The sequence below is a fragment of the Peteryoungia algae genome, assembly GCF_030369675.1.
Classification (GTDB): domain Bacteria; phylum Pseudomonadota; class Alphaproteobacteria; order Rhizobiales; family Rhizobiaceae; genus Allorhizobium; species Allorhizobium algae.
On sequence record NZ_CP128477.1, the window covers coordinates 1524670 to 1579948 of the forward strand.

General features: G+C 62.3%; 58 protein-coding genes (1 of these 58 cut by a window edge). 29 read left to right on the forward strand and 29 right to left on the reverse strand.

Annotated elements, in window-relative coordinates; genetic code table 11:
- Positions 1 to 80: 80 nt before the first annotated feature.
- A complete protein-coding gene (locus QTL56_RS07500) occupies positions 81 to 536 on the forward strand; it encodes a BA14K family protein (protein ID WP_245136425.1) in 456 nt (151 codons plus the stop codon).
- A 61-nt stretch (positions 537 to 597) separates the two neighbouring features.
- Here the strand turns inward: QTL56_RS07500 and QTL56_RS07505 are convergent, their stop codons facing one another.
- Both QTL56_RS07505 and QTL56_RS07510 read right to left on the reverse strand, forming a co-directional pair.
- Positions 598 to 1242 carry an MBL fold metallo-hydrolase gene (locus QTL56_RS07505; RefSeq protein WP_245136424.1) on the reverse strand — a complete coding sequence of 215 codons (645 nt, stop codon included), beginning with the start codon at positions 1240 to 1242 and terminating at the stop codon, positions 598 to 600.
- An 89-nt stretch (positions 1243 to 1331) separates the two neighbouring features.
- Entirely contained in the window at positions 1332 to 1493 is a 162-nt protein-coding gene (locus QTL56_RS07510) for a hypothetical protein (protein WP_245136423.1), read from the reverse strand.
- Between the two features lie 312 nt (positions 1494 to 1805).
- On the opposite strand from QTL56_RS07510, the gene QTL56_RS07515 reads away from it, so the two are divergent.
- The 3 genes from QTL56_RS07515 to QTL56_RS07525 are packed head-to-tail and all read left to right on the forward strand — an operon-like array spanning position 1806 to position 4451.
- Positions 1806 to 2321 carry a MarR family winged helix-turn-helix transcriptional regulator gene (locus QTL56_RS07515; RefSeq protein WP_245136422.1) on the forward strand — a complete coding sequence of 172 codons (516 nt, stop codon included), beginning with the start codon at positions 1806 to 1808 and terminating at the stop codon, positions 2319 to 2321.
- On the forward strand, positions 2308 to 3024 hold the full coding sequence (locus tag QTL56_RS07520) for a response regulator (protein ID WP_229574054.1): 717 nt from the start codon (positions 2308 to 2310) through the stop codon (positions 3022 to 3024). The genes QTL56_RS07515 and QTL56_RS07520 overlap by 14 nt, the downstream gene beginning before the upstream one ends.
- 44 nt (positions 3025 to 3068) lie before the next feature.
- Positions 3069 to 4451, forward strand: coding sequence for an ATP-binding protein (locus tag QTL56_RS07525; RefSeq protein ID WP_245136420.1), 1383 nt, complete (start codon positions 3069 to 3071; stop codon positions 4449 to 4451).
- Between the two features lie 40 nt (positions 4452 to 4491).
- On the opposite strand, the gene QTL56_RS07530 is transcribed toward QTL56_RS07525, so the two are convergent.
- The 4 genes from QTL56_RS07530 to QTL56_RS07545 form a co-directional block, all read right to left on the reverse strand.
- The gene (locus QTL56_RS07530) at positions 4492 to 4836 is read right to left on the reverse strand and encodes a tRNA-binding protein (protein ID WP_245136419.1); all 345 of its coding nucleotides are present in this window, start codon (positions 4834 to 4836) and stop codon (positions 4492 to 4494) included.
- Positions 4833 to 5651: a pyrroline-5-carboxylate reductase gene (proC, locus tag QTL56_RS07535; RefSeq protein ID WP_245136418.1), complete on the reverse strand. Its 819-nt coding sequence runs from the start codon at positions 5649 to 5651 to the stop codon at positions 4833 to 4835. The genes QTL56_RS07530 and proC overlap by 4 nt, the downstream gene beginning before the upstream one ends.
- A gap of 2 nt (positions 5652 to 5653) precedes the next feature.
- Complete coding sequence (locus QTL56_RS07540) at positions 5654 to 6154, reverse strand: type III secretion system chaperone family protein (protein ID WP_229574062.1); 501 nt, start codon at positions 6152 to 6154, stop codon at positions 5654 to 5656.
- 441 nt (positions 6155 to 6595) lie between these two features.
- Positions 6596 to 6856, reverse strand: coding sequence for an accessory factor UbiK family protein (locus QTL56_RS07545; protein WP_229574063.1), 261 nt, complete (start codon positions 6854 to 6856; stop codon positions 6596 to 6598).
- 190 nt (positions 6857 to 7046) lie between these two features.
- Here QTL56_RS07545 and lgt point away from each other — a divergent pair, with 190 nt between their 5' ends.
- The 7 genes from lgt (at position 7047) to QTL56_RS07580 (ending at position 14076) form a co-directional block, all read left to right on the forward strand.
- Positions 7047 to 7895 (forward strand): prolipoprotein diacylglyceryl transferase, encoded by an 849-nt coding sequence (gene lgt, locus QTL56_RS07550; RefSeq protein ID WP_245136417.1) that lies wholly within the window; start codon positions 7047 to 7049, stop codon positions 7893 to 7895.
- 9 nt (positions 7896 to 7904) lie between these two features.
- Entirely contained in the window at positions 7905 to 9005 is a 1101-nt protein-coding gene (locus tag QTL56_RS07555; RefSeq protein ID WP_229574065.1) for a class I SAM-dependent methyltransferase, read from the forward strand.
- A gap of 132 nt (positions 9006 to 9137) precedes the next feature.
- Positions 9138 to 9932: a peptidoglycan editing factor PgeF gene (gene pgeF / locus QTL56_RS07560; RefSeq protein WP_229574066.1), complete on the forward strand. Its 795-nt coding sequence runs from the start codon at positions 9138 to 9140 to the stop codon at positions 9930 to 9932.
- Between the two features lies 1 nt (position 9933).
- Positions 9934 to 11085, forward strand: a complete 1152-nt coding sequence (locus tag QTL56_RS07565; protein ID WP_245136416.1) for a M24 family metallopeptidase — start codon at positions 9934 to 9936, stop codon at positions 11083 to 11085.
- Between the two features lie 177 nt (positions 11086 to 11262).
- Positions 11263 to 11988: a hypothetical protein gene (locus QTL56_RS07570; RefSeq protein ID WP_245136641.1), complete on the forward strand. Its 726-nt coding sequence runs from the start codon at positions 11263 to 11265 to the stop codon at positions 11986 to 11988.
- A gap of 152 nt (positions 11989 to 12140) precedes the next feature.
- Entirely contained in the window at positions 12141 to 13073 is a 933-nt protein-coding gene (locus QTL56_RS07575; RefSeq protein ID WP_229574068.1) for a ribose-phosphate pyrophosphokinase, read from the forward strand.
- Between the two features lie 148 nt (positions 13074 to 13221).
- A complete protein-coding gene (locus QTL56_RS07580; RefSeq protein WP_245136415.1) occupies positions 13222 to 14076 on the forward strand; it encodes a hypothetical protein in 855 nt (284 codons plus the stop codon).
- A gap of 20 nt (positions 14077 to 14096) precedes the next feature.
- Here QTL56_RS07580 and QTL56_RS07585 read toward each other — a convergent pair whose 3' ends face one another.
- The 4 genes from QTL56_RS07585 to QTL56_RS07600 all read right to left on the reverse strand — a co-directional run bounded on the left by QTL56_RS07585 (position 14097) and on the right by QTL56_RS07600 (position 19507).
- On the reverse strand, positions 14097 to 14471 hold the full coding sequence (locus tag QTL56_RS07585) for a DUF779 domain-containing protein (RefSeq protein ID WP_245136414.1): 375 nt from the start codon (positions 14469 to 14471) through the stop codon (positions 14097 to 14099).
- A 165-nt stretch (positions 14472 to 14636) separates the two neighbouring features.
- Positions 14637 to 16151, reverse strand: coding sequence for an aldehyde dehydrogenase (gene adh / locus QTL56_RS07590; protein ID WP_245136413.1), 1515 nt, complete (start codon positions 16149 to 16151; stop codon positions 14637 to 14639).
- 136 nt (positions 16152 to 16287) lie between these two features.
- The gene (locus tag QTL56_RS07595) at positions 16288 to 17256 is read right to left on the reverse strand and encodes a helix-turn-helix domain-containing protein (RefSeq protein WP_245136412.1); all 969 of its coding nucleotides are present in this window, start codon (positions 17254 to 17256) and stop codon (positions 16288 to 16290) included.
- 145 nt (positions 17257 to 17401) lie between these two features.
- On the reverse strand, positions 17402 to 19507 hold the full coding sequence (locus tag QTL56_RS07600; protein ID WP_245136411.1) for a putative bifunctional diguanylate cyclase/phosphodiesterase: 2106 nt from the start codon (positions 19505 to 19507) through the stop codon (positions 17402 to 17404).
- A 294-nt stretch (positions 19508 to 19801) separates the two neighbouring features.
- Here QTL56_RS07600 and QTL56_RS07605 point away from each other — a divergent pair, with 294 nt between their 5' ends.
- The 5 genes from QTL56_RS07605 (at position 19802) to prmB (ending at position 25565) form a co-directional block, all read left to right on the forward strand.
- Positions 19802 to 20410 carry a 50S ribosomal protein L25/general stress protein Ctc gene (locus QTL56_RS07605; RefSeq protein WP_229574078.1) on the forward strand — a complete coding sequence of 203 codons (609 nt, stop codon included), beginning with the start codon at positions 19802 to 19804 and terminating at the stop codon, positions 20408 to 20410.
- A 209-nt stretch (positions 20411 to 20619) separates the two neighbouring features.
- Positions 20620 to 22998, forward strand: a complete 2379-nt coding sequence (locus QTL56_RS07610) for an EAL domain-containing protein (protein WP_245136410.1) — start codon at positions 20620 to 20622, stop codon at positions 22996 to 22998.
- Between the two features lie 23 nt (positions 22999 to 23021).
- Positions 23022 to 23762: a substrate-binding periplasmic protein gene (locus tag QTL56_RS07615; protein WP_245136409.1), complete on the forward strand. Its 741-nt coding sequence runs from the start codon at positions 23022 to 23024 to the stop codon at positions 23760 to 23762.
- A 79-nt stretch (positions 23763 to 23841) separates the two neighbouring features.
- Positions 23842 to 24567: an aminoacyl-tRNA hydrolase gene (gene pth, locus QTL56_RS07620; RefSeq protein WP_245136408.1), complete on the forward strand. Its 726-nt coding sequence runs from the start codon at positions 23842 to 23844 to the stop codon at positions 24565 to 24567.
- A gap of 68 nt (positions 24568 to 24635) precedes the next feature.
- Positions 24636 to 25565, forward strand: a complete 930-nt coding sequence (gene prmB / locus QTL56_RS07625) for a 50S ribosomal protein L3 N(5)-glutamine methyltransferase (RefSeq protein WP_245136407.1) — start codon at positions 24636 to 24638, stop codon at positions 25563 to 25565.
- Positions 25566 to 25598: 33 nt separating this feature from the next.
- Here prmB and QTL56_RS07630 read toward each other — a convergent pair whose 3' ends face one another.
- Positions 25599 to 26189, reverse strand: coding sequence for a TetR/AcrR family transcriptional regulator (locus QTL56_RS07630; protein WP_245136406.1), 591 nt, complete (start codon positions 26187 to 26189; stop codon positions 25599 to 25601).
- Between the two features lie 166 nt (positions 26190 to 26355).
- On the opposite strand from QTL56_RS07630, the gene QTL56_RS07635 reads away from it, so the two are divergent.
- Positions 26356 to 26754 carry a RidA family protein gene (locus tag QTL56_RS07635; protein WP_245136405.1) on the forward strand — a complete coding sequence of 133 codons (399 nt, stop codon included), beginning with the start codon at positions 26356 to 26358 and terminating at the stop codon, positions 26752 to 26754.
- A gap of 48 nt (positions 26755 to 26802) precedes the next feature.
- Here QTL56_RS07635 and clpS read toward each other — a convergent pair whose 3' ends face one another.
- Positions 26803 to 27111: an ATP-dependent Clp protease adapter ClpS gene (gene clpS / locus QTL56_RS07640; RefSeq protein WP_245136404.1), complete on the reverse strand. Its 309-nt coding sequence runs from the start codon at positions 27109 to 27111 to the stop codon at positions 26803 to 26805.
- Between the two features lie 111 nt (positions 27112 to 27222).
- Here clpS and ychF point away from each other — a divergent pair, with 111 nt between their 5' ends.
- Positions 27223 to 28326, forward strand: a complete 1104-nt coding sequence (gene ychF / locus QTL56_RS07645; RefSeq protein WP_245136403.1) for a redox-regulated ATPase YchF — start codon at positions 27223 to 27225, stop codon at positions 28324 to 28326.
- Positions 28327 to 28401: 75 nt separating this feature from the next.
- On the opposite strand, the gene QTL56_RS07650 is transcribed toward ychF, so the two are convergent.
- Both QTL56_RS07650 and QTL56_RS07655 read right to left on the reverse strand, forming a co-directional pair.
- Positions 28402 to 28608, reverse strand: coding sequence for a YgaP family membrane protein (locus tag QTL56_RS07650; RefSeq protein WP_245136402.1), 207 nt, complete (start codon positions 28606 to 28608; stop codon positions 28402 to 28404).
- Between the two features lie 113 nt (positions 28609 to 28721).
- Positions 28722 to 29381 carry a Crp/Fnr family transcriptional regulator gene (locus QTL56_RS07655; protein WP_245136401.1) on the reverse strand — a complete coding sequence of 220 codons (660 nt, stop codon included), beginning with the start codon at positions 29379 to 29381 and terminating at the stop codon, positions 28722 to 28724.
- Between the two features lie 65 nt (positions 29382 to 29446).
- Between QTL56_RS07655 and QTL56_RS07660 the strand changes: the two genes are divergently transcribed.
- From QTL56_RS07660 to QTL56_RS07670, 3 genes are read left to right on the forward strand one after another with little or no spacing between them, the layout of a single operon-like run.
- Positions 29447 to 29917 (forward strand): MaoC family dehydratase, encoded by a 471-nt coding sequence (locus tag QTL56_RS07660; RefSeq protein ID WP_245136400.1) that lies wholly within the window; start codon positions 29447 to 29449, stop codon positions 29915 to 29917.
- Positions 29914 to 30402, forward strand: coding sequence for a MaoC/PaaZ C-terminal domain-containing protein (locus tag QTL56_RS07665; RefSeq protein ID WP_245136399.1), 489 nt, complete (start codon positions 29914 to 29916; stop codon positions 30400 to 30402). Before QTL56_RS07660 ends, QTL56_RS07665 begins: the two co-directional genes overlap by 4 nt.
- Positions 30399 to 30875, forward strand: a complete 477-nt coding sequence (locus QTL56_RS07670; protein WP_245136398.1) for a glutathione peroxidase — start codon at positions 30399 to 30401, stop codon at positions 30873 to 30875. Before QTL56_RS07665 ends, QTL56_RS07670 begins: the two co-directional genes overlap by 4 nt.
- Positions 30876 to 30891: 16 nt before the next feature.
- On the opposite strand, the gene QTL56_RS07675 is transcribed toward QTL56_RS07670, so the two are convergent.
- The 9 genes from QTL56_RS07675 to QTL56_RS07715 form a co-directional block, all read right to left on the reverse strand.
- Entirely contained in the window at positions 30892 to 31434 is a 543-nt protein-coding gene (locus QTL56_RS07675; RefSeq protein WP_245136397.1) for an adenine phosphoribosyltransferase, read from the reverse strand.
- 118 nt (positions 31435 to 31552) lie between these two features.
- Positions 31553 to 32428 (reverse strand): cytochrome c1, encoded by an 876-nt coding sequence (locus QTL56_RS07680; protein WP_229574108.1) that lies wholly within the window; start codon positions 32426 to 32428, stop codon positions 31553 to 31555.
- 21 nt (positions 32429 to 32449) lie between these two features.
- Positions 32450 to 33718, reverse strand: coding sequence for a cytochrome b (locus QTL56_RS07685; RefSeq protein ID WP_229574109.1), 1269 nt, complete (start codon positions 33716 to 33718; stop codon positions 32450 to 32452).
- A 14-nt stretch (positions 33719 to 33732) separates the two neighbouring features.
- Entirely contained in the window at positions 33733 to 34311 is a 579-nt protein-coding gene (gene petA, locus QTL56_RS07690) for a ubiquinol-cytochrome c reductase iron-sulfur subunit (protein WP_229574110.1), read from the reverse strand.
- Positions 34312 to 34582: 271 nt separating this feature from the next.
- Positions 34583 to 36454 (reverse strand): ABC transporter ATP-binding protein, encoded by a 1872-nt coding sequence (locus QTL56_RS07695; RefSeq protein WP_245136396.1) that lies wholly within the window; start codon positions 36452 to 36454, stop codon positions 34583 to 34585.
- Between the two features lie 124 nt (positions 36455 to 36578).
- Entirely contained in the window at positions 36579 to 37001 is a 423-nt protein-coding gene (locus QTL56_RS07700; protein ID WP_245136395.1) for a DMT family transporter, read from the reverse strand.
- Position 37002: 1 nt separating this feature from the next.
- Positions 37003 to 37467 carry a DMT family transporter gene (locus QTL56_RS07705; protein ID WP_229574114.1) on the reverse strand — a complete coding sequence of 155 codons (465 nt, stop codon included), beginning with the start codon at positions 37465 to 37467 and terminating at the stop codon, positions 37003 to 37005.
- Between the two features lie 202 nt (positions 37468 to 37669).
- Positions 37670 to 39592: a HAMP domain-containing methyl-accepting chemotaxis protein gene (locus QTL56_RS07710; RefSeq protein WP_245136394.1), complete on the reverse strand. Its 1923-nt coding sequence runs from the start codon at positions 39590 to 39592 to the stop codon at positions 37670 to 37672.
- Positions 39593 to 39788: 196 nt separating this feature from the next.
- Positions 39789 to 41705, reverse strand: coding sequence for an ABC transporter ATP-binding protein (locus QTL56_RS07715; protein ID WP_245136393.1), 1917 nt, complete (start codon positions 41703 to 41705; stop codon positions 39789 to 39791).
- Between the two features lie 368 nt (positions 41706 to 42073).
- Between QTL56_RS07715 and QTL56_RS07720 the strand changes: the two genes are divergently transcribed.
- Both QTL56_RS07720 and QTL56_RS07725 read left to right on the forward strand, forming a co-directional pair.
- Positions 42074 to 42532 carry a tRNA (cytidine(34)-2'-O)-methyltransferase gene (locus QTL56_RS07720; protein WP_245136392.1) on the forward strand — a complete coding sequence of 153 codons (459 nt, stop codon included), beginning with the start codon at positions 42074 to 42076 and terminating at the stop codon, positions 42530 to 42532.
- Positions 42533 to 42685: 153 nt separating this feature from the next.
- Positions 42686 to 43999, forward strand: coding sequence for a cell envelope biogenesis protein OmpA (locus QTL56_RS07725; protein WP_245136391.1), 1314 nt, complete (start codon positions 42686 to 42688; stop codon positions 43997 to 43999).
- 72 nt (positions 44000 to 44071) lie between these two features.
- Here QTL56_RS07725 and QTL56_RS07730 read toward each other — a convergent pair whose 3' ends face one another.
- The gene (locus tag QTL56_RS07730; protein WP_245136390.1) at positions 44072 to 45022 is read right to left on the reverse strand and encodes a flagellin N-terminal helical domain-containing protein; all 951 of its coding nucleotides are present in this window, start codon (positions 45020 to 45022) and stop codon (positions 44072 to 44074) included.
- A gap of 156 nt (positions 45023 to 45178) precedes the next feature.
- Positions 45179 to 45439, reverse strand: a complete 261-nt coding sequence (locus QTL56_RS07735) for a hypothetical protein (protein ID WP_229574124.1) — start codon at positions 45437 to 45439, stop codon at positions 45179 to 45181.
- 150 nt (positions 45440 to 45589) lie between these two features.
- On the opposite strand from QTL56_RS07735, the gene hemF reads away from it, so the two are divergent.
- From hemF to QTL56_RS07750, 3 genes are all read left to right on the forward strand, one after another.
- Positions 45590 to 46504: an oxygen-dependent coproporphyrinogen oxidase gene (gene hemF, locus QTL56_RS07740; RefSeq protein ID WP_229574126.1), complete on the forward strand. Its 915-nt coding sequence runs from the start codon at positions 45590 to 45592 to the stop codon at positions 46502 to 46504.
- Between the two features lie 169 nt (positions 46505 to 46673).
- The gene (locus QTL56_RS07745; RefSeq protein WP_245136389.1) at positions 46674 to 46949 is read left to right on the forward strand and encodes a hypothetical protein; all 276 of its coding nucleotides are present in this window, start codon (positions 46674 to 46676) and stop codon (positions 46947 to 46949) included.
- A gap of 127 nt (positions 46950 to 47076) precedes the next feature.
- Positions 47077 to 47265 (forward strand): DUF1059 domain-containing protein, encoded by a 189-nt coding sequence (locus tag QTL56_RS07750; protein WP_229574130.1) that lies wholly within the window; start codon positions 47077 to 47079, stop codon positions 47263 to 47265.
- Positions 47266 to 47336: 71 nt separating this feature from the next.
- Here the strand turns inward: QTL56_RS07750 and QTL56_RS07755 are convergent, their stop codons facing one another.
- The 4 genes from QTL56_RS07755 to QTL56_RS07770 all read right to left on the reverse strand — a co-directional run bounded on the left by QTL56_RS07755 (position 47337) and on the right by QTL56_RS07770 (position 50504).
- Positions 47337 to 47825, reverse strand: coding sequence for a fasciclin domain-containing protein (locus QTL56_RS07755; RefSeq protein ID WP_245136388.1), 489 nt, complete (start codon positions 47823 to 47825; stop codon positions 47337 to 47339).
- Positions 47826 to 47998: 173 nt separating this feature from the next.
- Entirely contained in the window at positions 47999 to 49255 is a 1257-nt protein-coding gene (locus QTL56_RS07760; protein ID WP_245136387.1) for a CCA tRNA nucleotidyltransferase, read from the reverse strand.
- Positions 49252 to 49884 (reverse strand): CoA pyrophosphatase, encoded by a 633-nt coding sequence (locus QTL56_RS07765; protein WP_229574135.1) that lies wholly within the window; start codon positions 49882 to 49884, stop codon positions 49252 to 49254. Before QTL56_RS07765 ends, QTL56_RS07760 begins: the two co-directional genes overlap by 4 nt.
- Positions 49881 to 50504 (reverse strand): DUF1285 domain-containing protein, encoded by a 624-nt coding sequence (locus tag QTL56_RS07770; RefSeq protein WP_245136386.1) that lies wholly within the window; start codon positions 50502 to 50504, stop codon positions 49881 to 49883. Before QTL56_RS07770 ends, QTL56_RS07765 begins: the two co-directional genes overlap by 4 nt.
- A 166-nt stretch (positions 50505 to 50670) precedes the next feature.
- Between QTL56_RS07770 and QTL56_RS07775 the strand changes: the two genes are divergently transcribed.
- The 3 genes in view from QTL56_RS07775 to QTL56_RS07785 are tightly spaced (at most 16 nt apart) and all read left to right on the forward strand, a layout consistent with a single transcriptional unit that may run on beyond the window.
- On the forward strand, positions 50671 to 51678 hold the full coding sequence (locus QTL56_RS07775; protein WP_370660353.1) for an AAA family ATPase: 1008 nt from the start codon (positions 50671 to 50673) through the stop codon (positions 51676 to 51678).
- Between the two features lie 16 nt (positions 51679 to 51694).
- On the forward strand, positions 51695 to 52612 hold the full coding sequence (locus QTL56_RS07780; RefSeq protein ID WP_245136384.1) for a DUF58 domain-containing protein: 918 nt from the start codon (positions 51695 to 51697) through the stop codon (positions 52610 to 52612).
- Positions 52612 to 55279, forward strand: the 5' portion of a protein-coding gene (locus tag QTL56_RS07785) for a DUF4159 domain-containing protein (RefSeq protein ID WP_245136383.1). The gene runs 155 nt beyond the window's last position; the window shows 2668 of its 2823 coding nt (coding positions 1-2668); the start codon lies at positions 52612 to 52614; the stop codon falls past the right edge of the window. Before QTL56_RS07780 ends, QTL56_RS07785 begins: the two co-directional genes overlap by 1 nt.

Here is a 55279-nt window from a genome sequence, read left to right on the forward strand (position 1 = left end):
CTCATAGATTGCAACTATCGCCGGCGGCCCGAACAGCCAGAACCGGCCCATGGTTTAGCCAAGGCTGAGGAACAGACGTCATGATGAAAATTGCGCAAAACGCTCTACTTGCTGCTGCCGTCACCCTGACACCCATCGCCGCTGCAACGCAGGCCGAAGCCGGTGACCGCAACTATCGCCATCACCGGTCCGACGATGCTCTCGCTCTCGGCGTGATTGGCCTGGCGACCGGCGTCATCGTCGGCTCAGCCCTTGCAAATCCTGCGCCGCAGCGCCGCGTCTATGTCGACCGGCCGGTCTCCGTCTACAACGAGCCGGACTACTATGTCGACGATTACCCGCCGCCGCCGCCGCGCCACACCTATCGTCCGCGCCCGGTCTATCAGCAGCCGCGCCCCGTCGTTCAGTCCTATGGCATCGAGCCCTGGACCGGCGCTTGGTATGACTACTGCGCCCAGCGCTACCGCAGCTTCAACGCGCGCACTGGCACCTTCGTCGGCTATGACGGCCGCACGCATTTCTGCACGGCCGGCTGAGCCGCGACCGTAACCGCACCGCAGAATCGAAAAAGCGCCGGTCACCCGGCGCTTTTGTCGTTCAGAGACCCTGAATGAAGGGATTGGAGCGCCGCTCGTCGCCGATCCGGCTGCCCGGCCCGTGCCCGCAGATGAAGCCGACGTCATCGCCGAGCGGCAGGACCTTGTCGCGGATCGAGTTCATCAGCGTCTGATGATTACCGCCTGGCAGATCCGTCCGCCCGACGGACCCGCTGAACAAGACATCACCGAGATGGGCGAACTTCTGTCCACGATTGAAATAGATGACATGACCCGGGGCATGGCCCGGGCAGTGATAGACCTCGAACACGTGATCGCCGAAGGACACCGTTTGCCCATCCTCCAGCCACTGATCCGGAACGACGCTGCGCAGCCCGTCAATGCCATAGGACGCCGCCTGGGTCTCGATACGCTGCAACAGCGGCAGGTCGTCCTTGTGCGGCCCGATAATGCTGAGCCCCGTCTTTTCCTTGAGTTCGGCAGCACCGCCGGCATGATCGAGATGACCATGTGTCAGCCAGATCGCCTTGAGCGTGATGCCATTCTCCGCGATCACCTGCAGGATGACATCGACATCGCCACCCGGATCGACGATCACGCCTTCACGGGTCTCGTCGTCGAAGAGGATGGTGCAGTTTTGCTGGAACGGTGTGACGGGGATGATGCCCGCTTGAATCTTTCCCATGGGCTGACGGTCCTTCTCTCAGTTCGGTAAGGCGCCTTAGCATGGCCCTGCGCCGAGAGAAACTGCGAGCCGGCCAGCCGGTTTGGCGGTCAGCGCGACAGGCCGTAAACCTGCGACACCGGAGAGGCGGGAAGAATGGACGCCTGCGCCACCAGGAAGCTCGCCACCATGATCTTCGCGGTGAAGACGAGCATGGCGACAGGCCGTAGGCTGGAAGTCTGGGTCGTGTGCTCGCGGTCCGTCATGGTCATTGTCCTCTCTCCTTTCGCAAACCTCGCCGATACGGCTTGTCCCGGGCTTGCGCTTGATCACTGCGGGTTTAACGAGGCTGACGGCGATAGGTTTCGCAGCCGCGCCTGTAAGCTGTGCGATCTGCGTAAATTTGTTGGAAATTTGCTACACTTGCGCATAGTTTTGCCTGCAATCCCCGCCAGTGAGACGGGGGATGAACGGCCGGCCGCGCAAAGACGGCTTGGCGCGGGGAAGCATCGGCCCTGAGCGATGAGTGATGAGCCGGCGGTCGCGAGCGATTTCGCGCACGCCGGAGGAAAGGAAGGACGAGCGTGGCCCGACAGTCTGCGACGAAGACTGCCAAGAAGACTCTGCCGGATCTGCCGGTGGTCGACGACAAGTCGATCGACTTCGAAACCATCGAAAGCCTGTTTTTCGCCTATCGCGATTTCGTTTCCGACCCGGATGCCATCCTTGCCAAGCTCGGCTATGGCCGCGCCCATCACCGGGTGGTCCATTTCGTCAGTCGCCGCCCCGGCATGACGGTCGCCGACCTCCTGTCCATCCTGCAGATAACCAAACAGAGCCTGGCCCGCGTGCTGAAGGAACTGATCGACAGCGGCTACATCCGCCAGATGGCCGGCCCCGCCGATCGCCGCCAGCGACGCCTTTATCCCACGCTCGCCGGCCGGGAACTTGCGCTCGCCCTCTCCGAGCCCCAGTCCCGCCGGGTAGCCAACGCCATGGAGGGCATGACATCAGACGAGCGCGCGGTGGTGCGCCGCTTCCTCGAGGGCATGCAGAGACAGACGGTGATACAGACCCTCGAGACGGATGGAGCAGACTGACGTGTCGAAGAAGATTGAGCTCACCGACGATGCCCCTCATCTCCTGGTGGTCGATGACGACACCCGTATCCGCGATCTCTTGCACCGTTTCCTGACGGAGAAGGGTTTTCGTGTCTCGATTGCAGCCGACGCCGCCGAAGCGCGGCGCAAGCTGGAGGGCCTGAGTTTCGATCTCCTCGTGCTCGACGTCATGATGCCAGGCGAATCCGGCCTGTCGCTCACCCAGAGCCTGTCGGATGAAAAGCGAGTGCCGATCATTCTTCTCACCGCCCGATCCGAGGCCGACAGCCGCATTGCCGGTCTCGAAGCCGGTGCTGACGATTATCTCGCCAAGCCATTCGATCCGCGCGAACTGGTGCTCAGGATCAACAACATCCTGAAGCGCAACATGAATCCGGATGCGCCCAAGATCGAACAGGTCATGTTCGGCCCCTACACCTTTTCGGTTCTGCGCAAGGAATTGCGCAAGGGAGCCGAAATCATCCGCCTTACCGACCGCGAGCAGGATATCATGTATCTCTTCGCCACCCGCGCCGGCGACACGATCCCGCGGCACGAACTGGTCGGCAATGATGCCGAGGTCGGCGAGCGCACGATTGACGTTCAGATCAACCGTCTCAGGCGAAAGATCGAGGATGACCCCGCCAACCCCGTCTGGCTGCAGACGGTCCGCGGCATCGGCTACCGCCTGAGCATGGATTGAAGCCTTCGACGACGGTGCGCGCTGCGCCGGGGAAGTAGTGGAACATGACGCTGTTCGATCAGATCCGTCGCGATCAGGACCGCAGCCCGGCGACCGGACTGCCGGGCATGCTGCGCTGGCTGCGGCACCGGCTGCCGACCGGTCTCTACGCCCGCTCGCTGCTCATCATCATCCTGCCGATGCTGATCCTGCAGACCGTCGTCGCCTTCGTCTTCATGGAGCGCCATTGGCAGCTGGTGACCGAACGTCTCTCCGAAGCCGTCACCCGTGACATCTCGGCTGTCATCGAGCTGATCGAGCTCTACCCGGAGAAAGAGGATTTCGACAAGATCGTCAACGTGGCGGCCAATCGGCTGAACCTGATCGTCTCTCTAGAGCCGGGCACGGAGCTCCCCTCGCCCCGCCCGCGCCCATTCTTCTCCATCCTCGACCAGATTCTGTCCGACGAAATCGCCGAGCAGATCCGTCGCCCCTTCTGGATCGACACGGTCGGCACCTCACGTCTTGTCGAGATCCGCATCGCCCTCGGCGACCAGACATTGCGCATCTTCGCCTCGCGCAATTCGGCCTATGCGTCCAACACCCATATCTTCCTCGTCTGGATGGTCTCGACAGCGCTGGTCCTGATCGTCATTTCCATCCTCTTCCTGCGCGGCCAGATCAGGCCAATCATGGCATTGGCCAACGCGGCGGAAAGCTTTGGCAAGGGCCAGCGCCTGTCGGAAGGCTTCTCGCCGCGCGGCGCCGACGAGGTGCGCCGCGCCGGCCTCGCCTTCATCCTCATGCGCGAGCGCATCGAGCGCCAGATGGAGCAACGCACGGCCATGCTGGCCGGCGTCAGCCACGACCTGCGCACCATCCTCACCCGCTTTCGCCTGCAACTGGCGCTCACCGGCGACGGACCGGAAATCGACAGCCTCAATCAGGACATCGACGACATGCAGAGCATGCTCGAAGGCTATCTGGATTTCGCCAAGGGAGAGGTGGAAGAGGATGTCGGCAGGCTCGACCTTGGCGAACTCTTCGAGCGGATCGAAGCCGATTTCGCGCTGCATGACCGAAAGCTGACCTGGAAGCTGGAAGGCGATCCTCTGGTCTTTGTCCGCCCCAACGCCTTCACGCGCCTGGTCACGAACCTTGCCTCCAATGCCCGCCGCTATGCGCACCGCCTCGACATCGACGCGCGCCATACGGCGAAATGGCTGGTGATCGTTTTCGACGACGATGGGCCGGGCATTCCCAAGGAAGCGCGCGACGACGTCTTCAAGCCCTTCTATCGCCTCGACGAGGCACGCAACCTCGACGCATCGGGCACGGGCCTGGGTCTGGCCATCGCCCGCGACATCGCGCGCAGCCATGGCGGCAATGTCACGCTCGAAGACAGCCCGCTGGGCGGCCTGCGCGCCATCATCCGTGTTCCGGTTTGAAACCTGATCCTGCAAAGAAAAGGGGCCGAAGCCCCCGCAATCACATCAGCTTCCGGCCGTTGGGCACCGGCTGCTCGACGGCCGCCAGCACGATCGCCCCGTTGGCGTCTTCGAAGCCGAGCGTCAGAACCTCGGACCGAAAAGGCCCGATCTGGCGCGGCGGAAAATTGACCACACCAAGCACCTGACGCCCGATCAGCGCCTCCGGCGTGTAATGCACGGTGATCTGCGCAGACGACTTCTTGATGCCGATCTCGGGGCCGAAATCGATCTTCAGCTTGAAGGCCGGCTTGCGTGCCTCCGGAAAGGCTTCGACCTCCACGATCGTGCCGACACGAATGTCGACTTTTTCGAAGTCGGCAAAGCTGATCTCGGAGCCGGTCATTCGGCCAGCTCCTCGGCCCGCTTGCGCGCCGCCTCGATCGCCAGATCAAACAGCGGCTGCATGCCGTCCTCGGCCATCAGCACGGAGAGCGCCGCCGCCGTCGTGCCCCCTGGTGAGGTAACGTTCTTGCGCAATTGGGCAGCCGGGTCGGGGGACTGGTGCAACAATTCACCAGCCCCCGCGACCGTTTCCCGTGCGAGACGCATGGCGAGGTCCGCCGGCAGGCCCGCTTTCCGGCCTGCCTCTGCCATGCATTCGACGAGATAGAATACATAAGCCGGACCGCTGCCCGAGACTGCGGTCACGGCATTGATGTCTGCTTCGCTTGTCACCCATTCGACAGGGCCGGAGACCTGGAGCAGGCGATGGACGATATCACGCTGACTGTCGGAAACGGCAGCATTGGCGAAGGCGCCGGTGACGCCCCGCCCGACCATGGCAGGCGTGTTCGGCATGGCACGCACCATGGCCGACTTGCCGAGATGTCCTTCCATCGAGGCAATCGTCTTGCCGGCGGCGACGGAGACCACCGTCGTCTGCGGGCCGACGAGAGACTTGAGGCCGGGCAGCACAGCATCCATGACCTGCGGCTTCAGGGCGAGGAAGAGAATGTCGGCGGCAAGGCCCTCCGGGGGCGTTACCGCATGGCGCGCACCGGCCTCGTTGATCGCCGCGATCATCTTTTCGGAAGGACCCGGATCAAGCACCGTCACCGTCGACCCGGGCACACCGCTCTTCAGCCAGCCGGCCAGCATGGCGCCGCCCATGTTGCCTGCCCCGACGAGAACGATCTGTCCGAATGCGGCACCCGTCATACTCAGGCTTCTCCGACGGTCTCGAACAGAACGGCGTCCATGGCGCTCTTGGCGTCGACGCCGGACCAGACCACGAACTGGAAGGCCTGGTAATAGGCTTCACAGGCATCGACAGCGGAAGAGAGCAGCACTTCGACCTGACGATTGGTCGGCTCCGCGCCACCTGCAAGCAGCAGCGACTGGCGGAAGATCACCACATCCTCGTTCCGCCACAGGTCGAAATGGCCCATCAGGACCTGACCATTGATGTAGGAGAGCAGCTTGATGACTTCGTTGAGCCGGTTTTCGGGGATCTTGAGGTCGAAGGCGGACGCCAGATGCAGCGCCTCGAACTCCTCCATCCAGGAGAAGGAGACATTGTAGTCGGCCCAACGCCCTTCGACGGTCATTGCGATTTCGTCTTCGCCCGAACGCTCGAACGACCAGTCATTGGTCGCCGCGACGAACTCGATCATGTCGACCGGGTTTGACTGGCGTTCGACTTCGATTTCCATGAGGCTCATGCATCACCTTATTGACCGGAATGAATACGGGCACCCGGCGAACCGCCGGGTCACTCGGACACCTGAACCGGAAATTACTGAAAACGATTCCGAAGGACCCCAGGATAGAACACGCACCCTGCCCGAAACTTACGCGGCACCACTCAGAATCATCGTTGAAAATCAGTGTATAATCGTCAGGGTCCAGCACCAGCCCCCATCGCGACATTTGGCCCACACGCCTGTGGATGGCGCTTTCAGAATCGCCTTTGCATCACCCCATAAGCGACTCTGGCGATTGGCTTTTTGCCACCTGTCCACAAGCTGCATTTTTTTCGTCGCAGATGGCCCCGCAGGGACCGGTCAAGGTGCTGAAATAACAAAAAGACCCAAAGCCACAGGCAATGGGTCTTCACCAGATCCGCAAATGAAGGTCGATCCGCCCGAACGGAGGCAGCCGCCTTACTTGGCCTTGGCCGAAAGCTGTGCTTCGAGAACCTCGATGCGCTTCTGCAGGGCCTCATTCTCTTCGCGTGCCTTGAGCGCCATCTCGCGCACCACGTCGAACTCCTCGCGCTTGACGAGGTCCATGCTGTTCAGCCATCGCTCGGCCTGGGCGTGGAAGGCAGTTTCCACTTCCTTGCGCACGCCTTGCGCGGCGCCGGCGGCATCGGTCATCAACTTGGCGAAATCATCGAGAATACGGTTGGGGCCGGTCGACATGGAAAACTCCTCTCAAGCAGACTGCGGACTGGGATTGAACCCTTGAAGAAGGAGGTAGGACCAGATCCGCCGGCATGCAAGGCGGCAACGATAGATAAAGGTGGTTGACGGTGTCGCAGACGGCCCGATTCCATCTTGACCGTGCCATTGTGCAACGCCATTTTCCAGCAGCATTAACGAAAGTACTCCATTGTTGTCAGTTCTGGACCTTTTCGCCGCCGTATCCTTTCCCGCGATCGACCCGGTCGCCTTCTCGATCGGACCGCTGGCGGTCCACTGGTATGGGCTGGCCTATGTCGCCGGCATCCTCCTCGGCTGGATGATCGCCCGCGACTTGCTGAAACGCCCGCATCTGTGGCCAAACGGCCAGGCACCGGCCACCCTGCAGCAGATCGATGACTTCATCCTCTGGGCCGCGATCGGCATCGTCGCCGGCGGACGCATCGGCTATATCTTCTTTTACGATTTTGCCTCGGTGGCGGCCAATCCGATGCGTGCATTCGAGGTGTGGAACGGCGGCATGTCCTTCCATGGCGGCTTCATTGGCGCGACGCTCGCCATGGTCTTCTTTGCCCGCAAGCATCAGATCCGCCTCTGGAGCCTCTTCGACCTGGTGGCGAGTGTCGTACCGCTCGGCCTGCTGTTCGGCCGCATCGCCAACTTCATTAATGGCGAACTCTGGGGTCGCCCGGCCGATATGCCCTGGGCCATGGCCTTCCCGACCGGTGGCCCCTTCCCGCGTCATCCGAGCCAGCTCTACGAAGCGGCCCTGGAAGGCCTTGTCCTGCTGATCATACTCCAGCTCCTGGCGCGTTATTTCGGCGCCTTGCTCAGGCCCGGCCGCGTCACCGGCATCTTCGTCGCAGGCTATGCGGCTGCCCGAATCTTCGTCGAGTTCTTCCGCGAGCCAGACGTCCAGATCGGCTATCTCTTCGGTGGCTGGCTGACCATGGGCATGGTCCTGTCCTTGCCCATGCTGCTCATCGGGATCGTCATCTTCATGCGGGCTGGCCGCGCCACCCCTGTGACGCAAGGCTGAGGAGCGCCGATGGCCACACCGCTCGCCCAGAAGATCAAGTCGCTGATATCGGCCCATGGCCCGATCAGCGTCACCGATTATTTTGCTCTCTGCCTCGCCGATCCCGAACACGGCTACTACCGGACCCGAAATCCGTTCGGCCGGGACGGCGACTTCGTGACAGCGCCAGAGGTCAGCCAGCTCTTCGGCGAGATGCTCGGCATTTTCATGATCAACACCTGGCAGCGCCATGGTGAACCCCGCGACGTTCGCCTCGTCGAGATCGGACCCGGCCGCGGCACGATGATGGCCGACATGCTGCGCGTCATCTCCCGCGCGGCCCCCAATCTCTACGAGACCGCCACGGTGCATCTCGTCGAAACCAGCGCTCTCTTGAAACTCACGCAGATGGAAACCCTGTCCTCCCACGGCGACAAGGTTTCCTGGCACGAGAGCTTCGACGGCGTGCCGGAAGGCTTCACGCTGCTCGCCGCCAACGAGCTCTTCGACGCCATCCCGATCCGGCAGTTCGTCAAGACGCAGAAGGGGTTTCGCGAGCGCATGGTCGGCCTCGACGAAAACGACGAACTCTGCTTCACGCTGGGTGTCGCCACGCTCGATCCCGCCATGCTGCCACAAGGCATGAGCCTACCCGCCGATGGCGAGATCTTCGAAGTGGCGCCTGCCCGCCAATCGGTGATGCTGACGATCTGCGAGCGGCTGGTCGCACATCACGGCACAGCTCTGGTCATCGACTACGGTCACATGGTCACCAACTTCGGCGACACGCTTCAGGCGGTGCGCGCCCACGAATATGACCCGCCCCTGGCCCATCCGGGCCACGCCGATCTGACGAGCCATGTCGACTTCGAAAATCTCGCCCGCACAGCCCTTGCGGCCGGCGTCCATCTCAACGGCTGCATGCACCAGGGCGATTTCCTGGTCGGGCTCGGCATCGAGCAGCGGGCGGCGTCCCTCGGCCGCGACAAGGACGAAAAGATGCAGACCGAAATCGTCGAGGCCGTGCATCGCCTGGCCGGCGCCGGCAACGGCTATATGGGCGAACTGTTCAAGGTCATGGCCGTCTCCATGCCTGCGGTCCAATTGCAGCCTTTCAAACCCAAGGATTGACACGGACGTGCGTGATCTGCACGATCGCGCCCGTTCCAATAGGCTCGAAATCGAAGAAAGCCGATTGAATCCAATCATTTCGCAGCATCCGCATCGCATGAGCGTGATTTGCCAAGGCTCAGGAGACAGATCATGAGCACAGCCGACCAGCCACGCCCCATCACCGCCGAGAGTCTCGACACCGCATTTGCAGCCGGCATCCGCCATGGCTTCTTCACCCGCGACGGTGGCGTCTCCGAAGGGATTTACCGCGGCCTGAATGTCGGCCTCGGCTCGAACGACGATCCGGAGAAAGTCCGCGAAAACCGCCGCCGCGTCAGCGCCTGGTTCGGCCTGCCGCCGGACCGCCTCGCCACGGCACACCAGGTCCATTCGCCCGACGTCGTGGTGGTGACCGCCGAATACGATGGAAGCCGCCCCCAGGCCGATGCCCAGGTGACTGCGAGCCCCGGCGTGGTCCTCGGCGTGCTGACGGCAGATTGCGGCCCGATCCTTTTTGCCGATCCGGAAAACCGGGTGATCGGTGCCGCTCATGCCGGCTGGAAAGGTGCACTTGCTGGTGTGCTGGAAAACACGATCGAGGCCATGATTGCGCTCGGCGCGCAACGCGACAAGATCCGCGCCACGCTTGGGCCCTCGATCTCCCAGGCGAGTTACGAGGTCGGCCCCGAATTCGTCGATCGTTTCATTGCAACCGACCGCGACTTTGAGGCTTTCTTCATACCGTCCGCCAAGCCAGGTCATGCCATGTTTGATCTGCCGGGCCTGACAGTCAGGCGCCTGAACCGCGCCGGCGTGAGGGCCGACAGCATCGGCATATGCACCTATGCGGCTCCTGAAACGTTCTTTTCCTATCGCCGGACCACCCATGCGGGAGAACCCGATTATGGGCGCCAGATTTCCGCGATTGCGATGATGGAGGACTGAGATGGCCTTGCACTTCACCGAAAGCGAGTTTTCCGCCCGCCGCGCCCGCCTGATGGCGCGCATGGCCGAGGAGAAACTTGATGCCCTGCTGCTCTTCGCGCAGGAAAGCATGTACTGGCTCACCGGTTTCGACAGCTTCGGCTACTGCTTCTTCCAGACCCTGGTGGTCAAGGCAGACGGAACGCTGACGCTACTCACCCGCACACCAGACCTGCGCCAGGCAAAGCAGACATCGACGATCGAGAATATCGTTGTTTGGGTCGACCGCTTGAACGCAGACCCCGCCGTCGACCTGAGGAACCTGCTCAGCGATCTCGATCTGCTGGGCATGCGAGTCGGCGTCGAATATGACACCCATGGCATGACCGGCCGCGTCGCGCGCCTCGTTGACAACCAACTCACCAATTTCTGCCAGGTAATGGACGCGTCCTATCTCGTCAGCACCCTGCGGCTGGTGAAATCCCCGGCCGAGATCGCCAAGGTCACCCATGCCGCCGAACTGGCTGACCTCGCCTATGATGCCGCCCTGCCCCTGATCGGACCCGATGCCGACGAGGCGGAAATCCTGGCCGCAATGCAATCCGCGGTTCTGGCGGGCGGAGGCGACTATTCCGCCAACCCCTTTGTCATCGGCTCGGCCGCCGACGCATTGCTTTGCCGTTACAAGTCCGGACGGCGTCGACTGTCGCAGACGGATCAGCTCACGATCGAATGGGCCGGCGTCTCGGCACACTACCATGCGCCGATGCTGCGCACCGTGCTTGTGGGCAACCCGACGGCACGGCACCGGGAAATGCATACGGCAGCCCTCGATGGCATGAGGGCGATCGAGCACGTGCTCCGCCCCGGCCACACCTTCGGCGAGGTCTTCGACGCCCATGCCAAGATCATGGACGACCGAGGCCTGACCCGGCACCGCTTCAATGCTTGCGGTTACTCGGTCGGCGCCCGTTTCGCCCCTTCCTGGATGGAGCACCAGATGTTCCACGCCGGCAATCCCGAGGTGATCGCGGCCGACATGACGCTCTTCGTGCATATGATCATCATGGACAGCGATCGGGAAACGGCAATGACCGTGGGTCATACCTATCTGACCACGGAGACGGCCCCCCGCGCCCTGTCGCGCCACCCGCTCGACCTGATCAACCTGTGAGCTGGCGCATTAGGGAGTCTGCGTTGCAGTAGCGCGGTTTTGCCTGTCCATTCAGGGAATTGACAGGCAAAGCATGCTAGGCCCATTAATTGTGACAGGAGTGAAAGGGAAGGACCCGCCGTGGTGAAACATTCCCATAAACGATCCAGGAGCCGCGCCGCAGCCATCGGCTTGCTGATGCTGCTTGCCGGTTGCAACAGCACCGATGTCCTGACGCCACCCGCAGATGTCGGCGATGGCAGCCAGCCTTCCCCCTACTCCCAGCAGCTCGCTGCCCCTGCCGGGGGTGGCCAGACCGTGCAGAGCGCGCCGCTCGGTCAGTCTGGCGCCTATGCAGAGCCGCTCCGCGGCCCGCAGAACTCGCTGGAGGCCCAGGCTGTGGCGCTCGCGCAGGGCGGACGCAATCCGGCCGCGTCCACGCCGCTTGATGGCGCAGGCAGCCAGGCCTTCCCGAGCGCGCCACAACAGCCGGCTCGCCAGACCTCCCCGCCGGCAGCCCAAAGCCAGCAGGCGGCCCTTCCCCCGGCTGCTCAGGCGACCGGCAGCGTTCGCTTCCTGCCGATCATCGGTGCGCCGGTCCAAGCCGTGACGCCACTCTCCCGCCAGCTCGGTGCGGAGGCCCGCGCCCGAGGCCTCACCATCAAGAGCGCGAGCGACGCTTCCAGCGAACATATCCTGAAGGGCTACTTCTCAGCCTTCTCCGACAGCGGCAATGTCACCATCACCTATGTCTGGGACATACTGGACGCGAGTGGCGGACGCCTGCACCGGATCCAGGGCCAGGAGGTGGTCGCCTCCGGCGCGCAGGACCCATGGGCGGCCGTTCCGGCCTCGGTCATGCAGCAGATTGCCACCAAAAGCATGGCCGAATATGTATCATGGCGGAACAGTCGCGCCGGCTGACGCCCAACCGATTGGCGACCGCTGAAACCGCAAATCCTGCGCCCCATTTGACGCATCAACCGAAAATATGGGCCTAACTGTCCAAAGCTCTTGCATTCAGGGGCAAGGGCGCTAAAAAGCCCGCATCTCAGCATGGTAACAGGCGGGCCAAGATGAAGGTTTTCGCAGGTAATTCGAACCGGCAATTGGCCGAAACGATCTGCTCCTATCTCAATGTACCACTCGGCAAGGCCAGCGTCCGCCGTTTCGCAGACCAGGAAATCTTCGTAGAGATCCAGGAAAACGTGCGTGGTGAAGACGTATTCGTCGTTCAGGCGACGTCGTTTCCGACGAACGACCATCTGATGGAACTGCTGATCATGATCGACGCCTTCCGTCGATCCTCGGCACGCCGCATCACGGCGGTCCTGCCCTATTTCGGCTATGCCCGCCAGGACCGAAAGGCAGGCCCCCGTACGCCGATCTCGGCCAAGCTGGTCGCCAACCTGATCACTGAGGCGGGTGCCGACCGAGTGTTGACGCTCGACCTGCATGCAGGTCAGATCCAGGGCTTCTTCGATATCCCCACGGACAACCTTTATGCCGTGCCGTTGCTCGCCAACGACGTGAAGGAACGCTACGACACCAACAATGTCATGGTGGTCTCGCCTGACGTCGGCGGCGTCGTGCGCGCCCGCTCGCTCGCCAAGCGCCTCGACTGTCTGCTCGCCATCGTCGACAAGCGCCGTGACCGACCGGGTGAATCCGAAGTCATGAACGTCATCGGCGACGTCTCGGGCAAGGATTGCATCCTGATCGACGACATCGTCGATTCCGGCGGCACGCTCTGCAATGCAGCCGACGCCCTGCTGAAGAACGGCGCGACCAGTGTGACGGCCTACATCACCCACGGCGTTCTCTCGGGCGGCGCGGTGACCCGTGTCGCATCGTCGAGATTGCGGGAACTGGTGATAACGGATTCGATCCAGCCGACGACGGCTGTTCTCTCCGCCCCCAACATCCGCGTGCTGTCGACCGCAAACCTCCTTGGCGAGGCGATCAACCGGACGAGTCAGGAAGAATCGGTCTCCAGCCTCTTCGATTGAGGCGGCCTCTTTCACGTCTTGAGATTAGGATCGAAAAATCAATGTGAGCGATATCACAATCGCTTGCACTCTGGCTGTGCTTTGCATACAGCTTCCCGCGCAATACTCCATTTCAGAACCGCTGACCGCCCCTTTTGCGCGTGAATTAATGCCTCTCTTGGTTGAACAGCTGCTGAGCAATTCAGACTTCCATGAAACGGTTCGGGACCAGTCCCGGGCCCTGCTTCGCGTCAACGACCAGAGCCCCAGGCTCGCTGCGGTTTTCGGAACCCAGCAACGCTGGTTGCTCGGTCATCTCGCGATGGCGCAATATTTTCAGGAAGTTGCACGCGGCAATCCGGACCCCGTCGTCCTGATGGCACGCTTCCTCGAGCAGGTGAAGACGCTCGGCCTTTCCTCGGTCAACACGGCAGATGCCTTCATCAAGGAAATGCTGGTCTATGGCATTGGCCAGCAAAGCCAGACGGCCGATCGTCGCAACCGTCCCTTTGTCCCGACTCCGATCGCCATCGCGGCGACCCGCCACTGGACCTTTATCCATCTGACGAGCCTCGACCGGCTCGATGGCGGCCATCGGCTCGACGCCTTCGAGGCCAACGAGGCGATCATGGCGCGCCTCCATCCCGAGATCACACGCCGCGCTCTGGTATCGCCCGAGTTTCGCACCCCCTCACAGACCTGGTCGCTCTTCACCTGGCTCAACAATGGCGGGATCGTCATGGACTGGCTGATGGTCGGCGTCGAGCCGGTGGCCCCCTCGGTCGAACGCATTCCGACCCAGGTCCGCTCCGTCCCTGAACTCGCCGAGAATTTCCGGCTGTCGCGCACCCACCTGACCCGCAAGCTGCGGGAGGCAGAAGCGCTCGGCAGCATCGGCTGGGAAGGCAATCGAGGCCGGTCCACCATGTGGATATCTCGCGAATTCCTCAGCGAATACCTGACGACACAAGCGGTCAAGCTCGCCTTCATCGACGCCGCCTGCGAGGTGGTCGGTCTGCGCTGACCCTGATAGCGCGATCAGTGCTATACAAGCGGCAGCGGGCAGGCCTCGCCGCCGGAAAACAGCCTGGATCGCGTGAGAAAGCGCCGCTCACGCCCGTTGTCGAGTGAGAACATACCCCCTCGCCCCGGCACGACGTCGATGATCAATTGCGTGTGCGCCCAGACGGCATACTGGCTGCCGCTGATATAGAAGGGTACGCCACCGATCTCGCCCAGCTTCACATCCGTCTCGCCGACGCGGTATTCGCTCGCCGGGTAACACATCGGCGACGACCCGTCGCAGCATCCGCCGGACTGGTGGAACAGTATGTCGGGATGGTCTTTCCGGATTTCGGCGAGAAATGCGAGTGCGGCATCGGTGGCGGTCACCCGCGGTTCACCTGTGTCGGTCTTCATTGCCATTCTCCCACTGCCAGCGCCCCAACCCGTCGAAATTCGTGGCTGGAGGAGGCGAAAACGGTTGTGTTCGAGAACCGGAGCCGAGCGCACAGAAGGTACGCGAGCACCGGAAGCGCAGAACATGGCCGTTTGCAGCCCCTCCAGACGCGAAGCTCGGCGGGTTTAGAAGAAGCCGAGGGCCTTCGGGCTGTAGCTCACCAGCATGTTCTTGGTCTGCTGGTAATGGTCGAGCATCATCTTGTGCGTCTCGCGGCCAATGCCGGACTGCTTGTAGCCCCCGAAGGCCGCATGCGCCGGATAGGCATGGTAGCAATTGGTCCACACCCGCCCGGCCTGGATGTTGCGGCCGAAATTGTAGCAGGTGTTTGCATCGCGGCTCCACACGCCAGCACCAAGGCCGTAGAGCGTGTCATTGGCGATCTCCAACGCTTCCGCCTCATCCTTGAAGGTCGTGACCGAAACCACGGGTCCAAAAATCTCTTCCTGGAACACCCGCATCTTGTTGTGGCCCTTGAACACCGTCGGCTTGACGTAATAGCCACCCGCCAGATCGCCCGGGAGGTTGTTGCGCTCGCCACCGATCAGCACTTCGGCACCTTCCTGGCGGCCGATGTCCATATAGGACAGGATTTTCTCCAACTGTTCGGAAGAGGCTTGCGCGCCGATCATCGTCGACATGTCGAGCGGGTCACCTTGGCGGATCGCGGCAACGCGCTTGATCGCCTTTTCCATGAAGCGATCATAGATCTTCTCATGCACCAGTGCGCGGCTTGGGCAGGTGCAGACTTCGCCCTGATTGAGCGCGAACATCGCGAAGCCTTCCAGCGCCTTGTCGAGATAGTCGTCATCCTCGCGCATGACGTCTTCAAAGAAGATATTCGGCGACTTGCCGCCGAGCTCCAGCGTCACCGGGATCAGGTTCTGGCTGGCATACTGCATGATGAGGCGACCGGTCGAAGTCTCGCCGGTAAAGGCGATCTTGGCGATGCGCGGGCTTGTCGCAAGCGGCTTGCCGGCTTCAAGCCCGAAACCGTTGACGATGTTGAGCACGCCCGCCGGCAGCAGATCGCCGACCAGCTCGATCCAGACGAGGATGGACGCCGGCGTCTGTTCGGCCGGCTTCAGCACGACGCAGTTTCCGGCAGCCAGCGCCGGTGCCATCTTCCAGGCCGCCATAAGGATTGGAAAATTCCACGGAATGATCTGGCCGACGACGCCAAGCGGCTCATGGAAATGATAGGCGATCGTCTCGTGGTCGACCTCGCCGATCGTTCCTTCCTGCGCGCGGATGCAGGATGCAAAATAGCGGAAGTGGTCGATGGCGAGCGGAATGTCCGCCGCCATTGTTTCGCGCAGCGGCTTGCCGTTATCTAGGGTCTCTGCCCGGGCGAGCAGTTCGAGATTGTCCTCCATCCGCTGGGCGATCTTCATCAGGATGTTGGAGCGCTCGGTGGTCGATGTGCGACCCCACTTGTCTTTCGCGGCATGAGCAGCGTCGAGCGCAAGATTGATGTCATGCTCGTCGGACCTCGCGATGTCGCAGAGCTTGCCCCCTGTCACTGGCGTGGTGTTTTCGAAATAACGACCATTGACCGGCTCGCGGAACTCCCCGCCGATGAAGTTTCCGTATTTCAGCTTGAACGGCGAAGCAGCAATGGCCTGAACCTGAATATTCATCTGTCATCCTCCCTGTGCAGGAACCCCTCCCGGGCTCCCATAACAGGATGATCACAGTGTTCTGCTTGCGTTTGAAGCCATGGGACACAGTGCTGCAGCGCACAGTGTTTCAGGAATGCGACACACTGCCGCCTCCTTACTGCAACTGGAAGCGCTTCATCTTCCGGTGAAGTGTGGCGCGACTGATGCCGAGCATCTGGGCCGCCTGCGAGACATTGCCACTCGTGCGCGACAACACGCGCCGAAGTGCCGCTCGCTCTGCATCCTCCAGGTCGGACATGCCCTCTCCACGCCGCTCGCCGCGTGTTTCGCGCAGCGCGTCGGTGGCCGGCAGCCCCTGAGCGATGATGACGTCATCGAGTTTCAGCGCCACCCGCGCGGCTTTGGTTGCACCGAGAATGAGATCATCTCCGTCGACGGCAATCAGGGCGGAGAAGGAATTCGCCTGCGGCACGACCACGATCCGCGCGCCGGCAAAGGCCTGACGGAAGAGGTTCGCCTCGACGCGCGCGGCCGCATCGCGGACGGCCTGGGACAATACGGCGAGTGTCATGTCCGAAACGTCATTGCGGCAAGTGGAGACATCCAGTGCGGCCGCCACCCGACCGAGATGGTCGCGGATTGGCGCCGTTGCGCAGGAAAGCCCGATATTGGCGCTCATGAAATGCTGGTCGCGATGGATGACGACGGCACGCTCGTCGGCGAGTGCCGTACCGATACCATTGGTCCCGACGCTCGGTTCGCTCCACATCGTCTGTTGCCAGAGCCCGAGTGCCCGGAATTCCACATCATCGCCGGGTGCTCCACGACGGTCGACGACAATGCCGTCGGCATCGGCGAGAATGATGCAGCAGCCGGATCGTCCGATCATCTGGTAAAGTCGATCGACCTCGTCTGCAGAACTGCCGATCAGGCGCTCCATGCGCGCATGCGCTTCCCGAAAGGCTGCGTCGTCAACCTGCACCGGCTTGCGCGCCTCTTCGGGCTGCAGGCGGTAAAGGTTGAGGCAGCGGCTCCACGATGCAGCAACGGGTGACGTCACGGCAGCCGAAGCCTTCTGCGCCGTCGAATAGACGAGATCAGAATGGCGGATTTCCTGTCGCATCGGCTCCTCCCAAAGCACATCCGCCAGTATGCGCCTTCCTCCGACCGTGGCAATCGCTCAATCCAGCGGCAAAAGACAGCCGCTCGATTTGCTCAGGAAAGTGGCGCAGTTCTGCGACAGTTCGCCTGACCGATGCTGCTGCCACTCATGCGGCGAGTTCGCCCGGCTTGCCTTCGGAAATCTGCCCGGCATCCGCGCTGGCTTCGAGCCCGGCCTTGGCGGCCGCTGGAGGCGGATTGACGATATCCTGAATCTCCGACAAGGGCTGGGGTCTGCCATAGAAATAGCCCTGCACCTGCTCGCAGCCCTCGTCCTGAAGGAAGCGCAGATGCTCGGCATTCTCCACGCCTTCCGCGAGCACCGGAATATCGAGGCTCTGCGCGAGAATGAGCGTCGAGCGCACGATCGCGGCCGACTGCCGGTTGTCGGCGACATTGTCGATGAAGCCGCGGTCGATCTTGATCTTGTCGAAGGGGAAAAGCTGCAGCGTGGAGAGCGAGGAATAGCCGGTGCCATAATCGTCCATGGCAATCTTCACACCGATCGCCTTGAGCTGCCGGATGATCAAAAGGGCATGCTGCTGGTCGACGATGATGCCGGACTCGGTGATCTCGAGTTCGAGCCGTGCCGGATCAAGACCGGTTTCGGCAAGAATTTCGCGGACCCGCTGCGGAAAATTGGCATTGGCGAGCTGTTTCGGCGCGACATTGACAGCAATCTTGAGCGGATTGCCCCATTTGACCGCCTCTACACAGGCTTGCCGCAGCACCCAGTCCCCCAACTCCATGATGAAGCCCGTGCGCTCCGCAATCGGGATGAACTCGACCGGCGAGACCATGCCGCGACGAGGATGGAGCCAGCGCAGGAGAACCTCGAACCCGATCACCTCGCCGGACTTGGTATTGTTCTGCTTCTGGAAATAGAGCTGGAACTCGCCGCGCTGCAGACCTGTGCGCATATCCATGGCGAGCGCGCTGCGCTCGCGTGCGGCCTGGTCCATCGACTTGTCGTAGAAACAGATATTGTTGGATCCCGTGGCCTTCGCCCGATACATGGCGATATCGGCCTGAGCCAGCAGGTCGTCGACATCTTCTGCGGCATCGGGATAGACGGTGACGCCGATGCTGGTGCCGACCGAGAGCGTCAGCCCCTGCCATTCGATCGAGGCATTGATCTCGGTAATGATCCCGCGAGCGAAGTTCTCGGCCTCGGCCGCCGTGAAGATGCGAGGGCTGACGGCGATGAATTCATCTCCGCCGATACGCGCGACGAACTCACCCGACCGCAGATTCCGGGTCATGCGCTCGGCGACGACCCGCAGAACGTGATCACCCGCCGCATGTCCATGCACATCATTGATCTCCTTGAACCGGTCCAGGTCGAAGGAGAAGACATAGATGCGTTCATTCCGCGCCGTCGGCGTTTCCATGACATGCCCGACCCGCTCGAGAAAAGCGGCCCGATTCGGCAGGCCGGTCAGTGCGTCATGCAGCGAGAGCTGGCGGTAACGTTCGACGGCCGACTTGTTCGACTGGCGATCGATCACATAGGTCATCGCTCCGATCGCCAGAATCAGCAGCGTGACGAACATGAGGACGACCGTCATCACACTCTCGGGCAGCATGTTCGCGGGCATCGAGGCGGCGGAATTCGGCACGACGGTCAACGCTGTCATGCCGATGAAATGGGTCGACGCAATGGCGAGGACGAGTGCCAGGCCGCCGCCGTAGCGGCAAAAGCGGGTCACGGGACGCGCAACACGACTCGTCGCCATCGCGCCGAACAGGCCAGCAGCCAGCAGAGACGCCGCAACATAGCTATTGTCCCACTCCAGATGCCCCTGCACCTCATAGCCGGACATGCCGATATAATGCATGGAGGCGATGCCCGCACCGACGATGGCACCACCCGCCTCGATCAGCAGGCTCCGCTGGGTGGCAGTGGCAATCGAAAGCCCGGCCCCGGTCACCGCGATGGCCAGCACAAGAGACAGGAGCGTCGCAGTCGGCTTGTAGCCGGTGAGCACAGCCGCATCATAACCCATCATGGCCACGAAATGCGTCGTCCAGATCGCCGACCCGCCAATGATCGCGGTGAGCGCCGTCCAGCTCGCACGCATGGCGCCCCTTGTGTTGCGCATGCGGCTGAACAGCCGCATCGTCAAAAAGGAACCAAGGACGCAAACGACAACCGCTCCGATGAGTGAGAGCGGATTGTGATCGACGGCGATGCAGGAAAGTACTGCGAGCATAAGTGAAAACCAGTTGAATCGGAGAAATAAAACATAACAATAGTCAATTGCTAAATGCTCACCGGGCATGGTTACCAAATCCGATCCCGGGCGCGGTTCCGACCAAAAGGGATCACGAACGCGTTATTGTTGGCTTTCCCCGCGAGAACCTTGCCATTCCGCCACATCTGGTCTATAGGCGCCCGATCCGCACAGACACCCTTGGAGGCAATGTGGATGGGACCGGAAACGGTCTCCGGTTCTGGCATGGCATAGAAGCCGCCAGGGCTCTCCAGTAACTTGAAAGGTAAAGCCATGAGCCACGCTTCTTACGAGCTCAAGGCCGTAGCACGCGAACGGGTAGGTAAGGGGTCCTCCCGCGAACTTCGCCGCAACGGTCTCATCCCGGCTGTCATCTATGGTGACAAGCAGGCCCCGATTGCGATCTCGATCAACACGAACGAGGTCACCAAGCGTATCCATGCCGGCGGTTTCATGACCACGGTTGCCACCATCGATCTCGATGGCAAGAAGATCCGCGTTCTGCCCAAGGACTACCAGCTCGACGTCGTTCGTGATTTCACGATGCATATCGACTTCCTGCGCGTCTCGGCAAACAGCCAGGTTTCGGTTCAGGTACCGGTTCACTTCATCAATGATGAGAAGTCGGCCATCAAGACCGGCGCCGTTCTCAACATCGTTCGTCACGAAGTTGAACTGCACTGCCCGGCTTCCGACATCCCGGAAGCAATCACCGTTGACCTCGCCGGCCTCAAGGTCGGTGACGCGATCCACATTTCGGCTGTCCAGCTGCCGAAGGGTGTGACGCCTGTGATCGCCGATCGCGATTTCACGATCGCCACGATCGTCGCGCCGGCTGCCGGTGTTGCCGAAGACGAGAGCGAAGAAGCGACCGAAGGCTGATCCTTCGCGCCCTTCTGATTTCGAAACCCGTCTCCGCAAGGAGGCGGGTTTTCTCGTTCCGGGACAGGCTCCGCTGAAATCCTCGTTTCCGAGTATTCGGCTTTAGGCAGATTTAAACGGTTTTGTGAAAGCCTGCGCGCTCAATCCAGACGCGAGGGACCGTTGAAGACAATGTCGGACAGCCCGAACCCTGCGGAGCACAAGGCGCAATGACACGATCGGTCGAGAGCAGATTCCTCGCCATCGTCGGCATTACGATCTTCATTTTGGTCGTGCCGCTCTTTGGGCTGTTCCTGTCGCTTGCGACGGAACGGGCCGCAAACGAGCAGCAGCAGAACCTCGACATTCTGCTGGCCGCCAATGCCCAGGCGCTTGCCAAGCCGCTCTGGGACTTCGATCAGGAAAGCGTGGAGCAGATCACCGCCACGATCGTCTCCAACGGACCTGTCACAAGGGTCAACGTCAAGGACATATCGGGCGGCATCTCGGTCTCGATGCCGGCGCTGCCAAGATGGTCGAAGAACGGACTGGAATCGATCACGCGGGAGATCCACTACCGCGCCGTCGAAGGGCCGAAACACGTCGGCACCATCACCATCTACTACAGCCGGATCGACATGTTCTCCTCGCTGCGCCAGGCAGAGGTCATGCTGATCGGCATCTTCATGCTGGCCGTCATCGGCGTCGTGGGCTCCGCCATCATCGGCAACCGCCTGATGGTGATGAAGCCGCTCCTGAAGCTGACGGCCGCAATCGAGGCGACCCGTCGGCTCGGCTCCCGCCACCATGTCGACTGGCAGTCGAATGACGAGATCGGACGCCTGGCCCGCAGCTTCAACGCCATGCAGATCAAACTCGAGCAGGAGGAAGGCGAACTCCGCCTCGCCCACCGCCGTTCGACGGACATCTACAACACGACGCCCGCCATGCTGTTTTCCCTCGACGAGGAAGACCGGATCACCGGCGTCAGCGAATACTGGCTGCTCGCCACCGGCTATCAGCGCCATCAGGTCGTCGGACGAAAATTCGTCGAACTCGTGCCGAAGGACGCCCGGACCGCCTATCAGGAACGCAAGAAGACGTGCGCCATCGCCGATGTCCTGGAAGCCACGACCCAGTTCGTCTGTGCCAATGGCACGATCATGGATGTCCTGATCGCCGAGGCGAGCCGCAAGATCGAAGGCGCGAAGGAAGATCTGTCCCTGAGCGTCATGACGGACGTGACCGCCCTCAAGCAGTCCGAGGAACGCAACCATCATCAGGCGATCACCGACCATCTGACGGGGCTTCGCAACCGCCAGGGCTTCGAGACGGCCCTCGACAATGAGATTGCCGCAACCGACGAGGCCGGCGAGGAGCTCGCCTGCATCTTCGTCGACCTCGACCGCTTCAAGTGGATCAATGACAATCTCGGCCACCAGGCCGGTGACATAGTCCTCTGTCGTTTCGTCGAAAGCATGAACCTGCGTCTTCCCGAAGGCGCGATTGCCGCCCGCCTCGGCGGCGATGAATTTGCCGTGCTGCTGCGCGGCCCGGCGATCGAAGAGGTCGCGACGGAAATCAGCCGGACACTGTGCGATATCTTCATCGAACCGATGACCATCGACGGCTCGACCGTGCGCCTCAGCGCCAGCATCGGCATCGCGCTCTACCCGAGCCATGCCGCCAATGCCGCCGAGCTGCTGCAGAAATCCGACATGGCCATGTATAGCAAGAAGCGCGACGGCAAGAACGGCGCTCAGCTCTACAATTCCGACATTCAGGACCACACCCGCCGCCGGGCCGAGATCGAGCACGACATCGAGGAAGGTCTGGCAGAGGACTGGTTCGACGCCTACTTCCAGCCGATCGTCGAAGTCGGAAGCGGCCGGACCGTCGGCTACGAAGCCCTGATGCGTCTCGTTCACCCCGAGCGTGGCATCATCCCGCCTGCCCAACTCATCCGGGTCGCGGAAGAGAACGGCGCGATCAGCCGTCTCGGCGGCAAGGTCCTGGAAAAGGCGCTGGCAAACCTTGCAAAGCTCAGCGCAGCGACCGGCGATCAGGACGCCTATCTCGCCGTCAATTTCTCGCCGCTGCAGTTCGATCCGTCGCTACCGGTTCGCCTCGCCGCCTTGACCACCCAGTTCGAGATTGCACCGCACCGGATCGTCATCGAGATCACGGAAGCGACGCTCCTGCACGACAATCCGCAGATCCGCACGATCCTCGACGAGTTCAACCGCTACGGCTATCGCCTGGCGCTCGACGATTTCGGTACGGGCTATTCATCGCTCAGCTACCTGAACCGGTTCCCCGTAGACATCGTCAAGATCGACCAGTCCTTCATCCGCTCGCTGACCGAGGACGAGGAAGAACTGCGCCACAAGAGCCGCATGCTCGTCGAAGGCATCACGGCGATCTCCCACAAGATGGAATGCACCGTGGTCGCCGAAGGCATCGAGACCGACGAACAACGGCGCATCCTGGAAGAATTCGGCGTCGATTACGGCCAGGGTTATCATTTCGCCCGTCCGCAGCCGCTATCGGCACTCATCGAACAAGCCACTGCCAATCGGGCACGCCTGCAGAAGGCGTCTGCCGGCTGACATCAACGGAAGAGGGATCAGCAATGAAAGTCCTTGCCATCATGCTTTCACTTGCGGCGGCCCCGGTCGCTGCCGCAGACACCGTCCACTTCACCACCGAGGACTACCCACCCTATAACTACCGGGAAGGCGACCAGATCGTCGGTGCCGGCTATGATCAGCTCCTTCTGATGATGAAGGAGATCAATATCCCCTACACCATCGAGATGATGCCCTGGGCCCGGGCCATAGCGCTCGCCGAAACCGAGCCGATGCACTGCGTCTTCACGGCCGCCCACATCCCCGAACGCGACAAGAAGTTCAAATGGGTTGAGCCGGTCGCCGTCGGACGAAATTTCATGGTGTCCCACAGGAAATCCGGCATTACGGTCGGAAACATTGAGGAGGCCAAGGGCTACATCGTCGGCACCCAGCGCAACGACTACACCCAGACGCTGCTGGAGAACGAAGGCTTCCCGAAGATTGACCTTGCCACCGACCTGAAACTGACCCTGAAGAAGCTGCAAAGCAAGCGCATCGACCTGATGCCGATCTCCGAGCAGCACTATATCGAGCTGCAGGAAAAGGGTGAGGAACTCGAAGCGCAATTCGTCTTCTCGGAACAGATATTTGCCATCGCCTGCAACGCGAATTTTCCACAGGACCTGCTGGCCCGCATGCAGGGCGAGCTGGACAAGCTGATCGCCGACGGCACCCAGGCCAAGATCTTCGACACATACAATCTGCGCTACACGAACTTCGGCCTGGTCGCGGCCAAACCCTGAAGCTGCCGACAACCGTCTTGACTTTCGCGCCATTTCGCTATGGGGAAAGGCAAAAGAACATCAAGACGGATCTCGGGCGATGATCATCCTGGCCGGCCTCGGCAATCCCGGTGCGCAATATCAGAAGAACCGGCACAATATCGGCTTCATGGCTGTCGACGCGATCCAGCGCCGCCACGGCTTCTCGCCATGGGCAAAGAAGTTCAAGGCCGAAATCGCGGAAGGCACGCTCGCCGGCGAGAAGGTCATGCTGATCAAGCCGCAGACCTTCATGAACCTGTCGGGCGAAAGCGTCGGCGAGGCCATGCGCTTCTACAAGCTTTCACCCGCAGACCTCATCGCCATCTACGATGAACTCGACCTCCTGCCCGGCAAGGCCCGCATCAAGACTGGCGGCGGCCATGGCGGACACAACGGCATCAAGTCGCTCGACGCCCATTGCGGCCTGAACTACCGGCGCCTGCGCCTCGGCATCGGCCATCCCGGCGACAAGTCCAAGGTCCACAACCACGTGCTCGGGGACTTTGCCAAGGTGGATGCCGAATGGCTGGATCCGCTGCTCGAAACGCTCGCCGACAATGCCGAGATGCTCGTGCGCGGTGAAGACTCGCAGCTGATGAACAAACTGGCGCTGGCGACCGGCGCCAAGGCCGAGGACGAAAAGCCCGCAAAGGCGCCCAAAGGCCCGAAGCCTGCCCAGTCCCATATCCATCAGGCCCGCAATTTCAATCAGCCGAAGAAGCTCCCCGAGAAGGGGCCCATGGCCGAGATGCTGAAAAAGATGTTCGGCCCCAAGAGCGACTGACATCCTGTTTTCAAGGGCACCTCCCCTGCCCGCAACCGACACACGCGCAAAACGACCGGAAGACCGCCATGAGCCACGACATCACCACCGACCTCGTCACCCTGCGCGACTACTGGCGTTACGCGATATCGCGCTTCAACGCTGCGGAACTGAGCTACGGCCATGGCACCCACACAGCCGTCGACGATGCCGCCTTCCTCCTGCTCGACAGCCTCGACCTGCCAATCGATACGCTCGATCCCTTCCTCGACGCGAAACTTCTGCCCGCCGAGCGCCGCTTGCTTGCAGACCGTATCGAGACGCGTGTCGCCACCCACAAGCCATCGGCCTATCTCACCGGCCGCTCCTACATCCAGGGTCTGCGCTTCTTCGTCGACGAACGCGTGATCGTGCCGCGTTCGCATATCGGCGAGATCCTGTTCAACGAATATGGCGGCGAATTCGGCTCGACCTTTCTGCCCGACCCCTTCGCCGTCGAAAGCGTCGTCGACATCTGCACCGGCTCCGGCTGCCTCGCCATCCTCGCGTCCCGCTTCTATCCCCTGGCGGCGATCGACGCCGTCGATCTCTCGGCCGATGCGTTGCAAGTCGCGGAAAAGAACCGCCAGGCCTATGGTCTGGAAGACCAGCTGACGCTGCACCAGGGCGACCTCTTCACGCCGCTATCAGGCCGCAAGTTCGATCTCATCATCACCAATCCGCCCTATGTCGATCACGAGGCCATGGAAGAATTCCCGGCCGAATACCGTGCCGAACCCGCCATGGCCCATGACGGCGGCGAGGACGGCCTCGACCTCGTCCGGACACTGCTCGCCGAGGCTCCGAAACACCTGAACCCCGGCGGCGGCATGCTCTGCGAAATCGGCCGTGGCCGCGACATTCTCGAAGCCGAATTCCCAGATCTCGACTTCCTCTGGGTCGAGACGACGGAAGAGGAAGATGCAGTGTTCTGGATCAGCGCCGAAGCATTGGGCGTAAAGGCGAAGCAGGGCAAGTGAGGAAAGGCAGGGGGCGCCTTTTCCCGGCGACCATCACCGTGTCGCCAGAAGCCCCTCGGCCAGCGCCTGAAACGCCTCCTGCGCCTTTGGGAGCACGCTCTCCGGCTCGGCGCTGGCAGCAACCCACATGGCGGCATTCAGCGCCGCCCCGCTGATCAGCCGCGCAGCGGCTTCCGCATCGACAGGCTTGAGCACGCCTTGCGACATCAGGTCCTCGACCGCCTGGCGGGTCGCCTGGAGGCAGGAATTCTGGCTCGGCCACAACGAGGGATCCCCAAGCACGGCCGGACCGTCGAGCAACACGATGCGCTGCACCTCGGGATCGAGGGCCATCTCGATATAGGCCGCCCCTTCGGCCAGGAGCGCATCCCACCCCTCGCCGGCCGCAGCCCCACGCCGCTTGGCCCGCTGGGCCATATCGCCATCAATCTGGTTGACGACGGCGGCAAACAGCCCCCGCTTGTCGCCGAAATTGTGGTAGAGCGCGCCGCGCGTCAGCCCCGCCTCGGCCGTCAGCGCATCCATGGAGGCATCCGCAAAGCCCTTCTCGGCAAAGGCCTTGCGCGCAGCCGTGATCAGCTTGCCGCGATTTTCCTCCATACTTTCCGATCGTGTACGCCTCACGCCATCCTCCGAGCTTCAGATACACACCGTATGTAATTTGACATACGCCCCGTATGCGAGTAGATCCACATACGCAACGTATATGAAATCTTCGACCCGCAGCCAAGCGGCATTTCAACGGCCCGTCCTTCGGGCCGAACGGCGTCGCCTGCCCGAAAGGAAAAGCATGACCAAGCCTGAACCCGTCTTCCCCGCCAACCGGCACGCGCTCTACGAGCAGCACGGCTATTCCGCCGCAATCCGCACCGGGGATCTCCTCTTCGTCTCCGGTCAGGTCGGCAGTCGCGATGACGGCACGCCCGAGCCGGACTTCATCTCCCAGGTGCGCCGTGCCTTCGCCAATCTCCAGGCAACCCTCGCCGCAGCCGGCTGCACCCTGGCCGACCTCGTCGACGTCACCACCTTCCACACCGACCCGGAAAGCCAGTTCGGGGCGATCATGCAGGTGAAGGCGGAAGTCTTCCCCGCCCCGCCCTATCCGAACTGGACGGCTGTTGGCGTCAACTGGCTCGCCGGCTTCGATTTCGAGATCAAGGTGATCGCACGGATACCGCAGGCAACCTAGGCTAACGGTCTTGCTGCGCCTGTCAGGAGGACGCGAGAACCCGCGTCCTCACTCCTCCGGTTCCGCCGTGAACAACAGCGGCATGCCCGCCTCCTTGGCGAGATCCATCGCCTCCGTCACCTTCGTCTCCGCAATCTCGCGCGTGCAGACGACAACCACGGCCGACCCGAACTTGTGCGCCGTCATCATCATCCGGTAGCCCGTTTCCTCACTCATCCGGAAGACGACCTTGAGCACGATCGTGACGAAGTCACGCGGCGTATAGTCGTCATTGTGCAGAAGCACTTTGTAGAGCCTCGGCTTCTCGACCTTCGGCTTGGTCACCGTCTTCGGCGTCAGCACTGTATCCTTCGCCATCATTCCTCCGGCAACTTCAGGCCCTCCGGGGGCCGCAACACTTGACCATGTCCCTCCTATACCCCATAGGCGTGGGCAACGAAAATCCATCCCGAGCAGGTATTCAGAGCCATGGGCTTCAAATGCGGTATCGTCGGGCTTCCGAATGTCGGCAAGTCCACTCTCTTCAACGCGCTGACCAAGACGGCGGCAGCCCAGGCAGCCAACTATCCCTTCTGCACGATCGAGCCGAACACCGGTGAAGTGGCCGTTCCCGATCCGCGCATGAAGAAGCTCGCCGACATCGCCGGCTCCAAGGAAATCATCCCGACCCGCATCTCCTTCGTCGACATCGCCGGCCTCGTGCGCGGCGCGTCGAAGGGAGAAGGCCTCGGCAACAAGTTCCTCGCCAACATCCGCGAAGTCGATGCCGTAGTCCACGTGCTGCGCTGTTTCGAGGACGACGACATCACCCATGTCGAAGGCAAGATCGACCCGGTCGGCGACGCCGACACGATCGAGACCGAGCTCATGCTCGCCGACCTTGAAAGCCTTGAGCGCCGCGTCGAGCAGACCCGCAAGCGCGCCGCCTCCAAGGACAAGGAATCCACCGCCCAGCTGCCGATCATGGAACAGGTGGTGAAGCTGCTGAACGAGGGCAAGCCGGCCCGTCTTCTCCTGAAGACGATGGCTGCCGACGAGATCGAGATCCTCAAGGGCCTCAACCTCCTCACCTCGCATCCGGTCCTCTACGTCTGCAACGTCGCCGAAGGTGACGCCGCAACCGGCAACAAGCACACGGAAGCCGTTGCCCAGATGGCGACGGAACAGGGCGCGGAATGCGTCATCATCTCGGCCGCCATCGAAGCCGAAGTGGCCCAGCTGCCGGAAGAAGAATCAGTCGAATTCCTCGCAGCCCTCGGCCTCGACGAAGCCGGCCTCGACCGCCTGATCCGCGCCGGTTACCATCTGCTGGACCTCATCACCTACTTCACCGTCGGCCCGAAGGAATGCCGTGCCTGGACCATTGTCCGCGGCACCAAGGCACCCGCCGCCGCTGGCGTTATCCACACCGATTTCGAACGCGGTTTCATCCGCGCCTTCACCATTTCCTATGACGACTACATTGCCTTCAAGGGCGAAGTCGGCGCCAAGGAAGCCGGCAAGGGCCGCGACGAAGGCAAGGAATACGTGGTCCAGGACGGCGACGTCATCCACTTCCGCTTCAACACCTGATCGCATCGAGCAGGGATCAAGATAGAAAACAGGCCGCGATCCAATCGCGGCCTGTTTTCTTTGACAGATGAAGGCTCAGACCTTTTTCGCCGGGCAGCTCGAAATCCCGAAGATCGAGTAGAGCGGGCAGCTGGACATCAGGCCCGTTGCGAGCGGCACGATGCCGATCAGGGCAAAATAGCGCCAGGAAGAATCGGGATAGATAAAGAAGAGCGACAGCAAGACAAGGCCCGCGACGATGCGCAGGATGCGGTCGACACTTCCGACATTTTTGGCAAACATGGCTTTTCCCTCCGGTTTCCATCAGCGATTGAAAGAGTTTAACCTCAGGCGAGACTGCGGTCGGTGACTAAGTCACCGGCTCGGAGCAGGAGAGCCGTGCTTGCCGGTGACGATTACTGCGGGTCGCTTCCCATGCGCAAAAGCTCCTCCCGCTCGACAATTCGGATCGCGCCGCGTTCGACCGAAATCACGCCCTTCGACGCCAGTGCTTCGAGCCGTCGTGAGACCACCTCGCGTGCCGTGCCGATGATCACGGACATTTCCTGGTGCGTCAGAGACACCACCCCGTCCCCGTCCGCACGCTCAAGCAGCGCATGCGCCAGCCGCTGCTCTACCTTCACGAAAGCCACCTGTTCCAGGACGAACATCAGATCGGCGAGCCGCGCGGCAAAGGCCTTGAAGACGTATTTGCGAAAGGCCGTCGACGAGGCCATGAGGCGCTCGAATGTGGCGGGCGGAACCATGACGGCCACGAGATCGCTCTCGGCAATCGCTTCGCCGCTATAGGGCGCGCCACCGAGCACTCCCAGGGTCGTCTGCACGCAGGTCTCGCCGGGCGTCACCGCATAAAGCAGAAGTTCGCGGCCATTGCGCCCGGTGAGATACACCCCGATCCGTCCGGACAGCAGAAGCACGAAACCCTGGGCCTGGTCACCGGGCCTGAACAGCGTGGTGCGATGAGGCACATGCAGAGGCTTCAGCCCCTCCAGCGCATGGCGGGCATCGGCGTCCAGCGACGCCAGAAAGCCCGCCTGATCGACCCAACCCACCATGGACCACCTCTCGATTTCCGCTTAAGAACTTTAAAGCACATACCACCGATTGGAGAACAGGGCGCATGCAGCCTGACAGGCTTCACTACGAAGACTTCACCCAGGGACGCCGCTTCGATCTCGGCCCCCGCACCGTATCGGCCACGGAAATCATCGCCTTCGCCACCGAGTTCGACCCTCAGCCCATGCATCTGACTGAGGAAGCCGGCAAGGCCAGCATCCTTGGCGGCCTGTCCGCTTCCGGTTGGCATACGTCCAGCCTCTTCATGCGCCTGATGATCGACGCCTATGTGCTTGGCACCGCTTCCGAAGGCGCGCCCGGCATCGATGTGATGCAGTGGCGCAAGCCGGTACTCGCCGATGACACGCTGAGCGGGCACTCGACCGTCGAGGCAGTCCGCCCTATGCGCTCGCGCCCCCATCTCGGCATCGTCACCTTTGCCCATGAACTCTTCAACCAGCGCGGCGAACTGGTGCTGAGGGCGAAGAATTCGATCATGGTCCGTCGCCGCGAAAGCGTGGATGCCGTATCATGAGAATGCTCGACCTCTATCCCGCCGGCACTCGCCTGCAACTCGGCACCGTTGTTTTCACAGCGCAGGACATCATCCGGTTCGCCGAGCAATTCGACCCGCAGCCCTTCCATGTCGACGCCGAGGCCGCAAAGTCCTATGTCTTCGGCGCGCTCTGTGCCTCCGGCTGGCACACCTGCGCCAACTGGATGAAGAGTTTTATTGCTTTTTGGGAGAGAGAGACGAAGCGCCTGCTCGCCGATGGTCTCGCCCCACCGAAGCTCGGCCCCTCGCCCGGGTTCTCGGAACTGCAGTGGCTGAAACCCGTCTATGCCGAAGACACGATCACCTTCTACATGAGCCCGCTCGGAAGCCGCACGGTTCAGGGGCGGCATCGCTACATTCTCAATTCGGCGCTTTCCGAGGGCGTCAACCAGCACGGCGAGACGGTGCTGCGCTTCAAGAGCAACCTGATCGAATTCTTCCCCGACGAGGAAATAGAGCCGTGAGCATCCATGATTTCACCCTGACCGCTATCGACGGCACAGAATGCAGCCTGAAGGACTATGCCGGCAAGGTGCTGCTCATCGTCAATACGGCGAGCGCCTGCGGAATGACCCCGCAATATGCGGGCCTCGAAAAGCTGCACGAAACCCATCCCGGTCTCGTCGTGCTCGGCTTCCCCTGCAACCAGTTCGGCGGACAGGAGCCCGGCACGGAAAAGGAAATCGCACTCTTCTGCGAAACCCAGTTCGCCGTCACCTTCCCGCTCTTTGCCAAGATCGAGGTCAACGGCGAAGGCGCCCATCCGCTTTACGCTTATCTGAAGACTGAAACGCCAGGCGGCGAACAGGGCACGGAGATCGGCTGGAACTTCACCAAGTTTCTCGTCGGCCGCGACGGCAAGCCGATCGCCCGCTATTCACCGCGCACGCCACCCGCCGATATCGAGGCGGACATCACCAGCGCGCTGGCCGCCTGAGGCGCCGTCGAGGGGCTCAGTGCCCCTCGAATTCCACCAGTGTGCGAACCTCGACGCCAAGCGCCTCGAGCTTCTTGCGACCACCGAGCTCCGGCAGGTCGATGACGAAGCAGGCGGAAACCACATCCGCCCCGATCTGCCGCAGAAGCTGAACCGCGCCAACAGCCGTACCACCGGTGGCAATCAGGTCGTCGACGAGGATCACCTTCTCGCCAGGCTTGACCGCATCCATGTGGATCTCCATCTCGTCCACGCCATATTCCAGGCTGTAGGCGATACGGACGGTCTCATGCGGCAACTTGCCCTTCTTGCGGATCGGCGCGAAGCCGGCTGACAGCTGGTGTGCGACCGCGCCGCCGAGGATGAAGCCGCGTGCTTCCATGCCTGCGATCTTGTCGATCTTCAGCCCGGCATAGGGCTGCACCAGCTCGTCGATCGCCCGGCGAAACGCCCGGGCATCCCCGAGCAAAGTCGTGATGTCACGAAAGATGATTCCCGGCTTCGGGTAGTCGGGAATCGAACGGATGGCGGCGGCGAGTTCATGGGCGATCTTGGTCATGGGGCATCCGAATTGTGTCGGGAAGGAGTTGCGCGGGACTGTACCAAGATTGGCATGGCCCCCCAATAAAAAAGGCGGTCCGGAGACCGCCTTTTCCGTGAAACCTAATCCCTGCGGATCAGTGTTCCTTGTTTGCGTAGACCGACTTCTTCGTCAGGTAGATCAGCGCGGTGAAGATCGCGAGGAAGACCAGGACCATGAAGCCCATGCGCTTGCGGTCTTCCAGATGCGGTTCTGCAGTCCACATGAGGAAGGCGGAAACGTCGCGCGAATACTGATCGAGCGTTTCCGGCGAACCGTCGTCATAGGTCACCTGGCCGTCCGAGATCGGCTGAGCCATGGCCAGTGACTGGCCGGCGATGAAGTACGGGTTGTAATGCGTACCCTCGGCGACTTCGATGCCTTCCGGCGGTTCCTGGTAGCCGGTGAGCAGCGCATGGATGTAGTCCGGGCCGCCCTGCTGGTACTGGGTGAAGATGTCGAAGACGAAGGTTGGGAAGCCGCGGGTCACGCCGCGCGCCTTGGCGATCAGCGAGAAGTCCGGCGGAGCTGCCCCGTTGTTGGACGCAGCAGCCGCTTCCTTGTTCGGGAAGGGCGAAGGGAAGTGGTCGGATGCAACAGCCGCACGGGTGTACATTTCACCATCGGCATTCGGGCCGTCGGTCACTTCGTAATTCGCCGCGAATGCCTTCACCTGGGCTTCAGAATAGCCAAGGTCTTCCAGGGTACGGAAGGCGACGAGTTCCATCGAGTGACAGGCGGCGCAGACTTCCGTATAGACCTTCAGGCCGCGCTGCAGCTGGCCCTTGTCGTATTTGCCGAACGGGCCGGCGAACGACCAGTCCATCAGCTCGGGCTTCAGGATCGGGTAGTGACCCGTCTGCGCGGCATGATGCGTCAGTTCGGCCAGATCGCCACCTTCAGCTGCCAGCGCCTGACCGGAAAACCCGGCCAGGGCTGCGATCAGCGCGATGCTCGTGACAAGCTTTTTCATTGGTATCTTCCTCTCACGTGCTCAGGCTTGGGCAGCAGCGGACTTGCCGCTTTTTTCGAGAACCGCCTCGGTGATCGAATTCGGGATGCGCCTTGGCGTCTCGAACAGACCGAGCAACGGCATGATCACGAGGAAGAAGCCGAAGTAGTAGGCAGTACCCGCCTGCGACAGGATGACATAGATGCCTTCCGCAGGCATGGCGCCGAGCCAGCCCAGCAGGATGGAGTTTGCGACGAAGATCCAGAAGAACAGCTTGTACCAGGGACGGTACACGGCCGAGCGGACCTTGGACGTATCGAGCCAGGGCAGGAAGAACAGGACGATGATCGCACCGAACATCACCAGAACGCCGCCGAGTTTCGAGTCGATCGGGCCGACATTGAAGGTGATCGCGCGCAGCATGGCGTAGAACGGCAGGAAGTACCATTCCGGAACGATATGCGCCGGGGTCTTCAGCGAGTCAGCCGGGATGTAGTTGTCCGGGTGACCGAGATAGTTCGGCATGTAGAAGACGAAATAGGCGAAGACCAGAAGGAAGACGGAGAGACCCAGAGCATCCTTCAGCGTCGCATAGGGCGTGAAGGGGACCGTATCGGTCTTCGACTTGACTTCGACACCGGTCGGGTTGGTCTGACCGGTGACGTGCAGGGCCCAGACGTGCAGGATGACCACACCGGCGATCATGAACGGCAGCAGGTAGTGCAGCGCAAAGAAGCGGTTCAGCGTCGGGTTGTCGACGGCAAAGCCACCCAGCAGGAACTGCTGGATCCACTCCCCGACGAAGGGGAAGGCGGTGAAGAAGCCGGTGATGACCGTCGCGCCCCAGAAGGACATCTGACCCCAGGGCAGAACATAGCCCATGAAGGCGGTTGCCATCATCAGAAGGAAGATCACCACGCCGAGGATCCAGAGGATTTCGCGGGGTGCCTTGTACGAGCCGTAGTAGAGGCCGCGTGCAATATGCAGGTAGACGGCGATGAAGAAGAACGATGCGCCGTTGGCATGCATGTAGCGCAGCAGCCAGCCATTGTTGACGTCACGCATGATCTTTTCGACCGAGGTGAAGGCAACCGTCGTCTCGGCCGCATAATGCATGGCGAGCACGACACCGGTCAGGATCTGCACGACCAGCATGATCGAGAGCATGCCACCGAAGGTATAGGCATAGTTCAGGTTGCGCGGCACCGGATAGGAGACGAAGCTGTCATACATCAGACGCGGCAGCGGCAGGCGCGCATCAATCCACTTCTCGACGCCGGTGGACGGCTGGTAACTCGAATGGCCACTCATTGTATCTTATCCCCTCAGCCGATCGTGATGACAGTGTCGGATGTGAATGCAAAGGTCGGCACCGGCAGGTTGGTCGGTGCAGGACCCTTGCGGATACGGCCCGCCGTATCATAGTGCGAGCCGTGGCAGGGACAGAACCAGCCACCGAAATCGCCGGCCTGACCGAGCGGCACGCAGCCCAGATGGGTGCAGGAGCCGATCATGACGATCCAGTTTTCCTTGCCCTCACCGGCCGAACGCGCAAGGTCCGTCGCATCGGCAGCACTATCCACGTTGGCGTTGCGCGCCACCGGATCCTTGAGCTCGGCCAGTTGAACGGCGTTCGCTTCTTCGACTTCCTTTTCGGTGCGGTTGCGGATGAACACCGGCTTGCCGCGCCATTTGACCGTCAGGGACATGCCCGGCTCGAGCGCCGATACGTCCACTTCGATCGAAGCGAGCGCGAGCGTCGATGCATCCGGGCGCATCTGGTCGATGAACGGCCAGGCGAACGAAGCCGCACCGACCGCGCCGGCCATGCCGGTTACCATGTAGAGAAAGTCGCGGCGCGTAGGCTCGCCCGCATGTTCTGTCGTTGTCTCGTGTTCGCTCACGGTCACTTTTTCCTCTCGCAATCCTGCGACACACCGCATTTGCCCCCGCAGCGGAATCACAATTTGGCCACGGAGCAGCCACAGATTCCCCGCCAGATTGGCGCGTTCTAAGCCCGATAATCTAATCTGTCCAGTCTTCCGCAGACAACGAGCCACGATGTCGCGGATTTCAGGGACACCATCCCCAATTGCTTGATTTAACGCAAGTGTGAGCGGCAGTTTATCAAGCAATGCAGAGAGTTGCAGCCGCGAGTTCGGCAGGCCTTCGAACTCAGGCCGGCTGCATGTCGGCGCCCGCATCGAGGAAACCGCCGGATTGGCGGGCCCAGAGCTCGGAATAGAGCCCGCCAAGCGCCACCAGTTCCTGATGGGTCCCCTGCTCGATGATCCGGCCCTTGTCCATCACCACGAGACGATCCAGGGCTGCGATGGTCGAAAGCCGGTGCGCGATGGCCAGCACGGTCTTGCCCTGCATCAATCGGTCGAGATTGGACTGGATCGCTGCCTCGACCTCGCTGTCGAGTGCAGACGTCGCCTCATCCAGCACCAGGATCGGTGCATCCTTCAGCATGACGCGGGCAATCGCGATCCGCTGGCGCTGGCCGCCGGAAAGCTTGACGCCCCGTTCTCCGACATGCGCGTCGAAGCCCTTTCGCCCACGCTGGTCTTCCAGTCGCTGGATGAACTCGAGCGCTTCCGCCCGCTCCGCCGCCTTGATCAGCTGTTCGTCGCTTGCATCCTCACGGCCGAAGAGAACATTGTCTCGGATCGAGCGATGCAGGAGCGCCGTATCCTGGGTGACCATGCCGATCTGCGAGCGCAGGCTCTCCTGCGTCACTGTCGAAATGTCCTGCCCGTCGATCACGATGCGACCGCCCTCGATGTCGTAGAAGCGCAACAGAAGGTTGACGAGCGTCGACTTGCCGGCCCCCGAACGCCCGACAATGCCGACCTTCTCGCCGGCCTCGATGGTCAGCGTCAGATGGTCGATCGCGCCCTTCTTGCGGCCATAGTGGAAACTCACATCCTCGAAACGGATCTCCGGCGATTTCACCTCGAGCTTTGCAGCATCCGGCCTGTCGGTCAGACCGATCGGCTTCGCCACGAGTTCGGCCGAGTTCTGGATCGTGCCGATATTGCGCATGATGCCATTGAGCTGGGTCATCATGCGGCCGAGCAGCATGTTGAGCCGCAAGACCAAGCCGAGCGTAAAGGCAACGCCCCCTGCCGTGACGGCACCGGCAAACCACAGGTCGACGGAGAGCAGCGCCACCATCAGGATCATGAACCCCGAGAGGATGGCAAGCGAGGCGCGCACGCCGGTCAAAAGCCGTGCAAAAGGTCTCAGCGTGTCCTGGAAGCGGTCGAACCCGGACCGGATATAGTGGTCGTTCTGCCGCTCGCGGGCAAAGAGCTTCAGCGTCTGGATATTGGAATAACTGTCCACCAGGCGGCCGTTGAGCATGGAGGCCGCTTCCGCCGTTTCCCTGGCATGAAAGCGGATCTTGGGCACGAAATAGCGGGCCAGCACCAGGAAGATCGCAACCCATGCCCCGATGATCGCCGCGAGCCGCCAGTCGAGCTGCGCGACCAGCGCCATGGTTGAAACCGTATAGATCACCATGAACCAGACAACCTGCAGCAGCGAGGTCAGCAGATCCCCGGTCGACTGTCCCGCCGACCAGACCTTGGTGACGATGCGGCCGGCAAAATCATTCTGGAAGAAGGAGAGCGACTGGCGCGCCACATGCGCATGCGCCTGCCAGCGCACGAGATTGAAGAAGTTCAGGACGATCACCTGTTCCTCGACGAGCGCCCCGACCGTCACCACCACGAAACGACCGATCAGGACGATCGCCGCCATGACGAGCAACTCGCCGCCATGGGCTGCAAGCAGCCCGTCCCAACCGGCATCCTTGGGCACGGTATCGAGAAGATCGACCAGCCGTCCGACGAACCAGAACAGCCCAGCCTCGAGCATGGCGACGGCTCCGCCGAAGACCGCCATGAGGAAAAACGCGAACCTCGCCTGGCTGACATAGAACCACACGAAGGCCCAGGTTTTCTCCGGCGGACGCAGATTGTCCGATCGGGCGAAAGGATCGAGCCAGTTTTCGAAGAAGCGGGCGACAGCTTGAAACATGACGAGCGATATAGGCCGTTTGCCGAGAACGGCAAAGCCTTTGCGCACCCAGCCACATGACAATTTCATCAGGTCGGTGGAGCGACGCGCCGGGCCGTGTCGGACCTCGGCGCAGAGCCCTGCCCTAGCGCGTGTAGCGAGTGAGATAGATGCCCGCCAGAATCAGCGCCACGCCCGCCGGCTGGCCCGGATGAAATTCGGCCGTTCCGCGCGCGAGGTCGATGACGAGCCCCGTGATCATCTGTCCGCCAATGATCAGAAGGCCCGAGCGGGCAGCCCCGATTCGCGGAAAGACATAGGAGCTGATGACGACGAAGCAGGCGCCGATGATCCCGCCGACGAAATAGAAGGCCGGCACATCCGCCAGAAGCGGCAGGCCGATACGGTGCAGGGTGAAAACATAGAGGCTGAGCAGCAGGAAACCGATCCAGTGGTTCCATGCGGATGCGGTGAAAGCCCCGCGATCCATGGTCAGCCGCCCGTTGATCGAACGGCTCATGCCGACCGCGGCCCCGCCGATCAGTGCAATGAAAACGGCACCCAGCATGTCACGCCCCCTTCGAGAAGATGAGCAGCGCGCTACCGCCGATGACACAGGCAGTCGCCAGGAAATCGAAACGGTTGAGGCTGCGTTTCGGCGTGCCGAAGAGGCCGAACTGATCGGAGAGGAGACCAAACAGGATCTGCCCGACGAGAAGCAGCGACAGGCCACCGGCCAGCGCCAGTTCGGAATTGACCGCGATCGAGCTTAGCGCCACAGCAAATGCGCCCGGCGCGCCGCCGAGATACGACCACAGCGGCGCCCTGCCGCGCGCAGGCATGCGCCCTGCCCGGCGCGCCACGGCGCCATTCGCGAGCAACAGGAAAAATGCGACGATCCCACCCACCCCATGCACCACCCACGAGGCGGTAAACGGCGTGGTCAGCGCAGCAAGGCCGCTGTTGATGGTCACCATGACCGCAAGCAGCACGCCGGCGAGAACCGCCCAGATCCAGTCGATATGTCTGTGCATGTCACTCCTGAGGGCCTGTCGCCCGGATAGCTGCCGGAAGTCGGACGCCCGGGCTAAGCGATCGCATAGCCCTCACCGGGTTGCGCAGACAAGCCAATTCGAAGAATGAACCGATCAGCGCCATGAATGCCGGCAGACTGCAAAATGCGAAACGGGGCATCGCTGCCCCGTTTCAAACACCTGGTCGTTTCCGTCGCGGCCGTCAGAACTCCGACCATTCGGCAGCCGCCGCCGTATTGCCCTTGAAGGCATTGACGAGCTTGCGACCGAGCGCCCTTGCCGGCGATGCCTGCGGCTGGCTTGCCGGCTGCGCCGGTGCCAGGCGGGGAGCCGCGGGGCGATAGGCCTCCTCGCCCAGCCGGAACTGGCCGAGCAACAGCGTCAGCGCGCTCGCCTGCTGCGCCAGACCATGGCAGGCGGCCGTCGACTGCTCCACCATGGCCGCATTCTTCTGCGTCCCCTGGTCCATCTGGTTGACTGCAGAACTGATCTCGGCAAGACCGGTGGACTGCTCGCGTGCCGAGGTGACGATCGCTGCAACGTTCTGGTTGATCTCCTGAACTTCGCCAACGATCACCTGCAGGGCCTGACCCGTCTCGCCGACGAGAGCGACGCCGTTGCGCACCTGCTCGCCGGATGCGGTGATGAGCCCCTTGATCTCCTTTGCCGCATTGGCCGAGCGCTGTGCCAGTTCACGCACTTCCTGGGCGACGACTGCAAATCCCTTGCCGGCTTCCCCGGCACGCGCGGCCTCGACGCCCGCATTCAGGGCCAGAAGATTGGTCTGGAACGCAATCTCGTCGATCACGCCGATGATGTTCGAGATTTCGACCGACGACTTCTCGATCGCCTGCATGGCATCGACCGCCCGTCGCACGACGTCGCCCGACCGTTCGGCACCGATTCGCGTCCGAGACACCAGCGCGCCGGCCTCTTCGGCGCGAACCGCGCTGTCCTTGACCGCCGTGCTCACCTGTTCGAGCGCGGCTGCGGTCTCCTCGACGGAGGCCGCCTGCTGCTCGGTCCGCTTCGACAGATCCTCGGCGGCCGCCAGCATTTCGCCGGCACCGGCATCGATCGCCCGGGCATTGTCGCCCACGGCGCGCATGGCGTCGCGCAGTCGCTCGACGGAATGGTTGAAGTTCAGACGCAGCGGATCGAGGTGATCGGCAAAGCGGTCCTCGATCTCGACCACGAGGTCCCCATCCGAAAGCTTCTGCAATCCGCCGGCCAGACGGTCCACGGCAAACTGCACCTCGGCTGCTTCCCGGGCCCGCTGTTCCTCGCGCAGCAGACGTTCGCTCTCGCTCAGCGAACGGTTTTCCTCGGCCTGACGTTCCAGCGCGATGCGTTCGATCGCATTGTCGCGGAAAACCGATACGGCAGCAGCCATGTCGCCGATCTCGTCCGTGCGGCCGGCATAAGGGATGGCCGTGTCCGTATCGCCCGCAGCAAGCCCCCGCATGGCACCGGTGATGGCCGAAATCGGACGTGCCACGCGGGTGACTGAAACATAGGCTGCGGCAAGGGCAACGAAGGCTGCGACAAGAACAGCGGCAATCGACAGCTGCAAGGCCAGCGACGATGAAGAAAGCGCCTCTGCTGCGACCTTGTCACCGGCACGATGGTTGATCTCGCTGATGTCGTTCAGGCTCAGATCCATCGCATCGCCAATGGGCGCCATCTGAGCGATCGTGTCCTTGGCCTGGTAGATCTTGGACGCAAGCGCCTGCTCGACCAATGTCTGGCCAAGCGCCTGATATTCGCTGTTTGCCGCCTTGAACGCGTCGAAACGCTCCCGCACATCCGCAAGGGCAATTCCACCGTCGAAAGTGGCAATCGACGCATCCAGCCGATCGCGCATGGCGGCGACCTTCTCTGCCAGCGCCTTCTTCTCCGCCGAAGTGCCGGCGCTGAGGATCATCAGGTTCATCCGACGGACTTCGCCGAGTTGAGATTCGACATCCGCGATCATCATCGATCGATCAAGCCGATTGTCGAAGGCCTCCAATTGCCCTGTCATGTCCGTGACAGAGCGCAAGGCAATGGCGCCCTGGCCGAGCGAGACGATGACCATGAGGCCGAAGAGCAGCGGCAGAAGTATTCTGATCTTGAGATTTTTCACGACTGAAATCCAGGATTGAAACGGGACGGAACTGTCGGAGAAAGCCGACATTCCTCCATGCCAATCTGAATTCTAACAAAGCCTTACGGCCCGAATGGCAATTCTTGCCTCGTCCACAGGTCCAGTGGCTGCGCACCGAATGGAAAAGGGGGCATCGCTGCCCCCTCTCCGGATCGGTTTGGCATCTGGCGACGGATTACTCCGCCGCCGCGTCTGCCGACTGGTCGAGCGCCTTGGCCTCTTCTTCGGCCTTGCGGGTCTTCTCCAGCTCGTCCTCCGGATCCGTCTGGTCCGGCAGGAACCCGCCCGACTGACGGTTCCACAGATCCGCATAGATCCCGCCGGTCTGCACCAGCTGCTGATGCGTCCCCTCTTCGACGATCCGTCCCTTGTCGAGCACGATCAGCCGGTCCATCTGCGTCAGCGTCGACAACCGGTGAGCAATCGCGATGACCGTCTTGTCCTCGATCAGCTTGAACAGGCTCTCCTGGATCGCCGCCTCGACTTCCGAGTCGAGCGCAGACGTCGCCTCGTCGAGAACGAGGATCGGCGCATCCTTGAGGAAGACCCGGGCGATCGCGATACGCTGCCGCTGTCCGCCGGAGAGCTTCACGCCGCGTTCTCCCACATGAGCGTCGAGACCGCTGCGCCCCTGCATGTCGGAGAGCCCCTGGATGAACTCCCACGCATTCGCCCGCTTCGCCGCTTCGATCACATCCGCATCCGTGGCATCCGGCCGCCCATAGGCGATGTTGTCGCGGATCGAGCGATGCAGGAGCGACGTGTCCTGCGTCACGACACCGACCAGCGCCCGAAGACTGTCCTGGCTCACAGTCGATATGTCCTGGCCATCGACGAGGATCTTGCCCTTCTCGATGTCGTAGAACCGCAGGAGCAGGTTCATCAGCGTCGTCTTGCCGGCACCGGAGCGTCCGACGAGGCCGACCTTCTCGCCCGCCCTGATGGTCAGGGAGAAATCCTCGATCACGCCCTTCTGCTTGCCATAGTGGAAGCGCACGCCGTCATAGACGATCTCGCCTTCCGGTACGGCGAGGGACCTGGCGTCGGGCTTGTCGACGATGTCATGCCCCTTCGTCATCATGCCCATGCCGTCATAGACAGTGCCGATGTTTTCGAACAGGGCTGCAACTTCCCACATGATCCATTGCGACATGCCGTTGATACGCATGGACAGGCCGATGGCGACCGCGATCGCGCCAACGGAGACCGTCCCGTTCAGCCAGAACCAGATGCCGAGCGCTGCAACGAAGAACTGCACGATGGCATTGTTGATATCGACGCAGATATTGAGCAGTGAAATCTGCCGCATCTGCCGGTGCACGGTGCCGAGGAACCCGTCCATGCCTTCGCGCGCATAGGTCTCCTCGCGGCCGGCATGCGAAAACAGCTTTACCGTGCCGATGTTCGTGTAGCTGTCGACGATCCGCCCCGTCATCATCGAGCGGGCATCCGCCTGCTCGCTGGAGGATTTGCGCAGTTTCGGAATGAAGTAGCGCAGGATCAGCGCGTAGACCGCCAGCCACAGCACCAGCGGCACGCCGAGACGCCAGTCGACGGACGCGACCAGCGCCAGCATCGAAACGAAGAAGGTCACGGCATAGATGAAGACGTCGATGATCTTCATCACGCTTTCGCGGATCGACAGCGCCGTCTGCATCACCTTGGTCGAGACGCGACCGGCGAATTCGTTGGCGAAGAAGGTCATCGAATGGCGCAGCAGGAAGCGGTGCATCTGCCAGCGCGCGATCATCGGAAAATTGCCGGCCAGCACCTGGTGCATGGTGATCGTGTGCACGACACCAATCAGCGGCAGGCCGATCAGGAGCAGCGCCGCCATCCAGGCAAGCGTGCCGCCCTCTGTCTGCAGAAAGGTGGCGCGATCCGCCGTCGACAGCCAGTCCACGATATTGCCGAGGAACTGGTAGAGAAACACTTCGGCAACCGCGATCAGCCCCGAGCACAGGCCAAGCAGCACCAGCCACCAGCCGGCCGGCTTTGTGTAGTGCCAGCAGAAGGCGACGAGCCCCGTGGGAGGCAGCGTCGGCTCACCGGCTGGATACGGATTCAGGCGGTTTTCGAACCACGAGAACATGGAAAGTCTCCAGAAATGGCGCGCAGGCGGCACCGGGAAATGGGCGCCGCAGAAACGCGAATAAATCAATGATTGAGGCCAGTTGCGGCCGCAGGATGAATCAGTTTGGGAAAGGAAGCAGCAGTGACGCGCTCAGGCGCCAAGAGCCATAAATCGGGGCTGGCGCGAAATACCGAATAGATCCATCGATGGCCCTCCCGCTTGCGTGTGGACAAGAGCCTCGTTCTAGCGGGCGCGCGCGTTTTTTGCCAGCCGGCATTTCCGGCGCGCGCGACTTTCAGCGGCAACTGTTGCACTCGGATCACAGAGCAAAGCCAAGGCATACGGCGATGCTTGAGCACCAGATGCGGATCGCCTAAGAGCCTCCCATGTCCGACCTTCGTATCGCTCTCTATCAGCCCGACATCCCCGGCAATACCGGGACCATCCTGAGGCTTGCCGCCTGCCTCGGGCTGCAGGTCGACATCATCGAACCGGCCGGCTTCGTGCTCTCCGACAAGAACCTCAAGCGATCGGGCATGGATTATCTCGCAAGCGTCGCCATGACCCGTCACGTCAACTGGGAGCGTTTCGACACCTGGCGAAAGGCGCAGGGCCGCCGCCTCGTCCTCGCCTCCACCCGGGCCGCCCTGCCCTACACCACCTTCGACTACGCAGCCAACGACATCCTTCTTTTCGGACGCGAGAGCGCCGGCGTTCCCGATCACGTGCACGATGGTGCCGATCACCGGATCATCATTCCGATGATCGAGGGGCAGAGGTCGATCAACGTCGCCATGTCGGCTGCGATGATCACCGGCGAAGCGCTCCGCCAGACCGGAATCTGACCCCGGCCCATTCGAACCAGACAGAAGTCAAGGCGCGCCATCCGGCCATGGATTAGGATGGCTCCATCGTGACGGCACAGGCACGTCCATCGGCAATTGCGAATTCACCCGAAACGAGATATGCTGCATTGCAGCAAAATGGGAGATGAAGTCATGTTCGAGACAGCATTCGCCCTGGGCCTCACCCAGTTCGCCCGATCCTTGAGCTTCCCCGAGCGCGTCCGGCACCGCACGATGCGCAACGCGGCACTCGAACCCTGGCGCCTCCGCAACACCGGCATCGACGCCCTCTACTACGACGTCAAGGCGCTCACGGCTGACGAAGCCTTCTACATCAGCGACAGCATCGCCTCGGAAGGCCTGATCATGATCGTCCCGCCAACCGGTGGCGGCATGCTGACCCTCTGCGACAGTGTCGACGAATTCCGCCTGTGTGGCGGCCGGAACGTGCGCGCCATGGCCGTGGCCGGCATTGGTGGCTCGGCCATCGGTGCCGCCGCCTTTGCCCGCAATGTGGCCGATGCGATCGGCGCGCCGGTGGCGGCCGTCGTTTCCGGCTACGGTCTCGGCGACATCGTCAATGAGGCCATCGGTGGTGCCTTCCTCTTCGGCTGGCTCGGCCATATCCGCAGCAATCTCGAAGTCATCGACGACGTCGTCGGCCGTCCGAAGCTCGGCGCCTACGGCAAGCGTGACGAGGACGCCGACACCGACCGCCGCACCGGTCTCGACAGCGATACCGTGGCCACCCTGCTCGACGATGCGACGCTCAACTTTACACTCATCGCAGGCCATTCACGCGGCAACCGCGTCATCGCCGACGCTCTTGAAGCCCTTGAGGTCCGTGATCCGGGCCGGGTCGAAACTCTCGCCAGGACCGCCCGCATCGTGACCTTCGGTGGCCGCATCAAGATGCCGGATGCCTTCACGGAGGTGATCGACGTCGTTGGCGAACTCGACTGGTTCGGCGAGATGAATTCACGCCCCAAGATTGCAGCCGACATCAAGGTCCCCTTTTGCGGCCACTCGACGAACACCGATCTGCCAGGTGCCCTCCAGGTGACGAAGATCCTCGGCGAGATCCTGAACGACAAGGCCCCCGCGGCCGAAAACGCGTCAGCACAGGTCGTAGAAGCACCGCTCGCGCCAGCCGCGACCAAAGTCGCAGCAGAAGCGGCGGAAATTGTCGAGGCCGTCGAAGACGCAGCCCCGCCTGTGATCGAAGAGCAACCCGTCCCGCCGATGGCCAGCCCCGAACCGGAGACACCTGTCGCCGTCGAAGCCACGGCACCAGCCCCGTCGTCGCAGGTGGACGAACCTCCGTCAGCAGCCGACGTCACGCAATCAGCGAAGGCCTCGGCCCCGCCGGAAGGCAAAACGCCCCCGCCGGCCGGCCGAAAACCTGTGACACCGATCATGGCCCCGCTGCCGCGAGGCCGTGGTAAGCGCACGCGTCCGAAGACCTGACAGGGCGCGGCAGCCGAAACATCAAGGCCCGCGCGAAGCGGGCCTTTTCGATTCCGGATCAGGGCCTTGCGATCAGAGTTTCAACCAGGCCGTCATCGAAACATTGGCGATGTTGAGGGAAGAGGACTGCAATTGCTCCTGAACCTTCTCGGCCATCAGGTGCACGCCTTGCTCACTGAGTTCACTGTCGACCAGGCGGCTCACGCCAAGTTCCGAAGCCCCCTGGATCGCCGCAACGCCGAGGCCGCCACCGGTCACCTGATTGCGGGTCGAGTTGACCGCGGCACTTGCGCCGACCATGTCGATCAGCACCCGGTTGAGGGATGAGATCATGCCGTCGATCTCGTCGCTGGTCGTGCCACGATCGAGGCGGATTTCACGGGCGCCAGCTTCGGCCGGCTCTTGCGAGCCCGCATCCAGAAGGAAATAATTGTAGGGCACACCGGCGAGTGTCGAGCCGCCATAGGCACGGGTCAACGTGCCGTCCCGAGCCTCCTGTCGGGACACGAGCGTCGATCTGGCCGTATCGAAATCGACCATGTTGATCGACAGGCTGCGATCCTCGCCCACGGTGACGGAGGCAATCAGCGACGCGACCTTCGGCCGCCCGCCAGCCTCCATCTTCAGCCAGTTGTCGCCATTGAAGCTGCTCTCGTCGATCGCTGTGCCGAGATCGGTTTTCATCTGGGAAATGTCGGCATTGATGCCTTCCCGATCGACGCCGACGGCCTTGGCGAAAATTAGCTTCTGCTGGATTTGCGCGACGATGTCAGTCGCCTGCTCGAGGCCAAGTGCTGCCGTATCGGTGACTGCAACCGCAATGTCATTGGCTTCCTGCACGCTGGCCATCGATAGACTGCCGGGGCGCATCGTGGTGGCAATCGACCAGTAGGCGGACGCGTCCGCCACCGTCTCGGGGTCTGGCACTGCGGATTGCCTCATGGTCCGTTCGAGCACAGACGCAGATGCGCTTGCCATCGGCGCCGCACGGGCCAGTGACGGAGTGAGCAAATCTGAACTCATGAGGAAACCCTGTGTCGCATGTCATGTCGATCCGGCGCCGATATCATTCCGGCTATGTACGGATCAGGTTAGCGGCGAGGTTTTGTGATAGGCTTTCGTGGAAGGTTAGAGTTTTAGCGGATTGTCGATTTCACTCCCCATCGACCGGCCCGACCATCAATCGGCCGAAGGCAGCCGGCGCATGGTGAACTCGATCTGGTCACCATCGATCTGGCGCCAGCTCTCCACTTCCGTCCAGTAGGCGGCCTTTGGAAAGGTGTCGAACCATTCGCGAGCCTTGGCGCGGGCCTCTTCACGGGTCATGCAATAGGTCTCCCGCACGAAATGACCTCCCAGGCGCCCGGCGGAACCGGCACGGCGGTCGACAATGCGCTTTTTCAAGCCGTTGAAAGACGGCGGGCCGGGCATCTTCTTCATGAAACACCTCGCGGACAGTCAGATTAATGCAGTCCAAACGGGAACGCGAGTCGATTTTCCGGGGACACCCCGACCCCGATATGGTCGCCCGGGATTTCACCTGATATTCCTGTCGCTCGCGAGAATTGCCAGAGGCAAGTGAGGGAAGACATGGAGCGACCGGTTCTGCCGAAAGGCCTGCCTGCGGATATCGAGGACAAGAAGTCGACCGCGCGTGCATGGTTCGAAAGCCTGCGCGACGCCATCTGCGCCTCCTTCGAGACCCTGGAGCAGGAATTGACCGGGCCGATGTCGGAACGCGAGCCTGGCCGTTTCCAGGCAAAGGACTGGCAGCGCGAGGAAGGCAAGGGCGGCGGCGGCCGCATGTCGATGATGTACGGCCGCGTCTTCGAAAAGGTCGGCGTGCACACCTCGACCGTGCACGGCGAATTCTCGCCCGAATTCCGCAAGCAGATGCCGGGCGCGGAAGAAGACCCCCGCTTCTGGGCCTCCGGCATTTCCCTGATCGCCCATCCCGTCAATCCGCATGTGCCGACAGTGCACATGAACACCCGCATGGTGGTGACCTCTAGCCACTGGTTTGGCGGCGGCGCCGACTTGACCCCTGTGCTCGATCGCAGGCGCACCCAGGATGATCCGGACACCCGCCTCTTCCACCGCGCGATGGAAGTCACCTGCGAACGCCATCCGGCGGTCGCCGATTACCCCGCCTACAAGAAGTGGTGCGAGGATTATTTCTTCCTGCCGCACCGCAATGAAGCACGCGGCATTGGCGGGATCTTCTTCGACTGGCTGACGGCAGACGAGCAGAAAGGGGGCTGGGACGCCAATTTCGCCTTCGTCCAGGATGTCGGCCGCGCCTTCAATCTCGTCTATCCGAAGATCGTGCGCGCCAATTTCAACAATCCGTGGACCGACGAGGACCGCGAGGAGCAACTTGTCCGCCGCGGCCGCTACGTGGAGTTCAACCTGCTCTACGACCGTGGCACGATCTTCGGCCTGAAGACGGGCGGCAATGTCGAATCAATCCTGTCCTCGCTTCCCCCACTCGTGCGGTATCCCTGATCGAGCGTTACCGCTGACACAGTTATCCACAGGCGAGTTTACAGAAAAGAATGGCAGGACTTTTCCGCCGCTTACGCGATTGTGTTGGACGAACTTGACAGTTTTCATTGCGCTCCACCGGGCACGAGGCCATTCTGCGGCCTCACGCAGTATCGAGGAGGAGATTGCGATGACCCCATCCAGCTCAGTGTCCGTACCCCGCGTCAGTGAATCCGCCGACCGCGCTATGGGAGCGCCCCAGTTGATTGATCGATTGGCGGAAGAGTTGCGTGCATCAAGTGATGTCGATCTGCCCCATTCCTATTTCGTCGAGCAGGTACGCCTGGGCCTGGCAGGCCGCGACATGGCGGATCGCGTCGTCGCCAATGATGTCGCAAGTGGCGCCCATCTCGGCCGAAAGGCGAATGCAGGGGCGGTCTTCCATGCCTGGGCCATGCCAGATTGATCACACCGAATCCACCGCGTCGAGTGACTTGCCCGCACCCTGTGCGGGCATTTTTTTGTTCGGCGCCGGGGAACATAAGCCCGATTTCTGCGTTTCTCCTCTTTGAGGAGACGATGGAGGAACGATCATGAAACGCTTCGAATGCGGAACGCTGGTCCCCGGTTGCGATTGGCATACACGCGCCGACGAGGAGGCCGAAGTCGTCAGACGCGCTGTCGAGCACATGCGGACCGCCCATGGCGAGGACATCATTCGCCCCTCGATGGTCGACCACATCAAGGAACGCATCCGGGACGAGCAACCGAATCCGGCCTGACAGAAGCTTCCGGTCACGGGTGCGCATGACCCGGGGCCCGCTCGGCCGGCCCCGGGTGTGAACACGCCCGCTCAGCTGGCGGGCAGCATGACCTTGTCGATGACATGAATGACGCCGTTGTCCGCGCGGATATCGGCCGACACCACATTTGCGCCATCGACTGTGACACCCGAACCTGACTTGGTCACGGCCAGTGTGCGATCACCGCCGCTCTTGATGGTGCGGACATGGATGGTGCGACCGGGCAGCATGGTGGAAGTCAGTTCGCGACCGACGACGTGGTAGCTCAGGATTGCGGCGAGCTGATCCTTGTTCTCCGGCTTCAGCAGATTTTCAACCGTTCCCGCCGGCAGGGCAGCAAAGGCCTCGTCGGTCGGGGCGAAGACCGTGAGCGGTCCGCCCGACGAGAGCGCGTCCACCAGGCCTGCGGCCTGGGCGGCGGCATGCAATGTCTTGAAACTGCCGGCCTGCTGGGCAGTCTCGACGATATTGGCAGCACTTGCGGACGATACGGTGAAGGTCATGCCGGCTGCGACACATGCGACTATGAAACGGTTCATGGAATTCCCTCCTCTGAAGGCCGGACCGACCTCATGTCGATCATCGGCAACGAAGAGAGATACGCGGCCGACAGGCTCATCGGATTGCCGGGCGAAGGACACTCATTGTTGAGCAGGCTTTGCAAATCCAATCGAAGCGATAGACGTATTGATCCGGTCAGACTTGATGAATGTCAGGTCCGGGCAAACGTCTCCAGCCGCGCCAGAAGGTCCTCACGGCTGAGGTTGAACTGCGATGCGATCCAGCCCTCCTCCAGCTTGCCGAGGATTTCTCCAACCCTGGGGCCTGCGGCAATACCGGCCGCGAGCACGTCGCTGCCCTTGACCGGCAGGACAGGCCTAACGAAGGCTTCTGCACGCTTCAGCAGCGCGAACAATCGGGCGCTGCGGGCCATGGCCTTCACGTCCCCTTCGGCCCGCGAACGCGCTGAAGCCAGCTCCAGCTTCAGCATCGAGATCATCCCATCCTTGCCGAAGCGATAGAGATCGCGGTCGAAGGCGACATCCGTCACCGTCTCCTGCGGCTTCGGCGCCCGGGCGAAACGATCGAGCGCCAGAGCCTCGGCATTGGAGAGCCTCAACCGTTCCGAAAGCGTGACGAGCCGCGCCGCATCCTTCGGCACGATGGCGCAGAGCCTGAGCAGCGCATCCGGCTCCCAGCCGAGCGCCTGTTCGGCCGCGATCAGCCCGGGGATCGCATCGATCCCCCATTTCTCCGTCTCCGGCAGGATTTCGGTCAGGACACCCGACTGGCGCATCCAGAGCAAGGCCCGCCCGGGATCACGCGCTGACAGCAGCTTCTTGATTTCGCTCCAGACCCGCTCGGCCGACAGGTTCTTGAGCTGCGTCCGGGCCCGGGCGCTGGCCTTCAACCCCTCCGTATCAGGCCGCCCGCTGCCATAATGCGCGAAGAATCGGAAGAAGCGCAGGACGCGCAGGTAATCCTCGGCAATCCGCTGCTCGGCATCGCCGATGAAGCGAATTGTCTTCGTTTCGATATCCTTCAAGCCCCCGACGAGATCGATGACCTCGCCATCGAGCCCGACATAAAGCGCGTTGATCGTGAGATCCCGTCGATCCGCGTCCTCCTGCCAGCTGGCCCCGAAGGCGACCTCGGCATGCCGTCCGTTGGTCTCGACGTCGCGCCTGAGTGTCGTCACCTCGTAGCCCTTGCCGTCGTAGACGAGCGTCACGGTGCCGTGCTCGATCCCCGTCGGCACCACCTTGATGCCTTCCGCCGCGGCTCGCCCGCTCACCTCTTCCGGCACAAGCGTCGTCGCCAGATCGATGTCGCCGACGGCAAGTCCCATCAGACTGTTGCGGACGGCGCCACCGACCACCCGCGTCTCCGCTCCGCCCGAATTGAGCAGCGTCATCACACGCTGCAATCCCGGCTCCTGGAACCAGTCGCGATCGGCAAGATTGGTCATGTATAGAGCCTTTCGTAGAGCGTGCGGATGATCCCGGCCGTAATGCCCCAGATATGCCGTTCCCGATAGGGCATCACATAGAAATGCCGGACGGACCCCTGCCACATGCGACTGTCCTGCCGATGATTGGCCGGGTTCATCAGAAACGACAGCGGCACCTCGAAGACGCTGTCCACCTCGTCAGGATTGAGCGTCAGCGAAAACCCCGGCTGGATGACACCGAGCACCGGCTGGATGCGGAAACCTGTTCCCGAGAGATATTGCGGCAAACGTCCGACTGTCTCGACAAAGCGCCGGTCGAGCCCGATCTCCTCCTCCGCCTCGCGCAGCGCCGCCTCTTCCGGAGAGGCGTCCGTCGAATCGATGCCGCCACCGGGAAAGGCGATCTGGCCGGCATGCTTGCGCAGCTTGCTGGTGCGTTGTGTGAGAATGATCCGCGCGTCATCGACATCGTCGATCACGCCGATCAGGACCGCCGCATCTTTCAGCTTCAGTTGTTCATATTCCAGGATCGTATCGCGGTTCAGCACGTGATCGCCGTGGTCGCGCCACGCGTGTTCGAGCGGCGCCCCTACCTGTTCCAGCGCCCGGCGACGGAATTCGTCTGCGGTAAAATTCACAAGGCTCATCGCGACAGTCGATCGAGTTCGTCGGCCGGCATGACGGGGAAGACCATGCCGCGTGAGCGGATGACGAACATTGCCCGCCCCTCGACATCGAGAACCTCCCCACGCTCGACGAGATCATACATCACGGCACGCGATACCAGCGCCTCCAGCCGTCCGCGCACGCCAAGATAGGGTTTGAGTTCATGGTTCTCGCCGATCACCTCGAAACGCAGCCTATGTTCGGGTCCGGCCTCGACCACATCGCCGACATTGGTGCGAAATGTCAGCACCGACTCACCCGCGTCTTCCGTCACACTCATCTCGACGGCGATGAAATGCGCGTCCTCGACGCGGATGCCGACTTTTTCCACAGGTGTGACAAGATAGGTCTTGCCGTCCTCGTCCTTGCGCAGAACTGTCGAGAACAGGCGGACCAGAGGCTCTCGGCCGATCGGCGTCCCCATGTAGAACCAGGTCCCGTCGGCCTTGATCTCCATGTCGAGATCCCCGCAGAACTGCGGTTCCCAGCGTTCCACCGGCGGCAGTGACTGCTTTCCGCCTGATGTTTGCGCTGATGCGCGCGAAATCAGCGCAGCAAGCCCCGCCGCATCTGTTGTCGCCTTCAGCGTGTCGCTTGCCATCTTTGCGTCCCGGTTTTGTCTTTAGCCTATAACAGTCACGAGATAGTCATTCGAAACGTCCTTGTCAGCCGCCCTCTCGCCAATAAGTTAGTTTCAGTAACATGCACCTTCGCGCGTCCGTACGATTCGCCGGACCAGGCCAAACCAATTGGAGCAGACCATGGGCATGATGCCAAATCCTGATATTGCCATGGATGAGAATGCGATCATCGCTGCGGCCGAAAAGGCCCTCGCCGACATAGCGGCGATCCGCCAGGAAGTGGCGAAGGTTATCTTTGGTCAGGAAAAGGTCGTCGAGAACACTCTGCTCGCGATCCTCTCCGGGGGACATGCGCTGCTCGTCGGCGTGCCGGGCCTTGCCAAGACCAAGCTGGTGACGACGCTTGGCACGGTTCTCGGCCTCGACGCCAATCGCATCCAGTTCACTCCCGACCTCATGCCATCCGACATCCTCGGCACCGAAGTCATGGACCAGGACGACACCGGTCGCCGCTCCTTCCGCTTCGTCAAGGGACCTGTCTTCGCCCAGCTCCTGATGGCCGACGAGATCAACCGCGCCAGCCCGCGCACCCAGTCGGCGCTGCTGCAGTCGATGCAGGAATATCACGTCACCATCGCCGGCCAGCCCTATCAGCTGCCCGCCCCCTTCCATGTGCTCGCCACCCAGAACCCGCTCGAGCAGGAAGGCACATACCCGCTGCCCGAGGCCCAGCTCGACCGCTTCCTGCTCCAGGTCGATGTCCTCTATCCGGAACTTGCAGCCGAACGACAGATCCTGCTCGAAACGACAGGCGTCGGCGACAAACGCGCCAGTGCGGTGATCTCGAGCGAGCGACTTCTGGAAATTCAGACGTTGATCCGTCAGATGCCGGTCTCCGACACGGTCGTGGACGCGATCCTGACGCTGGTCCGTTCCGCCCGTCCCGGCCATGGCAACGCCTCCACCGACAAGAACGTCGCATGGGGCCCCGGCCCCCGCGCCGGCCAGGCCCTGATGCTCTGCGCCCGGGCCCGTGCGCTCTATGAGGGCCGCCTCGCCCCGTCGATCGACGATGTCTATGCACTCGCCGAGCCGGTGCTGGAGCACCGCATGGCGCTGACCTTCCCGGCGCGCGCCGAGGGCATGACCGTCCGCGATGTCATCGCGGGCCTCGTATCCGACCTGCGCAAGTAAGGGAGGCCTTGACCGCGTGGCATCGATCGGCCAGATCGTCGAGAAGACAGCCGGAAGCGACCTGCTGAACCGCGCCCGCCAGCGCGCCGTGCTGGTGCCTGACTGCATGGTCGAGGCAAAGCGCATTGCCAACACCGTGATTGCCGGATGGCATGGCCGTCGCAAGCGTGGCATGGGCGAAAACTTCTGGCAGTTCCGCCCCTATGCCGAAGGCGAAAGTTTTGCCCGCATCGACTGGCGCCGCTCCGCCCGCGACGACCACATGTATATCCGTGACCGCGAATGGGAAGCAGCCCACACTGTCTGGCTCTGGGCCGACATGTCGCCGTCGATGATGTACAAATCAACGCTTGCCTCGGTCTCCAAGGAAAGCCGCGCCCTCGTCGTTCTGCTGGCGCTCGCCGAGATCCTCGCCCGCTCCGGCGAACGCATTGGCTGTCCCGGCATCATGGAGCCGGTCTCGGCCCGCAACGCTGCCGAACGCCTTGCCACCGCCATCATGCACGCTCCGATCACCGAGGGCCTGCCCGACACCCGCATGATCCGGGGATCGAGCGACATCGTGTTGATCGGCGATTTCCTCGACGATGCCGATCGCGTGATGGAACGCATTACGCCGCTTGCCCGCCGCGGCCTGCGTGGCCATGTGGTCGAGGTCGCTGATCCCGCTGAAGAGACTTTCCCCTATACCGGTCGCACCGAATTCACCGACCCCGAAACCGGCGAGAAGCTGACCTCCGGTCGCGCCGAAACGCTGCGCGATGACTATCAGCAGGCCTATCTCGCACGGCGTGAGAGCATGTCGGACCATCTGCGCCGCATGGGCTGGAGCTTTACCCACAACCGCACCGATCGCCTCGCATCCGAGGCCCTCGTCGCCGTGCACATGCACCTGTCGGGCATGCCGCCCGCCATCAACAGGAGCGCGGGCTGATGTTCGGCATCCCCCTGGCTTTCGGCGCCCCCGCCATACTCGGTGCCCTTCTCGCTCTGCCGCTCATCTGGTGGCTGCTGAAGCTCACCCCGCCGCGCCCGAAGGCGGAGGTCTTCCCGCCGCTGAAGATCCTGGCCGGCGTCTTGAAGCGCGAGGAAACACCATCGAAAAGCCCATGGTGGCTGACGCTCCTGCGCATGCTGATGGCCGCGATCGTCATTTTCGCGCTCGCCGACCCTGTCCTCAATCCGCGCAACGCCACCCTCTCCGCCAACGGCCCGCTGCTCCTCGTGATTGACAACGGCTGGGCGACCGTCAGCGACTGGGACCGCCGCGTGGAAACCGCAACCGCTTTGATCGGCGACGCCGCAGACCGCAGCCTGCCCGTGTCGATCGTCTTTACGGCCGACGCAAACCATGACGCGATCCCCGGAACCGCAGCCGTCGCCCTCGAAAAGCTCGCCGCCGCCACCCCGCATCCGCTGCGCCCCAATCGGGTCAGAACGATTGAAGCCCTGCGCACCACCTTTTCCGCTGAAACGCCGGGCACGCTTGCCTATGTCTCCGACGGCATCGCACGCGATGCGGACGACCCCTTTCTCTCGGATCTTGCCGGTCTCTCGCCCGCCGAGTTCCGCATCGTTGAGGGCGATGGTGCAGCAAGCGTCGCAATTACCAACGCCAACAATGGGTCTGATGCGCTCACTGTCACGCTATCGCGCCTGAACGCCTCGGAAGCCCGCAGCCTGATCATCGACGCCCAGGACCGCCAGGGCCGCGTCATCGCCTCCGGCCAGGTCGATTTTGCCCCCGGCACCACGGAAGCTTCGGGCGAGATCGCCGCCCCCTTCGAGCTGCGCAACGATTTCGCCCGCCTTTCGATATCAGGCATCGCCTCGGCCGGTGCCTCCCACCTGCTCGACGACGGCTTCCGCCGTCGCAAGGTTGCCCTTGTCTCCGGCGACAGCGGCGACGGCTTCCAGCCTCTGCTCTCCCCGCTCTACTACATCGAGCGCGCGCTTGGCCCCTATGCCGATGTCGTCAAGCCCGGCCAGACCGACCTTGCCGTCGCAATTCCCGAAATCCTCGGCCAGAACCCGTCTGCACTCGTGCTCGCCGATGTCGGGCGTCTGCCAGCCGATGTTTATGATCCCCTCCAGGCCTGGCTCCGCCGTGGCGGCACACTGATCCGTTTCGCCGGTCCCCGCCTTGCCGCAGCCCCTGCCGACGACCCGCTGGTGCCGGTCATCCTGCGTCAGGGCGAACGCGCGCTTGGCGGCGCGCTCTCCTGGGCTGAGCCGCAGCCCCTCGCCGACTTCCCTGCTTTCGGCCCCTTTGCCGGCATGCCGCGCCCTGAAGGCATTCTCGTCAAGCGTCAGGTGCTTGCCGAACCGACGCCCGACCTTGCCGCCCGCACCTGGGCAAGCCTTGCCGACGGCACACCGCTCGTCACGGTCGAGGATACCGGTGCCGGCCGCATCGTGCTCTTCCATGTCAGCGCCGAGGCCACATGGTCGGATCTGCCAATCTCGGGCACTTTCGTCGAAATGCTGCGCCGCATTGTACAATTGACCCGCGTCGGCGCCGCCGAAGCGGATGGCAGCCAGTCGACAGCCCCATCCCTGCCGCCTTTCCGCCTGCTCAACGAACGCGGCGCGCTGACTGCTGATGCCGGCACGGCAAAGCCGCTCGCGCTCGGGCCCGACCGTCGGGACGCCGCGACATTCGACAATCCGCCCGGCCTCTACGGCACCGAGGACGGCTTCACCGCCCTGAACCTTCTGCCATCAGATGCGACGCTCCGCCCGCTGCCATCGCCGGCTGGCCTCACCGTCAGCCGCGACCCGATGGCCGGAACCGCAGCAACTCTGCTGAAACCGGGCCTTCTCACACTCGCCTTCGTCCTGCTCATTCTCGACAGTCTGATCGTGCTCTTCATGGGCGGCGCCTTCTCACGCCTGCCCAAGCGCGCGCCTGCTGCTGCGGCTTCCATGCTTGCTCTTTGCCTGGCGCTCGCCGCCAGCGGCCCGTCGGGTCAGGCGCTTGCCCAGTCGGCGGATGCCAAACCCGGCGACGAACTGATCCTCGAACGGCTCGACAACACCCATCTTGCCTATGTCATCACCGGCGAAACCGAAGTCGACCGCATATCGGAACAGGGGCTTGCCGGCCTCACCGATTTCCTCACCTACCGCACGACGCTCGAACCCGAGCCGCCGGTCGGCGTGGACATCTCGAAGGACGAGCTCTCCTTCTACCCGATCATCTTCTGGCCGATCTCGGCCTCCGCACCCATGCCCTCGTCGGCTGCCATCAGCCGCATCGACGCCTATATGCGTGCCGGCGGCACCGTACTATTCGACACCCGCGATCAGGGTTCGATGCTGGGCGTAGACACCGGCGCCTCTCCCAATGGCGAACGCCTGCAGGCAATCCTCGCCAATATCGACATCCCGCCGCTGGAGCCGGTCCCGTCGGATCACGTGCTGACCCGCGCCTTCTACCTGCTGCAGGGGTTCCCCGGCCGCTACAGCGGCAGCCCGCTGTGGGTCGAATCCCGCCAGGAAGCCCAGTCGAGCAACAGTGCGGTTGCGTCCTCCGGCGATGGCGTCACCCCGATCATGATCACCGGCAACGACCTGCTCGGCGCCTGGGCGATCGACACCA

What these genes read in the sequence shown, in the direction of transcription:
- QTL56_RS07605 (WP_229574078.1), top strand. Translation starts at nt 19,802, where the DNA reads ATGAGCCACGCTTCTTACGAGCTCAAGGCCGTAGCACGCGAACGGGTA.
- QTL56_RS07615 (WP_245136409.1), top strand. Translation starts at nt 23,022, where the DNA reads ATGAAAGTCCTTGCCATCATGCTTTCACTTGCGGCGGCCCCGGTCGCT.
- ychF (WP_245136403.1), top strand. Translation starts at nt 27,223, where the DNA reads ATGGGCTTCAAATGCGGTATCGTCGGGCTTCCGAATGTCGGCAAGTCC.
- QTL56_RS07770 (WP_245136386.1), bottom strand. Translation starts at nt 50,504, where the DNA reads ATGGCAAGCGACACGCTGAAGGCGACAACAGATGCGGCGGGGCTTGCT.
- QTL56_RS07580 (WP_245136415.1), top strand. Translation starts at nt 13,222, where the DNA reads ATGCCTCTCTTGGTTGAACAGCTGCTGAGCAATTCAGACTTCCATGAA.
- QTL56_RS07700 (WP_245136395.1), bottom strand. Translation starts at nt 37,001, where the DNA reads ATGCTGGGTGCCGTTTTCATTGCACTGATCGGCGGGGCCGCGGTCGGC.
- QTL56_RS07750 (WP_229574130.1), top strand. Translation starts at nt 47,077, where the DNA reads ATGAAACGCTTCGAATGCGGAACGCTGGTCCCCGGTTGCGATTGGCAT.
- QTL56_RS07575 (WP_229574068.1), top strand. Translation starts at nt 12,141, where the DNA reads ATGAAGGTTTTCGCAGGTAATTCGAACCGGCAATTGGCCGAAACGATC.
- QTL56_RS07635 (WP_245136405.1), top strand. Translation starts at nt 26,356, where the DNA reads ATGACCAAGCCTGAACCCGTCTTCCCCGCCAACCGGCACGCGCTCTAC.
- QTL56_RS07755 (WP_245136388.1), bottom strand. Translation starts at nt 47,825, where the DNA reads ATGAACCGTTTCATAGTCGCATGTGTCGCAGCCGGCATGACCTTCACC.
- proC (WP_245136418.1), bottom strand. Translation starts at nt 5,651, where the DNA reads ATGACGGGTGCCGCATTCGGACAGATCGTTCTCGTCGGGGCAGGCAAC.
- QTL56_RS07725 (WP_245136391.1), top strand. Translation starts at nt 42,686, where the DNA reads ATGTTCGAGACAGCATTCGCCCTGGGCCTCACCCAGTTCGCCCGATCC.
- QTL56_RS07760 (WP_245136387.1), bottom strand. Translation starts at nt 49,255, where the DNA reads ATGACCAATCTTGCCGATCGCGACTGGTTCCAGGAGCCGGGATTGCAG.
- QTL56_RS07500 (WP_245136425.1), top strand. Translation starts at nt 81, where the DNA reads ATGATGAAAATTGCGCAAAACGCTCTACTTGCTGCTGCCGTCACCCTG.
- adh (WP_245136413.1), bottom strand. Translation starts at nt 16,151, where the DNA reads ATGAATATTCAGGTTCAGGCCATTGCTGCTTCGCCGTTCAAGCTGAAA.
- QTL56_RS07765 (WP_229574135.1), bottom strand. Translation starts at nt 49,884, where the DNA reads ATGAGCCTTGTGAATTTTACCGCAGACGAATTCCGTCGCCGGGCGCTG.
- QTL56_RS07545 (WP_229574063.1), bottom strand. Translation starts at nt 6,856, where the DNA reads ATGTCGACCGGCCCCAACCGTATTCTCGATGATTTCGCCAAGTTGATG.
- QTL56_RS07525 (WP_245136420.1), top strand. Translation starts at nt 3,069, where the DNA reads ATGACGCTGTTCGATCAGATCCGTCGCGATCAGGACCGCAGCCCGGCG.
- QTL56_RS07570 (WP_245136641.1), top strand. Translation starts at nt 11,263, where the DNA reads ATGCTGCTTGCCGGTTGCAACAGCACCGATGTCCTGACGCCACCCGCA.
- QTL56_RS07505 (WP_245136424.1), bottom strand. Translation starts at nt 1,242, where the DNA reads ATGGGAAAGATTCAAGCGGGCATCATCCCCGTCACACCGTTCCAGCAA.
- QTL56_RS07600 (WP_245136411.1), bottom strand. Translation starts at nt 19,507, where the DNA reads ATGCTCGCAGTACTTTCCTGCATCGCCGTCGATCACAATCCGCTCTCA.
- hemF (WP_229574126.1), top strand. Translation starts at nt 45,590, where the DNA reads ATGGAGCGACCGGTTCTGCCGAAAGGCCTGCCTGCGGATATCGAGGAC.
- QTL56_RS07610 (WP_245136410.1), top strand. Translation starts at nt 20,620, where the DNA reads ATGACACGATCGGTCGAGAGCAGATTCCTCGCCATCGTCGGCATTACG.
- QTL56_RS07695 (WP_245136396.1), bottom strand. Translation starts at nt 36,454, where the DNA reads ATGTTTCAAGCTGTCGCCCGCTTCTTCGAAAACTGGCTCGATCCTTTC.
- clpS (WP_245136404.1), bottom strand. Translation starts at nt 27,111, where the DNA reads ATGGCGAAGGATACAGTGCTGACGCCGAAGACGGTGACCAAGCCGAAG.
- QTL56_RS07685 (WP_229574109.1), bottom strand. Translation starts at nt 33,718, where the DNA reads ATGAGTGGCCATTCGAGTTACCAGCCGTCCACCGGCGTCGAGAAGTGG.
- pth (WP_245136408.1), top strand. Translation starts at nt 23,842, where the DNA reads ATGATCATCCTGGCCGGCCTCGGCAATCCCGGTGCGCAATATCAGAAG.
- QTL56_RS07720 (WP_245136392.1), top strand. Translation starts at nt 42,074, where the DNA reads ATGTCCGACCTTCGTATCGCTCTCTATCAGCCCGACATCCCCGGCAAT.
- QTL56_RS07530 (WP_245136419.1), bottom strand. Translation starts at nt 4,836, where the DNA reads ATGACCGGCTCCGAGATCAGCTTTGCCGACTTCGAAAAAGTCGACATT.
- QTL56_RS07745 (WP_245136389.1), top strand. Translation starts at nt 46,674, where the DNA reads ATGACCCCATCCAGCTCAGTGTCCGTACCCCGCGTCAGTGAATCCGCC.
- QTL56_RS07665 (WP_245136399.1), top strand. Translation starts at nt 29,914, where the DNA reads ATGAGAATGCTCGACCTCTATCCCGCCGGCACTCGCCTGCAACTCGGC.
- QTL56_RS07735 (WP_229574124.1), bottom strand. Translation starts at nt 45,439, where the DNA reads ATGAAGAAGATGCCCGGCCCGCCGTCTTTCAACGGCTTGAAAAAGCGC.
- QTL56_RS07775 (WP_370660353.1), top strand. Translation starts at nt 50,671, where the DNA reads ATGATGCCAAATCCTGATATTGCCATGGATGAGAATGCGATCATCGCT.
- QTL56_RS07555 (WP_229574065.1), top strand. Translation starts at nt 7,905, where the DNA reads ATGGCCACACCGCTCGCCCAGAAGATCAAGTCGCTGATATCGGCCCAT.
- prmB (WP_245136407.1), top strand. Translation starts at nt 24,636, where the DNA reads ATGAGCCACGACATCACCACCGACCTCGTCACCCTGCGCGACTACTGG.
- QTL56_RS07715 (WP_245136393.1), bottom strand. Translation starts at nt 41,705, where the DNA reads ATGTTCTCGTGGTTCGAAAACCGCCTGAATCCGTATCCAGCCGGTGAG.
- QTL56_RS07655 (WP_245136401.1), bottom strand. Translation starts at nt 29,381, where the DNA reads ATGGTGGGTTGGGTCGATCAGGCGGGCTTTCTGGCGTCGCTGGACGCC.
- QTL56_RS07680 (WP_229574108.1), bottom strand. Translation starts at nt 32,428, where the DNA reads ATGAAAAAGCTTGTCACGAGCATCGCGCTGATCGCAGCCCTGGCCGGG.
- QTL56_RS07520 (WP_229574054.1), top strand. Translation starts at nt 2,308, where the DNA reads ATGGAGCAGACTGACGTGTCGAAGAAGATTGAGCTCACCGACGATGCC.
- QTL56_RS07595 (WP_245136412.1), bottom strand. Translation starts at nt 17,256, where the DNA reads ATGCGACAGGAAATCCGCCATTCTGATCTCGTCTATTCGACGGCGCAG.
- QTL56_RS07510 (WP_245136423.1), bottom strand. Translation starts at nt 1,493, where the DNA reads ATGACCATGACGGACCGCGAGCACACGACCCAGACTTCCAGCCTACGG.
- QTL56_RS07730 (WP_245136390.1), bottom strand. Translation starts at nt 45,022, where the DNA reads ATGAGTTCAGATTTGCTCACTCCGTCACTGGCCCGTGCGGCGCCGATG.
- QTL56_RS07660 (WP_245136400.1), top strand. Translation starts at nt 29,447, where the DNA reads ATGCAGCCTGACAGGCTTCACTACGAAGACTTCACCCAGGGACGCCGC.
- QTL56_RS07585 (WP_245136414.1), bottom strand. Translation starts at nt 14,471, where the DNA reads ATGAAGACCGACACAGGTGAACCGCGGGTGACCGCCACCGATGCCGCA.
- pgeF (WP_229574066.1), top strand. Translation starts at nt 9,138, where the DNA reads ATGAGCACAGCCGACCAGCCACGCCCCATCACCGCCGAGAGTCTCGAC.
- QTL56_RS07705 (WP_229574114.1), bottom strand. Translation starts at nt 37,467, where the DNA reads ATGCACAGACATATCGACTGGATCTGGGCGGTTCTCGCCGGCGTGCTG.
- QTL56_RS07650 (WP_245136402.1), bottom strand. Translation starts at nt 28,608, where the DNA reads ATGTTTGCCAAAAATGTCGGAAGTGTCGACCGCATCCTGCGCATCGTC.
- QTL56_RS07565 (WP_245136416.1), top strand. Translation starts at nt 9,934, where the DNA reads ATGGCCTTGCACTTCACCGAAAGCGAGTTTTCCGCCCGCCGCGCCCGC.
- QTL56_RS07540 (WP_229574062.1), bottom strand. Translation starts at nt 6,154, where the DNA reads ATGAGCCTCATGGAAATCGAAGTCGAACGCCAGTCAAACCCGGTCGAC.
- QTL56_RS07675 (WP_245136397.1), bottom strand. Translation starts at nt 31,434, where the DNA reads ATGACCAAGATCGCCCATGAACTCGCCGCCGCCATCCGTTCGATTCCC.